This is a genomic window from Burkholderia sp. HI2714 (genome assembly GCF_002223085.1).
GTDB classification, from domain to species: Bacteria; Pseudomonadota; Gammaproteobacteria; order Burkholderiales; family Burkholderiaceae; genus Burkholderia; species Burkholderia lata_D.
This window is the reverse complement of sequence record NZ_NKFM01000058.1, coordinates 56,010-112,355: the sequence shown is the minus strand read 5'-3', so window position 1 is coordinate 112,355 and position 56,346 is coordinate 56,010. Positions and strand designations below refer to the sequence as shown.

Annotated in this window: 53 protein-coding genes and 1 pseudogene (2 of these 54 running past the window's edge); 25 read left to right on the top strand and 29 right to left on the bottom strand. The window is 65.7% G+C overall.

Annotation, left to right across the window (positions count from 1 at the left end; all coding sequences use genetic code 11):
- Nucleotides 1–612 carry the start of an ABC transporter substrate-binding protein gene (locus tag CFB82_RS32920; RefSeq protein ID WP_373452979.1) on the bottom strand. 654 nt of this gene lie to the left of the window's left edge, so the window shows 612 of its 1,266 coding nt (coding positions 1–612); the start codon lies at nucleotides 610–612; its stop codon lies beyond the left edge, outside the window.
- Nucleotides 613–1,063: 451 nt separating this feature from the next.
- Between CFB82_RS32920 and CFB82_RS32915 the strand changes: the two are divergent.
- Together CFB82_RS32915 and CFB82_RS32910 are read left to right on the top strand one after the other, a co-directional pair.
- A pseudogene (locus CFB82_RS32915) lies at nucleotides 1,064–1,510 on the top strand (STM2901 family protein).
- Nucleotides 1,511–1,513: 3 nt separating this feature from the next.
- Nucleotides 1,514–1,879, top strand: coding sequence for a DUF1493 family protein (locus CFB82_RS32910; protein WP_089446832.1), 366 nt, complete (start codon nucleotides 1,514–1,516; stop codon nucleotides 1,877–1,879).
- Nucleotides 1,880–2,008: 129 nt separating this feature from the next.
- On the opposite strand, the gene CFB82_RS32905 is transcribed toward CFB82_RS32910, so the two are convergent.
- The 6 genes from CFB82_RS32905 to CFB82_RS32880 form a co-directional block, all read right to left on the bottom strand.
- Entirely contained in the window at nucleotides 2,009–2,968 is a 960-nt protein-coding gene (locus tag CFB82_RS32905) for an amidohydrolase family protein (RefSeq protein ID WP_089486726.1), read from the bottom strand.
- A 1-nt stretch (nucleotide 2,969) separates the two neighbouring features.
- On the bottom strand, nucleotides 2,970–3,917 hold the full coding sequence (locus tag CFB82_RS32900; RefSeq protein ID WP_089446834.1) for a YncE family protein: 948 nt from the start codon (nucleotides 3,915–3,917) through the stop codon (nucleotides 2,970–2,972).
- 52 nt (nucleotides 3,918–3,969) lie between these two features.
- Entirely contained in the window at nucleotides 3,970–5,262 is a 1,293-nt protein-coding gene (locus CFB82_RS32895) for an MFS transporter (protein WP_089486725.1), read from the bottom strand.
- A gap of 122 nt (nucleotides 5,263–5,384) precedes the next feature.
- Nucleotides 5,385–6,302, bottom strand: a complete 918-nt coding sequence (locus CFB82_RS32890) for a dihydrodipicolinate synthase family protein (RefSeq protein ID WP_089446835.1) — start codon at nucleotides 6,300–6,302, stop codon at nucleotides 5,385–5,387.
- Nucleotides 6,303–6,310: 8 nt separating this feature from the next.
- Nucleotides 6,311–7,483 (bottom strand): L-rhamnonate dehydratase, encoded by a 1,173-nt coding sequence (locus CFB82_RS32885; protein ID WP_089446836.1) that lies wholly within the window; start codon nucleotides 7,481–7,483, stop codon nucleotides 6,311–6,313.
- 67 nt (nucleotides 7,484–7,550) lie between these two features.
- Entirely contained in the window at nucleotides 7,551–8,606 is a 1,056-nt protein-coding gene (locus CFB82_RS32880; protein ID WP_089446837.1) for a 4-hydroxythreonine-4-phosphate dehydrogenase PdxA, read from the bottom strand.
- A gap of 115 nt (nucleotides 8,607–8,721) precedes the next feature.
- Here CFB82_RS32880 and CFB82_RS32875 point away from each other — a divergent pair, with 115 nt between their 5' ends.
- A complete protein-coding gene (locus tag CFB82_RS32875) occupies nucleotides 8,722–9,669 on the top strand; it encodes a LysR family transcriptional regulator (protein ID WP_089446838.1) in 948 nt (315 codons plus the stop codon).
- Nucleotides 9,670–10,023: 354 nt separating this feature from the next.
- Here the strand turns inward: CFB82_RS32875 and CFB82_RS32865 are convergent, their stop codons facing one another.
- Nucleotides 10,024–11,301, bottom strand: coding sequence for an MFS transporter (locus CFB82_RS32865; protein ID WP_089446839.1), 1,278 nt, complete (start codon nucleotides 11,299–11,301; stop codon nucleotides 10,024–10,026).
- Nucleotides 11,302–11,503: 202 nt separating this feature from the next.
- Between CFB82_RS32865 and CFB82_RS32860 the strand changes: the two genes are divergently transcribed.
- Entirely contained in the window at nucleotides 11,504–12,190 is a 687-nt protein-coding gene (locus CFB82_RS32860; RefSeq protein WP_069250480.1) for a hypothetical protein, read from the top strand.
- Between the two features lie 39 nt (nucleotides 12,191–12,229).
- Here the strand turns inward: CFB82_RS32860 and CFB82_RS32855 are convergent, their stop codons facing one another.
- The 3 genes from CFB82_RS32855 to CFB82_RS32845 form a co-directional block, all read right to left on the bottom strand.
- A complete protein-coding gene (locus tag CFB82_RS32855; RefSeq protein WP_089446840.1) occupies nucleotides 12,230–13,315 on the bottom strand; it encodes an ATP-binding protein in 1,086 nt (361 codons plus the stop codon).
- 1 nt (nucleotide 13,316) lies between these two features.
- Nucleotides 13,317–14,054 carry a response regulator gene (locus CFB82_RS32850; protein ID WP_089446841.1) on the bottom strand — a complete coding sequence of 246 codons (738 nt, stop codon included), beginning with the start codon at nucleotides 14,052–14,054 and terminating at the stop codon, nucleotides 13,317–13,319.
- 179 nt (nucleotides 14,055–14,233) lie between these two features.
- Complete coding sequence (locus CFB82_RS32845) at nucleotides 14,234–14,680, bottom strand: PaaI family thioesterase (RefSeq protein WP_089446842.1); 447 nt, start codon at nucleotides 14,678–14,680, stop codon at nucleotides 14,234–14,236.
- A gap of 134 nt (nucleotides 14,681–14,814) precedes the next feature.
- On the opposite strand from CFB82_RS32845, the gene CFB82_RS32840 reads away from it, so the two are divergent.
- Complete coding sequence (locus CFB82_RS32840; RefSeq protein ID WP_089446843.1) at nucleotides 14,815–15,315, top strand: GNAT family N-acetyltransferase; 501 nt, start codon at nucleotides 14,815–14,817, stop codon at nucleotides 15,313–15,315.
- A 45-nt stretch (nucleotides 15,316–15,360) separates the two neighbouring features.
- Here CFB82_RS32840 and CFB82_RS32835 read toward each other — a convergent pair whose 3' ends face one another.
- Together CFB82_RS32835 and CFB82_RS32830 are read right to left on the bottom strand one after the other, a co-directional pair.
- Nucleotides 15,361–15,699 (bottom strand): hypothetical protein, encoded by a 339-nt coding sequence (locus CFB82_RS32835; protein WP_089486724.1) that lies wholly within the window; start codon nucleotides 15,697–15,699, stop codon nucleotides 15,361–15,363.
- A gap of 172 nt (nucleotides 15,700–15,871) precedes the next feature.
- A complete protein-coding gene (locus CFB82_RS32830; RefSeq protein ID WP_089446845.1) occupies nucleotides 15,872–16,027 on the bottom strand; it encodes a DUF3309 family protein in 156 nt (51 codons plus the stop codon).
- 208 nt (nucleotides 16,028–16,235) lie between these two features.
- Here CFB82_RS32830 and CFB82_RS32825 point away from each other — a divergent pair, with 208 nt between their 5' ends.
- From CFB82_RS32825 to CFB82_RS32800, 6 genes are all read left to right on the top strand, one after another.
- Complete coding sequence (locus tag CFB82_RS32825; RefSeq protein WP_089446846.1) at nucleotides 16,236–16,910, top strand: histidine phosphatase family protein; 675 nt, start codon at nucleotides 16,236–16,238, stop codon at nucleotides 16,908–16,910.
- A gap of 19 nt (nucleotides 16,911–16,929) precedes the next feature.
- Complete coding sequence (locus tag CFB82_RS32820; protein WP_089446847.1) at nucleotides 16,930–17,961, top strand: phosphotransferase; 1,032 nt, start codon at nucleotides 16,930–16,932, stop codon at nucleotides 17,959–17,961.
- Nucleotides 17,962–18,019: 58 nt separating this feature from the next.
- Nucleotides 18,020–18,784 (top strand): SDR family oxidoreductase, encoded by a 765-nt coding sequence (locus CFB82_RS32815; RefSeq protein ID WP_089448361.1) that lies wholly within the window; start codon nucleotides 18,020–18,022, stop codon nucleotides 18,782–18,784.
- A 7-nt stretch (nucleotides 18,785–18,791) separates the two neighbouring features.
- Nucleotides 18,792–19,550 carry an SDR family NAD(P)-dependent oxidoreductase gene (locus CFB82_RS32810; RefSeq protein WP_089486723.1) on the top strand — a complete coding sequence of 253 codons (759 nt, stop codon included), beginning with the start codon at nucleotides 18,792–18,794 and terminating at the stop codon, nucleotides 19,548–19,550.
- A gap of 33 nt (nucleotides 19,551–19,583) precedes the next feature.
- Nucleotides 19,584–20,828 carry an acyl-CoA dehydrogenase family protein gene (locus tag CFB82_RS32805; protein WP_089446849.1) on the top strand — a complete coding sequence of 415 codons (1,245 nt, stop codon included), beginning with the start codon at nucleotides 19,584–19,586 and terminating at the stop codon, nucleotides 20,826–20,828.
- 76 nt (nucleotides 20,829–20,904) lie between these two features.
- Nucleotides 20,905–21,810, top strand: coding sequence for a LysR family transcriptional regulator (locus CFB82_RS32800; protein WP_089446850.1), 906 nt, complete (start codon nucleotides 20,905–20,907; stop codon nucleotides 21,808–21,810).
- A 78-nt stretch (nucleotides 21,811–21,888) separates the two neighbouring features.
- On the opposite strand, the gene CFB82_RS32795 is transcribed toward CFB82_RS32800, so the two are convergent.
- From CFB82_RS32795 to CFB82_RS32775, 5 genes are all read right to left on the bottom strand, one after another.
- Complete coding sequence (locus CFB82_RS32795; RefSeq protein ID WP_089486722.1) at nucleotides 21,889–22,911, bottom strand: AraC family transcriptional regulator; 1,023 nt, start codon at nucleotides 22,909–22,911, stop codon at nucleotides 21,889–21,891.
- Between the two features lie 100 nt (nucleotides 22,912–23,011).
- A complete protein-coding gene (locus CFB82_RS32790) occupies nucleotides 23,012–24,208 on the bottom strand; it encodes a porin (RefSeq protein ID WP_089446852.1) in 1,197 nt (398 codons plus the stop codon).
- A 136-nt stretch (nucleotides 24,209–24,344) separates the two neighbouring features.
- Nucleotides 24,345–25,535 carry an MFS transporter gene (locus CFB82_RS32785; RefSeq protein WP_089446853.1) on the bottom strand — a complete coding sequence of 397 codons (1,191 nt, stop codon included), beginning with the start codon at nucleotides 25,533–25,535 and terminating at the stop codon, nucleotides 24,345–24,347.
- On the bottom strand, nucleotides 25,532–26,944 hold the full coding sequence (locus CFB82_RS32780) for a D-arabinono-1,4-lactone oxidase (protein ID WP_089486721.1): 1,413 nt from the start codon (nucleotides 26,942–26,944) through the stop codon (nucleotides 25,532–25,534). Before CFB82_RS32780 ends, CFB82_RS32785 begins: the two co-directional genes overlap by 4 nt.
- A 75-nt stretch (nucleotides 26,945–27,019) precedes the next feature.
- Nucleotides 27,020–28,246 (bottom strand): amino acid deaminase/aldolase, encoded by a 1,227-nt coding sequence (locus CFB82_RS32775; RefSeq protein ID WP_089446855.1) that lies wholly within the window; start codon nucleotides 28,244–28,246, stop codon nucleotides 27,020–27,022.
- Nucleotides 28,247–28,675: 429 nt separating this feature from the next.
- On the opposite strand from CFB82_RS32775, the gene plcR reads away from it, so the two are divergent.
- Nucleotides 28,676–29,389 (top strand): phospholipase C accessory protein PlcR, encoded by a 714-nt coding sequence (gene plcR / locus CFB82_RS32770; RefSeq protein ID WP_089446856.1) that lies wholly within the window; start codon nucleotides 28,676–28,678, stop codon nucleotides 29,387–29,389.
- 67 nt (nucleotides 29,390–29,456) lie between these two features.
- Nucleotides 29,457–30,833 (top strand): pectin acetylesterase-family hydrolase, encoded by a 1,377-nt coding sequence (locus CFB82_RS32765; RefSeq protein WP_089486720.1) that lies wholly within the window; start codon nucleotides 29,457–29,459, stop codon nucleotides 30,831–30,833.
- Between the two features lie 101 nt (nucleotides 30,834–30,934).
- Here the strand turns inward: CFB82_RS32765 and CFB82_RS32760 are convergent, their stop codons facing one another.
- The 5 genes from CFB82_RS32760 to CFB82_RS32740 form a co-directional block, all read right to left on the bottom strand.
- On the bottom strand, nucleotides 30,935–31,258 hold the full coding sequence (locus CFB82_RS32760; protein ID WP_089446858.1) for a DUF4148 domain-containing protein: 324 nt from the start codon (nucleotides 31,256–31,258) through the stop codon (nucleotides 30,935–30,937).
- 275 nt (nucleotides 31,259–31,533) lie between these two features.
- Nucleotides 31,534–32,649 carry a J domain-containing protein gene (locus CFB82_RS32755; RefSeq protein ID WP_089446859.1) on the bottom strand — a complete coding sequence of 372 codons (1,116 nt, stop codon included), beginning with the start codon at nucleotides 32,647–32,649 and terminating at the stop codon, nucleotides 31,534–31,536.
- An 87-nt stretch (nucleotides 32,650–32,736) separates the two neighbouring features.
- Nucleotides 32,737–35,121, bottom strand: a complete 2,385-nt coding sequence (locus tag CFB82_RS32750; protein WP_089446860.1) for a DNA polymerase II — start codon at nucleotides 35,119–35,121, stop codon at nucleotides 32,737–32,739.
- 124 nt (nucleotides 35,122–35,245) lie between these two features.
- Nucleotides 35,246–35,635: a hypothetical protein gene (locus CFB82_RS32745; protein ID WP_235986605.1), complete on the bottom strand. Its 390-nt coding sequence runs from the start codon at nucleotides 35,633–35,635 to the stop codon at nucleotides 35,246–35,248.
- A gap of 140 nt (nucleotides 35,636–35,775) precedes the next feature.
- Nucleotides 35,776–36,084 carry a hypothetical protein gene (locus CFB82_RS32740; protein ID WP_089446861.1) on the bottom strand — a complete coding sequence of 103 codons (309 nt, stop codon included), beginning with the start codon at nucleotides 36,082–36,084 and terminating at the stop codon, nucleotides 35,776–35,778.
- 115 nt (nucleotides 36,085–36,199) lie between these two features.
- Here CFB82_RS32740 and CFB82_RS32735 point away from each other — a divergent pair, with 115 nt between their 5' ends.
- The 4 genes from CFB82_RS32735 (at nucleotide 36,200) to CFB82_RS32720 (ending at nucleotide 43,630) form a co-directional block, all read left to right on the top strand.
- Nucleotides 36,200–39,046 carry a type VI secretion system Vgr family protein gene (locus tag CFB82_RS32735; RefSeq protein WP_089486719.1) on the top strand — a complete coding sequence of 949 codons (2,847 nt, stop codon included), beginning with the start codon at nucleotides 36,200–36,202 and terminating at the stop codon, nucleotides 39,044–39,046.
- A 3-nt stretch (nucleotides 39,047–39,049) separates the two neighbouring features.
- Nucleotides 39,050–41,101, top strand: coding sequence for a phospholipase D-like domain-containing protein (locus CFB82_RS32730; RefSeq protein WP_089486718.1), 2,052 nt, complete (start codon nucleotides 39,050–39,052; stop codon nucleotides 41,099–41,101).
- Nucleotides 41,102–41,104: 3 nt separating this feature from the next.
- Nucleotides 41,105–42,412 carry an SEL1-like repeat protein gene (locus CFB82_RS32725; protein WP_235986603.1) on the top strand — a complete coding sequence of 436 codons (1,308 nt, stop codon included), beginning with the start codon at nucleotides 41,105–41,107 and terminating at the stop codon, nucleotides 42,410–42,412.
- Nucleotides 42,413–42,712: 300 nt separating this feature from the next.
- Nucleotides 42,713–43,630, top strand: coding sequence for a hypothetical protein (locus CFB82_RS32720; protein WP_089446865.1), 918 nt, complete (start codon nucleotides 42,713–42,715; stop codon nucleotides 43,628–43,630).
- 85 nt (nucleotides 43,631–43,715) lie between these two features.
- On the opposite strand, the gene CFB82_RS32715 is transcribed toward CFB82_RS32720, so the two are convergent.
- A complete protein-coding gene (locus CFB82_RS32715; RefSeq protein ID WP_089446866.1) occupies nucleotides 43,716–44,702 on the bottom strand; it encodes a LysR family transcriptional regulator in 987 nt (328 codons plus the stop codon).
- A 103-nt stretch (nucleotides 44,703–44,805) separates the two neighbouring features.
- On the opposite strand from CFB82_RS32715, the gene CFB82_RS32710 reads away from it, so the two are divergent.
- On the top strand, nucleotides 44,806–45,180 hold the full coding sequence (locus CFB82_RS32710) for a nuclear transport factor 2 family protein (RefSeq protein WP_069250503.1): 375 nt from the start codon (nucleotides 44,806–44,808) through the stop codon (nucleotides 45,178–45,180).
- Nucleotides 45,181–45,355: 175 nt separating this feature from the next.
- Here the strand turns inward: CFB82_RS32710 and kdgT are convergent, their stop codons facing one another.
- On the bottom strand, nucleotides 45,356–46,375 hold the full coding sequence (gene kdgT, locus CFB82_RS32705) for a 2-keto-3-deoxygluconate transporter (RefSeq protein WP_089446867.1): 1,020 nt from the start codon (nucleotides 46,373–46,375) through the stop codon (nucleotides 45,356–45,358).
- Nucleotides 46,376–46,655: 280 nt separating this feature from the next.
- On the opposite strand from kdgT, the gene kduI reads away from it, so the two are divergent.
- The 4 genes from kduI to CFB82_RS32685 all read left to right on the top strand — a co-directional run bounded on the left by kduI (nucleotide 46,656) and on the right by CFB82_RS32685 (nucleotide 49,713).
- Nucleotides 46,656–47,492, top strand: a complete 837-nt coding sequence (kduI, locus tag CFB82_RS32700) for a 5-dehydro-4-deoxy-D-glucuronate isomerase (protein ID WP_089446868.1) — start codon at nucleotides 46,656–46,658, stop codon at nucleotides 47,490–47,492.
- Nucleotides 47,493–47,496: 4 nt separating this feature from the next.
- Nucleotides 47,497–48,303 carry a 2-dehydro-3-deoxy-D-gluconate 5-dehydrogenase KduD gene (kduD, locus tag CFB82_RS32695; protein ID WP_089486717.1) on the top strand — a complete coding sequence of 269 codons (807 nt, stop codon included), beginning with the start codon at nucleotides 47,497–47,499 and terminating at the stop codon, nucleotides 48,301–48,303.
- A gap of 59 nt (nucleotides 48,304–48,362) precedes the next feature.
- The gene (kdgR, locus tag CFB82_RS32690) at nucleotides 48,363–49,271 is read left to right on the top strand and encodes a DNA-binding transcriptional regulator KdgR (RefSeq protein WP_089486716.1); all 909 of its coding nucleotides are present in this window, start codon (nucleotides 48,363–48,365) and stop codon (nucleotides 49,269–49,271) included.
- A gap of 70 nt (nucleotides 49,272–49,341) precedes the next feature.
- Nucleotides 49,342–49,713 (top strand): hypothetical protein, encoded by a 372-nt coding sequence (locus tag CFB82_RS32685; RefSeq protein ID WP_089448362.1) that lies wholly within the window; start codon nucleotides 49,342–49,344, stop codon nucleotides 49,711–49,713.
- Between the two features lie 22 nt (nucleotides 49,714–49,735).
- Here the strand turns inward: CFB82_RS32685 and CFB82_RS32680 are convergent, their stop codons facing one another.
- Nucleotides 49,736–51,310 carry an EAL domain-containing protein gene (locus CFB82_RS32680; RefSeq protein WP_235986602.1) on the bottom strand — a complete coding sequence of 525 codons (1,575 nt, stop codon included), beginning with the start codon at nucleotides 51,308–51,310 and terminating at the stop codon, nucleotides 49,736–49,738.
- 488 nt (nucleotides 51,311–51,798) lie between these two features.
- On the opposite strand from CFB82_RS32680, the gene CFB82_RS32675 reads away from it, so the two are divergent.
- Nucleotides 51,799–52,095 carry a hypothetical protein gene (locus CFB82_RS32675; RefSeq protein ID WP_089446871.1) on the top strand — a complete coding sequence of 99 codons (297 nt, stop codon included), beginning with the start codon at nucleotides 51,799–51,801 and terminating at the stop codon, nucleotides 52,093–52,095.
- Nucleotides 52,096–52,130: 35 nt separating this feature from the next.
- Here CFB82_RS32675 and CFB82_RS32670 read toward each other — a convergent pair whose 3' ends face one another.
- Nucleotides 52,131–52,436 carry a hypothetical protein gene (locus CFB82_RS32670; RefSeq protein ID WP_069252820.1) on the bottom strand — a complete coding sequence of 102 codons (306 nt, stop codon included), beginning with the start codon at nucleotides 52,434–52,436 and terminating at the stop codon, nucleotides 52,131–52,133.
- Nucleotides 52,437–52,510: 74 nt separating this feature from the next.
- Nucleotides 52,511–53,557, bottom strand: a complete 1,047-nt coding sequence (locus CFB82_RS32665) for an AraC family transcriptional regulator (protein WP_089486715.1) — start codon at nucleotides 53,555–53,557, stop codon at nucleotides 52,511–52,513.
- Nucleotides 53,558–53,651: 94 nt separating this feature from the next.
- On the opposite strand from CFB82_RS32665, the gene CFB82_RS32660 reads away from it, so the two are divergent.
- Nucleotides 53,652–54,671, top strand: coding sequence for a sterol desaturase family protein (locus tag CFB82_RS32660; RefSeq protein ID WP_069252821.1), 1,020 nt, complete (start codon nucleotides 53,652–53,654; stop codon nucleotides 54,669–54,671).
- 36 nt (nucleotides 54,672–54,707) lie between these two features.
- Nucleotides 54,708–55,367 carry an alanyl-tRNA editing protein gene (locus CFB82_RS32655; protein ID WP_069250511.1) on the top strand — a complete coding sequence of 220 codons (660 nt, stop codon included), beginning with the start codon at nucleotides 54,708–54,710 and terminating at the stop codon, nucleotides 55,365–55,367.
- 39 nt (nucleotides 55,368–55,406) lie between these two features.
- Here CFB82_RS32655 and CFB82_RS32650 read toward each other — a convergent pair whose 3' ends face one another.
- Nucleotides 55,407–56,346, bottom strand: partial view of a histidine-type phosphatase gene (locus CFB82_RS32650; RefSeq protein WP_069250512.1) — the 3' portion only. It continues 686 nt past the right edge of the window; 940 of the gene's 1,626 nt are visible here — the last part of the coding sequence; its start codon lies beyond the right edge, outside the window; the stop codon is at nucleotides 55,407–55,409.

Below are 56,346 nucleotides of genomic sequence, written 5' to 3'. Positions count from 1 at the left end.
GGCGCCGCCCATCCCGAGCATGAACGGCGACCAGCGCCACACGTTCATCCCCGAGCCGCGCTGGCCGCGCGCGACCCAGCCGTAGAGCTTCGGCGGCGCGTTGAGCTTCCTGATCGCGGCGACGAGCTGGTCGAGCGTCTTCGGCACCGGGATGTGCGCGGCGTCGAGGATGTCGCGGCGGTAGAACAGGAAGTCACCGCCACCGATCAGCGGCGCGAAGTACGCGACGCCGTTGTAGCTCGCGACCGCGCGGCGGCCGGGCAGGAAGTCGTCGTAGTCGTATTCCTTCGGGTAGTACTTGAGGAGCGGCACGATCCAGTTGGCCGACGCGAATTCGGCGACATTCGCCTCATCGACGTAGTAGATCTGGTAGGAACCCGCGCCGGTCGACGCGTCGAGCCGCGATTTCGCGCGGCGGTCGTTCTCGCCGAAATAGCTGATCTCGACCTTGGTGCCGCTCTTCTTCTCGTAGTCGGCCAGCGATTTCTCCATGACCGACAGGCCGAGACTCTTCTGCGCGAGCACCCGAAGGGTCGGCACCTTGCAGGTTTGCGCGGCCGCGACGCCCGGCAGACAGGCGCCGAGCAGCAAGCCGGCTGCGACGATTCGCATCTTGTTCACCCGTGTCTCCTTGATTCTGCTTGTTCGAATGCCGTCGATGACGGCAGGAACAATGGTGAGACGGGGGCGATGCGGGCACCACATCAAAAGAAAACGCCAACCGATACTTTTTGCTCAGGGTTGGTCGTGCGATGCACAAAATGTGGTGGTGGAGTGGGGCATCCGGCCGGCGGGAGGGGCGGGACGGCTCGAGCTATCCGCGTGTCGTGGCGTGACTGCATCAGCCGCTACGACCGGCCGCACGCGCTTTTCTGCCGCGATCCGGGTTACTGGCAGGCCGCGGGCTACGGCGTCGCTTTCCCGTTCGGCGAGTACGAGCAGATGGCGGCTGCCATGCGCACCTGCGCCGGCCGGGCTGTTCCAGGCGATGCGGTAAAGTGTCGCCTTCGCAGGGGGCACCCGCTGAGAGAGCAGCGTCCTTGCCGGATCAGGAGAAAAATGAATGAGTGAAAACAGGTACAACTACGGCACCTGACAGGATTTACGGCCCGTCGACATCTTTGCCTTGGTCGCGTTCGACGAGACACGCAAGCAGCTCGGCCTGGACGATCTGGCCGCTGCGTCAGCGATGCTTCTCGGTCAGGCTGACGTCCCAGTCCCGGGCAAGTTCGCAGGCGCTACGCCGGGCACGTCCGTCGCCTCCGTTGCCGCTCGGAAGTTGTTTCCTCAAACGTTGCCGTTTCGCCTGCCGATGATCACGGGTGTCGGGTTGTCCGGTATTCGGATCGCCTTCACTCGCCGCCTCGGCGCGTGGGTCGGTCGGGCGGTCCCCGTCGTGGGTGAGGTGTTTCTGGGTGAGGTGTTTCTGGCTCGCGACGCCTACCTGATCATGCGCAACACCGTGTCGACCTACAACCGAATCGTAAAGCCCGAGGACCGGGTGCTCTGAACCATGAAAGACGATACCTGGGAACGCCTGGAAGCCTTCACACGCGAAGAACTCGGTCGGCCGCTGCTCGGCGGCAAGCTGAACTTGCAGCCGGAATCCCGGCTTGAGCAGGATCTCGGCGTCACGGGCCTCGATGGGGTGGAATTCATCGACAGGTGGGCAGAGACATTCGGCGTCGACGCCCAGGGATTCCCGTACCGGCGCTATTTTGGCCCCGAAGGTCAGGAACTGCTGTCGTCACTTATCGGGCTGTTCGTCAAGCGCCTCCGGCACCCGGAACGGCGGCCTCTGACCTTGGGGATGCTGGCCGAGGCAACGCGACGTGGGAAGTGGGACACGGACGCGATCGAGGCTGCCGCGGGGCAGTGATCGTATATGGCCGGGCTGGTCGATGCACTGACCGGCCCTTTTAACTGGCGAAAATACGATTACGCCACGCCAAATTTTGCTGCCTACCGATTTATCGCGCTTGAGCCGGTGCATGTATCGCGCGCGGCTTCATCCGCGTGCCGGCCTTTGCTGCGTGTCGAGCGCGATCCGGTACACCCGCACTGCGTTGTCATGCCAGATCGCGCGGCGCGCGGCGTCGTCGAGATGTGTCATCGCACGAGCAAACGTGCGCAGCAGCGCCGGATACGACACACGCAGCCCGGCCACCGGAAAGTTGCTGGCGAACAGGCAGCGCCGCGCGCCGAAGATCGCGATCGTATCGCGGATGATCCGCGCGTTCTCAGCGTCGTTCCACTCTGCATCGCGCAAGCCGAGTTCGGAGATCTTCACGGTGACGCGTGGCAGGGCGGCAAGCGCCTCCATGCCGCGCCGCCAGTGCGCGAGCCCTGCATCCGAGCGATCCCACGGCAGCCCCGCATGTTCGAGCACGACGTCGACATCCGGTGCACCGGCGAGCATCGAAGCCGCCTCCTCGAGATGCCAGAACGGCACGCGCAGATCCCAGCACAGCCCATGCGCGGCGAGGCGTTCCAGCGCGGCCGGCCAGCGCGGATCGCGCAGCGTGCCCGGCCCGTCGACGGACGCATCCGGCGCGGCGGCCGTACGGGGCTTGAAGCGCACGCCACGCACGCGCGGCCACGCGGTCTGCTCGGCAAGCCGCTCATCCGCGTCACCCGCGAGCAGGTCGACCCACGCGACGACCGCCGACGGCAACCCGTACGACTCCGCGACTTCATGCAGCCAGCGCGTTTCCGCCAGCGCCTCGTCGTGCGCCCGCTCGGCCTCGACATGCACGCTCGCGACGATCGGTGCACCTTGCACTGCGTGCCGGAGCTCGTCCACCCCGAAGTCGCTGCACAGCGCCGTATAGTCGCCGAACATGAAGCGCGCCGGATCGTAGTCCTCCTGCAGCCACGGATAGTGCGCACCGGCATCGAGCCGCCACAGGTGGTGATGCGCATCGACGAGCGCATCCGGCATGCCGTCGAGCGACGACGCGTCGTGCATGTCAGCGCGCGCCGGCGAGCACGTACGACGCATCGGGCTCGCGCAGCGTCGCCAATGCGCCGACGAAACGCCACGTATCGAGATCGAGCTTGCGCACGTAGTCGTCCTGGAACGACACGTACGCGACGCGCCGCGACGGATGAAACGACAGCGCGGTCGGGTTCGCCGGCAGCGCGATGCGTTCGATCTCCTCGAGCTGCCGCGCATCGAACACGGAGATCGACCGCTCGCCCGAATTGGTCAGCAGCAGCAGGTCGCGGCCGTCGGGCGCGCTCGTGCGGTAGATCCGGTTCGGATCGCTACGCGTCTTCACGCGGCGGCCGCAGGTCATCGTGTCGGTGTCGATCTCGACCAGCGTATCGTCGCCGCGATTCGCGACGAACAGCGTGCGTTCGTCGCTCGACAGCGCATTGCCTTCGGGGCGCGGGCCGGGCATCACCGCGCGCGGCGCGACCGTCGCGTCACGCGGATGGAATTGCGTGACCGTATTCGACAGCAGGTGCACGCCGTACGCGCGGCTTGCATCGCGCGTGAGCGTGACGAGGTGCGTCTTCACGCCGCCGGACGGCACGGCCATGTTCGGCACGGGCTGTCGGGTCGGCTCGTCGAACACGAGCAGCATGTCGTGCGCCTCGCTCATCGCATACAGCCGGCCGTCTCGGTCGCTCGCCATCCCATGCGGCCGGTAGTACGGCCACAGGTCGAGCATGCGCGTGTGCGTGCGTTCGACGAGATCGATCTCCGCGATCCGGTGATCGCCGTCATGGCCGCGCGACCACGCGGTCTCGATCCCGAAGATGCCGACGTACGCAAAGCGCTCGTTCACGTCGACGGTGAACTCGTGCGGGAAGTTCGGCAGTACGACGTGCTTGAGCGCGGTTTTCGTGTCGAGGTCGTAGAAGCTGAAGGTGTGGGCGCATTTCTGCACCAGCAACAGGATGTCGTTCATGGTGGGGTCTCCGTCGATTCGTCAGCAAGCCTGCGTATTCGTGTATCCGTTTTCAGTCCTCGCAGCGTTTCGGCAGCGTCAGCGCGAGGAGGCCGGCCACCGCGAGCGTGATCGCGAGGCTGTACACGCCGGCCGCCGCGCTTACGTGCTGGGTCAGCACGCCGACCGCATACGGGCCGCAGAAGCCGCCGAGATTGCCGAGCGCGTTGATCAGGCCGCGCGCGCTGCCGGCCGTCTCGACGCTGCAGAGCTTCGGCGGAATCGCCCAGAACACGCCGGCCGCCGCCTGCAGGAAGAAGCCGCAGCCGATCAGGAACGCGAACGACACGGCCATAGACGCATGCGTGAGCACCGACAGCGCGAGGCACGCGGCGAAGCCGACGAGCGGCAGCAGCACGAACAGGCGGCGCTTGCCGGTTCGGTCAGACAAATACGACGTGACGAACATCCCGATCACCATCGCGACATACGGGAGCATCGCGAGCAGGCCGATCTTGCCCATCCCGGTGTGCGTGAGGTTTTTCAGCAGGGTGGGCAACCACATCGTATAGCCGTAGATGCCGACCTGATAGCAGAAGTTGATCGCGATCAGCAGCCAGATCGTCGGGTTGCGCAGCAGCTCGCCGAACGACGCGGCAGCCGGCGTGCCGGCCGCGCGCTTGCGTTCCTGCTCTTCGCGCAGCGCGTCGAGGATGTAGGCCTTCTCGCGCGGCGACACCCAGCGCGCGGTCTCCGGGCCGTCGTCGGCGAACATCAGCCACACGACGAGGCACAGCAGCGACAGCGCGCCCGCACTGAAGAACAGGTGATGCCAGTCGTACGCGGCGAGGATGAAGCCGGACAGCGGCGCGGTGATCATGCCGGCGAGCGGGACGAACATGATGACCCTCGCATTCGCGCGGCCGCGTTCGCGGTCGGGAAACCAGTGGCTGACCATCGTCAGCACGACGGGCAGCATCCCGCCTTCGGCCACGCCGAGCAGGAAGCGCAGCGTCAGCAGTTGCCAGGTATGCGTGACGAGCCCGGTCAGCACCGACAGCACGGCCCAGCTCACGAGCGACCATGCGATGAAGGTCTTGCCGCTGCCGAGCGCCGCGCGCCGGCCGCCGGGAATCTGCAGGAACAGGTAGCCGAAGAAGAAGATGCCGCCGGCGAGGCCGGCCATCGTCGCGTCCATGCCGAGATCGGCGTTCATCCCGCCGGGCATCGCGAACGCGATGTTCACGCGGTCCATGTACGAAATGATGCAGGCGAGCAGCAGCGGCGGGATCACGCGCAGCCAGCGGCGGCGCGGAATGGCTTCGCCGGCTTCGTAGGCCGGGGTGGCCGGGTTCAACAGGGTCATGGTGTCTCCAATCTTGGTGATGGCGGCGGCGGTCTTCTGGTGGACCGCTGTCACGCCGTGACGCGCCGATGCGCAACGCCCTGCGGCGTTGCACGTGTGAACCGATGTCGGGTGCCTCGCGCCTAGCGCCCCCAGCGCAGCACGAGCGGATCGAGCCGCCGCGCCGCGTCGAGCAATCCGGCGCGCACCTGGGGAGGTAGCTCGGGCCACGGTGCGCGCGGTGCGTCGCACGCGATCACGCCGCCTTCGCGCATCAGCGCCTTTGCGGTCAGGAAGCCCGACTGGCGGTTCTCGTAGTTGATCAGCGGCAGCCAGCGCGCGTACTGCTCGACGGCTTCGTCGCGACGGCCGGCGAAATACGCGTCGGTGATCCGGCGAATCCCGTCCGGATAGCCGCCGCCCGTCATCGCGCCGGTCGCGCCGGCATCGAGATCGGCGAGCAGCGTGATGCCTTCCTCGCCGTCCCATGGCCCCTCGATCGCGTCGCCGCCGAGCGCGATCAGCTCGCGCAGCTTCGACGCGGCGCCGGCCGTCTCGATCTTGAAGTACGACACCGCGTCGATCTCGCGGGCGAGCGACGCAAGGAACGGCGCGGACAGCGCGACGCCGCTCGCGGGCGCGTCCTGGATCATCAGCGGAATGTCGAGGCCGTCGGCGGCTTCGCGGAAGAACGCGCGCACCTGCGCTTCCGGCACGCGGAACGTCGCGCCGTGATACGGCGGCATCACCATCACCATCGCCGCGCCGAGTGCCTGCGCGCGCCGGTTACGTTCCGCGCAGATCCGCGCGCTGAAGTGCGACGTCGTGACGATCACCGGCACGCGGCCCGCGACGTGCTCGAGTGTGGCGCGCGTGATCAGGTCGCGTTCGTCGTCGCCGAGCGCGAACTGCTCGGAGTAGTTCGCGTGGATGCAGAGGCCCTGCGAGCCGGCGTCGATCATGAACTCGAGGCAGCGGCGCTGGCCGTCGAGATCGAGCGCGCCGGTTGCGTCGAAGATCGTCGGCACAACCGGAAAGACGCCCTGATAGCGTGCGTTCATGGCGGCCCTCACTCGACGATGTCGAACTGGTCGAGGAATTCGGTCTTCAGCGTGAGGCCGAGGCCCGGCACGTCGTCGCGCAGTTGCACGAAGCCGTTCTCGGCCACCGGCTCGCCGTCGAAGATGTAATAGAACAACTCGTTGCCGACTTCGACGTCGAACATCGGGAAGTACTCGCTCATCGGCGACGCGAGCGTGCTCATCGTCAGGTGATAGTTGTGCATCTGGCCCGCATGCGGAATCACCGGCACGCTGTACGCCTCGCACAGCGCGTTGATCTTGTGCGCCATCGTGATCCCGCCGACGCGGTTCGTGTCGTACTGGACGACCGACACGGCCTTGCGATCCAGCAGCTGCTTGAAGCCGTACAGCGAGAACTCGTGTTCGCCGCCGGAGATCGGGATGCGCGTGAGCTGGTTCAGCTCCGCGTAGCCGTCGATGTCGTCGGCGATCACCGGTTCTTCCAGCCAGCGCGGCTGGTATTTCTCGAGCTTCGGCAGGATGCGCTTCGCGTATTCGAGGTTCCAGCCCATGTAGCACTCGAGCATCAGGTCGTTGTCGTAGCCGATCACCTCGCGGATCGCCGCGACCGACTTCAGGTTCTCGGTCACGCCCTGCTGCCCGTGCGCGGGCCCGTAGCCGAAGCGCATCTTGAACGCGCGGAAGCCTTCCTTCAGGTAGCGCTGCGCCTCGTCCTGCATCTCCTTCAGGTCGGTGCGGTAGAGCTTCGAGTAGTAGCAGGGGATCCTTTCCTTGGTGCGGCCGCCGAGCAGCTTGAACACGGGCTTGCCGACGCTCTTGCCGAGGATGTCCCAGATCGCGATGTCGACCGCCGAGATCGCCGCCATGCCGATGCCCTTGCGGCCCCATGCGTGGGTCGCGCGATACATCCGCTGGTTCAGGTATTCGTAGTCCCACGGGTCCTGGCCGATCACGAGCGGCGCGAGGTACTGGTCGATGATCACCTTCGCGACATGCGGCGCGAGCGCGACGTTGCCGAGGCCGACGATGCCGTCGTCGGTCTCGACTTCGACGACCGTCCACGAATGGAAGCGGAACGTGCTCATCGTTTCCTGCGGCGCGTACAGCAGGTCCATCGCGTTCGAGCAGAAGTTGCCCTGGGGCGGGACGGTCTTGCCTTTCCACTGGAATACGCGGGCGCGGACGGAACGGATCTTCATCGGGTGTCTCCGGAGTTCGGTGTGATGTTTTCGTGTTGAAAGGCGGTCGGCCGGCGTGGCCGTCGGGTCAGGCGGAAACGGCCTGCGTACGGCGCGCGGCGCCCATCCGGCACGCGATCTGCAGCGCCTGCCAGGTCGCACCGACGTCGGCCGTGCCGCGGCCCGCGATGTCGTAGGCGGTGCCGTGCGCGGGCGTCGTGATCGGCACGGGCAGCCCGCCCTGCACCGTCACGCCGCGCGAGAAGCCGAGCAGCTTGATCGCGATCTGCCCCTGGTCGTGGTACATCGTGACGATCGCCTGGTAGTCGCCGGCCTGCGCCTTCAGGAAGATCGTGTCGGCGGGGAACGGGCCGTGGAACGGCGCGTCGGTCGGCCAGTCGCGCGACTGCAGCCGGCGCACGGCCGGCTCGATGATGTCGATTTCCTCGCGGCCGCAGCTGCCGCCGTCGCCGCCGTGCGGGTTGAACGCGGCGATCGCTACCTTCGGCGCCGCGACACCGTTCGCGAGCAGCGACCGGTAGATCAGTTCGGATGCCTGTTCGATTCGCTCGATGCTCAGGTAGCCCGGCGCATCCTTCAGCGGAATGTGCGACGAGATGCGCGCGGTCCACAGCTCGCCGAGCGTGTTGAATTCGCAGAAGTAGCCGGTCACGCCGAGCGCCTCGGCGAAGTGGTGCAGCTCGTCCTCGTGCTTCAGCCCGCCGAGTTTCATCGCGTACTTGTTCAGCGGCGCGAAGCAGATCGCGTCGATGTCGCCGGCGAGCGCGGCGTCGAGGCACAGGTCGAGGACGGTCAGCGTCGAGCGGCCGCCGGCCGCGCCGGGCTGGCCGACCGTGACGTCGGCCGGATCGATCGTGTCGAGGGCGACGAATGCGGGGCGCGCGGTGGACGGCCGGCCGCGCGCGGCGGCGAGCGATGCGACGGGTTCGACGTCGACCGTCATGCCGGCGACGCGCTGGCCGGCTTCCCACAGCCAGCGATCGCCGATCAGCACGAGATTCGCGCGGGCGGTGGCGTCGGGGCGGGCGAGCAGTTTCGCGATCAGTTCGGCGCCGATGCCGGCGGGGTCGCCGAGCGTCAGCGCGACGACGGGCAGGGCGGCGGCGGGCGAGGGGGTGTTCATGCGGTGTCTCCGGTGGCGGCGCTTGGCCGTTTGTCTATGGGGTTGATGCTAGGTAGACGGAATGAGTCGGTAAATTGAAAACTCTTGATGAATCGATAACCTGGAGTAATCAGAGATGGGCTCGATCGACCGACGAGACTCGACCCCGCAGCTGCTGAACCGGCTGCGCATGCGGCAGATCGCGCTGCTGCTGGCCGTGGACGAATGCTCGACGCTGCGCGCGGCGGCCGACCAGATGGGCCTCACGCAGCCGGCCGCGACGAAGATGCTGGCCGAACTGGAGAGCGCGCTCGGCCAGCGGCTGTTCGATCGCGTCGGGCGCGGGCTCGTGCTGAACCCGGCCGGCGAGCGCGTGCTCGGCTATTTCCGCGGCATTCGCGGCAGTGTCGAGGCGCTGAATCGCGAGCTCGGCGAGCTGCAGCTCGGCAGCGCGGGGCGGCTCGCGATCGGCAGCATCATGGCGGCGTCGCCGGGGCGGCTCACCGAGGCGCTGGTGCAGTTGAAGGCGCGTTACCCGCTGCTGGCGATCGACATCGCGGTGGATACGAGCGACCGGCTGATGCCGCAGCTGCGCGAAGGCGTGCTCGAAGTGGTGATCGGGCGCCACGTCGGGACCGATTGCGACTTCCGCGTGGTCGACGACGAGGCGCTCGCGATCATCGCGGGCCGCGACCATCCGCTTGCGGGCGCGGGGCCGGTGGAGTTCGACGCGCTGCTCGATTACACGTGGATCCTGCAGCCGGCCGGCAGCCCGGCGCGCGAGGTCGTCGAACGCGAGTTCCGCGCGCGGCACCAGCCGATGCCGCGCGGGCTGGTCGAAACGGGGTCGATCCTGACGACGATGAACCTCGTCGACCGTTCGACGATGCTCGGCGTGATTCCGCTGACGGTGGCGCGGCGCAATGCGGAGCACGGGCTCGTCGCGATCGTCGATTACACGCTCGAACAGAAGCTGCCGTCGTACGGCAGCCTCGTGCGGCGCGACCGGCCGCTGAGCATCCCCGCGCAGCAGTTTCTTGCGCTGTTTCATCGCGAAGGAGCCGGAGATGACGGCGGCGAGTAACGGCGCGGTTTGCCAGCCAAGGCGGCCGAGCCAGCCGCGCAGGCCGCGCTGGCCGAATCAGACGCGGTGGCCGAATCAGCCGATCAGGCCAAATCAGCCGGGCAAGCCGAATCAGCCGGGCAAGCCAAACCAGCCGGGCCGGCCGAATCAGCCGAGCCAGCCGAGCCATCCGGATCAGCCGAGCTAACCGAGCTAACCGAGCTAACCGAGCTAACCGAGCTAACCGAGCTAACCGAGCCGGCCGAGCAAGCCGAGCAAGCCGAGTCGGTCATGCACCACCATCGCGGAACGCAGTGAAGCGCGATGGCGCCGCCTATGAGACGGATAAGGCAGACGAACCCGAAGCGAACCGCCTCAGCGCACCGACGGCGCCGCAGGCGCGTCGGCGAGCGCCGACATCGATTCCGCCAACGAGCGGTCCGGGCGAATCCGCAGCGCGGCGACGATGCCGATCAGCAGCATCGCGACCGAGCCGATGAACGGCACGGTCCAGCTCCCCGTGCGATCGACGAGATAGCCGAACAGGATCGGCGACAGGATCCCCGAGATCGCGGAGCCCGCGTTCATCATCCCGCTCGCGATGCCGGCGTGGGTTGGCGCGATGTCGCTCGGCACGGCCCAGATCGGCCCGATCGTCAGTTCGAGGCACAGGAACGACCCCGACAGGCACAGTGCGACGCCGGCCGTCGAATGCACGACCGCGAGCGGCAGCAGGCACGCGAGCGCGCCGACGAAGCTCGCGACGATCGCGCTCTGGCGCGACAGCGCGAGGTTGCCGGTCTTCCGGTAGATCCGGTCGCACAGCCAGCCGCCGAGCGTGTCGCCCACCACGCCCGCGAAGAACACGCCGGATGCGAACAGCGCGGTCGATTTCAGGTTCAGGCCCTGGCCGTTCAGGAAGAACGTCGGCAGCCACGTGAAGAACAGCCACGCGGTCCAGCCGTAGCAGAAGTAGACGAAGATGGTCGGCGCCATCCGGCGGAACAGCGGCCCCCACGGCGTCGGGCCGGCAGGCGGCACGGCACGGGCAGCGCGCGGGCGATCGTTGCCGGCTTCGTCGCCGAGCGGATGTTCGCGGAAGCCGACGATCCACCACGCGAGCCACACCAGCGTGACCGCGCCGATCACGAAGAACGCGGCGCGCCACGACAGCCAGGTCATCAGCGCGGCGACGATCGGCGGCGTGACCGCGTTGCCGAGCCGCGAGAACGAATGCGTGAAGCCCTGCACGACGCCGCGCCGCTCGCGCGGGAACCAGTGGGTGATCGCGCGGGCCTGGGCGGGCAGCGTCGCGCCTTCGCCGATGCCGAGCAGCAGGCGCGCGGCGAACAGCAGCCCGAGGCTGTGCACGAAGCCGGTGGTGAAGGTCGACACGACCCAGATCAGCCCGCAGCCGATCAGCGTGATGCGGGCGCCGAACCGGTCGGCGATCCAGCCGCCGCCGATCTGGCAGATTGCATACGAATACGCGAACGCGGAGAATGCGACGCCGAGTTCGGTGTTCGACAGGCCGAGCTCGGCCTTGATCGCGCCGGCCGCGGTTGCGAGGTTGACGCGGTCGACGTAGAGGATGAACGAAAGCGCGCACAGCAGCCACAGCGTGTGGCGCCGTTGACGGTGGTCGTTAGGCATGTGTCTCACTCCATTCTCGTGCGCGGCGTGGCAATGACGCCGCGTTCACTGGCCGGGCCAGCATCGCGCGGCGGCGGAGACACTGTCTAATGAATCTTTGGGATCAATCGATAACCCCAGGTATTCATTCCCGTTTCAGGGGCATCAGCCGCATCATCTGCATCAGCCGCACACGACGCAACCGAGCACCACAGGTGAAGAATTGACCGACGACGAAGAACTTTCACTCCATCGCGAGAGCCGCTTCTGGGATCTGCCGCCGGTGAAATGGTGGATCCGCGGGCATGGCCGCGACGGCTATTCGTTCCGTCTGCTGCTGTGGCCGCCGGTGATCGTGTTCGTGCTCGAATTCATCTGCATGCTGTTCGACGCGTTGTACACCAGCATCGGCGTCAGCGCCGTCGCGACGCTGTTCCTCGGCTTCGCCGGATACCACGGCGCGCAGCGCGAATGGCTGGTGCCGTCCGCGACCACGCGCGCGCTCGTGAAGGCACGCATGAAGAAGGCGGCCGAACGGTTCTCGTCGCTCGGCGTGGGCGCGACCGTGCTCGCGATCTTCGTCGCGGCGACCTCGCTGTCGCTCGTGATGTCGGGTCAGCCGGTGCTGGATACCGCCTCGAAGGACGCGGTGTCGATCTTCATCGCGCTGGTGTTCCTGCCGGTGTACGTGTCCGGCGCGGTGCGCAAGCTGGCGATCGCGCGGATCGAGGAAGTGGAGGCGCTGCGCAACGCGACCCTCGGCACCCGCCTGAAATTCGACCGGGCCGGCGCGGTGCGCGCGGTCGTCGTGCAGGGCGCGGCGGGGAAAGGAACCGTGTCCGTCCGGGAGTACACGGTGCTCGGGTTCAACCCGCCGCTCGAACAGGTCGGGCGCGAACCGGGCGCGTGACGGTTGAAGGTGACGTAAAAGCGACGTGAAGCCGACGTCTCAAGCCGGAAAGCGCGCGTGGTCCGGCGTCGGCACGAGGTTGTCGGGCCACTGTACTTCGAACCGCGTGCCGCCCGCGCCGGTCGGCACGCAGATGGCCTCGCCCTGATGCGCATGGGCGATCGCCGCGACGACGGCGAGCCCGAGGCCGCTGCCGCCGGGCTGCGACTCGTCGATGCGCCGGAAGGCCTTGAACACGTGCGGCGCGAAATCGGCCGGGATGCCGGGGCCGTCGTCCTCGACGCGCAGCCGGCACATGCCTGCTTCGATCCGCGTCTGGATGCGGATCGTGCCGGGCACCGCGTGGCGGCGTGCGTTTTCCAGCAACGCGAGCAGCGCCTGACGGATGCGCACCGGGTCGCAGCGCATGGGCCGCGGGTCGAGATCGAGCACCGGCTGCTGGCCGGCGGCCTGCAGCGTATGGGTGAACACGTCGACCACGGCGCGCACGTCGGCGGCAAGGTCGGCGTCGCGGATCTGGATGCTCAAATGGCCGCTATCCGCGAGGCTGACCACGCGCAGATCCTCGATCAGCCGCGTCAGCCCTTCGACCTGCGTGAGCAGGCTGCGGAACTGCGCTTCGTCGGGCTTGAACACGCCTTCGGCGAGCCCCTGCAGGCGCCCGCGCAGCACCGTGACGGGCGTGCGCAGCTCGTGCGCGATCGCGGCATTCCAGATCGCCTGTTCGTTGGTCACGCGCTGCAGCTCGTCGGCGAGCGCGTTGAAGTGGTCGGCGAGCAGCGCGGCTTCATGCAGCGAGCGGTCGCCTGCCACGGCACGCGCGCCGAGATCGCCGCGCGCGACGCGGCGGATGCTGTCCGTGACCGAATTGAGCGGCACGAGGATGCGGCGCGCGAGATTGACGGCGACCGCGACCGACAGCACGAGGCCGACCGACGTGGTCGCGATCAGCCACAGCCATTCCGGCGCGGTCGGCAGCCAGTCCTTCGTGTTGAAATGCGCGGGCCAGTAGTTGAACGCGACGTAGTAGAAGAGGATGGCGGTGAGCACCATCAGCAGCGTCACGCCGAACACCATCCCGGCCATCGTCAGCGCGATCTGCCGGCTCAGGCCATCGAGCTTCACGTCAACTCCAGAGCTTGTAGCCGACGCCGCGCACGCTGACGGGCACGCCCTGCACGCCGAGGTCGTCCAGCTTCTTGCGCAGCTTGCTGACGTGGCTGTCCACGGTGCGCTCCAGCGCGTCGCCTTCCGGCAGGCAGGTGGCCATCAGCTCGGCGCGGCTGAACACGCGCCGCGGCGCGCGCGCGAGCTGCGCGAGCAGCTTGAACTCGGTGAGCGTCAGCACGAGCGTGTGCCGCTCGCTGCCCACTTCGAGCGTGGCTTCATGGCGTTCGAGATCGATCTCGAACGGCGCGACCCGCAGCACGCGCTGTTCTTCCTGGCGGGAGCCGGCCATCGAACGGCGCAGCACCGCCTGCGCACGCGCGACGACTTCGGCGGGATTGAACGGCTTCACCACGTAATCGTCGGCGCCGATGCGCAGGCCGGTGAGCTTGTCGATGTCCTGGTCGAGCGCGGTCAGCATGATCACGGGCGTGTCGCCGCGATGACGGATTTCGGCGAGCACCTTCCAGCCGTCGACGTGCGGCATCTGCACGTCGAGCAGCACGAGGTCGGGCTTGAGCTGCAGGTGCAGTTCCAGTGCGCGGCGGCCGTCGGCCGCGTGCACGGTGCGCAGGCCGCCGCGCGCGAGATAGGCGGTCAGGATCTCGGCGATCTCGGGTTCGTCTTCTGCGATGAGGACGAGCGCCTGGGCGTCCTGGCCGGCGCTGGAAGGGGGCGGGAGATCAGGCAGGGCCATTCGTGTGAGTCCATCGGGGTTTCCATCGAGTCGCCATACTACCGCATGGGAAACGCCGTCGAGCGGAGGTCGGGCGGCGGTGCGCGCCGGCGTGTGCCGGCGGATTGCTTCGAAGGCGGGGCCTGGCCGAAACCTTTCGGTCAACTCGCGATTCGACGGGGTCGCATGTCGCCGGCGCGTCACACGCGATCGCTCTTCCCGTGCATCACCATGATGGTTTGCTGCATGACCGCGCACAGCGTTTCCTTGTCGCCGGTCACTGCGAAGACTTCCGCCTTGGTCACGATCAGCGTTCGCCCCGGCCGGATCACCTCGCCACGGGCGATCAGCTTGTCGCCCGCGGCAGGCGCGACGAGGTTGATCTTGTATTCGACGGTCAGCACCGACGCATCGGCGGCCACCGTTGTCATCGACGCGTAGCCGGCGGCCGAATCGGCGATCATGCCGACCACGCCACCGTGGACGAAGCCGTGCTGCTGCTCGATGCCCTGCCAGTGCGGTACGTGGATCTCGGTCCGTCCGACGTCGATCAGCGGCATCCTGGCCTGGATCAGACGCATCGCGTGCTGCTTGTCGAAACTGGCGGCGACGGATTCGAAATAGTTCGGGTTGAGGGCGTCGGTCATCGTGTGTCGAGCGGGGTGGGCAGCGGCGGGCGCGGAGGCTGGGTGCAAGCGGGCGGCGGTGTGTTCCGGAGGCGTAACGCATAAGGAAAGCCGTTCGCCCTAAAATCGGCTCTCCTGTCTCCAGCGGCCATCCGATGCTGATGCTCATCCTTCACCCGCTTTCCGGCGAGTCGGCCAGCGACCGTGCCGACGTCTGGCGTGTCTTCACTGAAGCACCTTCGTACACGCAATGCGTCGAAGGCCGTTTGCCGACCGAGGAAGACGTCGACGATTTTTTCGACGGCAAGCCTGCCGCCAAGGCGGCGGCCGACAAATCGGTGTTCGGGTTGTGCGTCGACCAGCACATGATCGGCTGCGCGGATGTCATCCGGGCCTATCCGGACGACGACTGCCTGTGGATCGGTCTGCTGTTGCTCTCGGAAGCGCATCAGCAGCGCGGTTACGGCAAGGCCGCGTTGGGGTTGCTCCTCGACATGGCGAGGAAATGGGGCTACCGCACCGCGCAACTGGCCGTCATTTCGACCAATCCTCGCGCCCAGGCCTTCTGGCAGCGCGAAGGTTTCGACGAGATTCGTCGCACTGTGAATCCGAGGTTTTCCGGCGACGTGATCGTCATGCAGCGCACGATCCGGTAGCACACCGCTTCTCGACCCTTGGAAACGGAAGCCGCCGCAACTCACCTATGAATAGTCGAAATACTGCGCGACACCGTGCCTGTCGCCGTCGAAATCGATGGTGGGGCAGGTGCCGATCTCGGGGCGCCCGCCCCAGGTGAGATGCAGCACCGAATAGCGGCCGGGCTCGTCGACGTGGGTGCAGATCACGTCGTCGCAACCCAGTGCGTGAGCGATCACTTTGAGATTGCGCCGGTAGAACGGATGCTCGGGGTGGATTTCGATTTCGAGTTCCGCCTGGATGCGGGCGTGATGGGTATCGCACTCGCGTGACGGATCGTCGAACCTGCACCACCCGTCCGCATCTGGCGCCTGGTCCGGCTTCGTTTCGCTGTCGGAGGTCATGGGGTGTGGGTCTCGCGGATCATGATGATCGATGAAGCGCGGTGCGCGTCATGCCGGGGAATCGACTGCCGGCCATCCCGGTGTCGGGATGGGCACGTTCGGGTATGGCCGGCAGGGCCGGTCGCCATTGTTTCATGCGGGCCTCTGCCTGCCCGGCTGGCGCGCTGTTGCCTCAGATCTGGCCGAGCAGCACCAGTATCACGACGATGAGGACGACCAGCCCGACGGTGCCCGACGGCCAATAGCCCCAACTTCGGCTGTGGGGCCATGCAGGAAATGCACCGATGAGTAGGAGAATCAGAATGATGATTAGGATAGTACCGAGCATCGCACCCCTCCTGGAACGGATTTGACTTTGCGGTTCTCCCGCCGAGGGCGATGGGAGCAATGCGCGTGCCGCGACGGCGCGCGCCGAACAGCGGCAAGGTCCGGAGCGGAGTGAATTCACAAAATGAATACCCCCGGATTCAGAAAATAAAGTTTAAAAATGCGTCCCTGCCCCCTATGCTGAATCCTTCTGATCTGGCGGGCATGCGATGGCTGAACTTTTTCTGGTACGGCATGGGCAGGCGTCCTTCGGCACGGACGACTACGACCGGTTGTCCGCGGCGGGCGAGCGGCAGGGCGTCTGGCTCGGCGAATACTTCGCGCAGCAAGCGCTCACATTCGACCGCGTGATCTGCGGCACGCTGAACCGCCACGCGCAGACGGTCGACGCGATCCTGCGCGGGATGGGCCGGGAAGGCGCGCCCGTCGACCGCCACCCGGGCCTGAACGAATACGACTTCCACGGTCTGTTCGCGGCCGCCGCGCACGACTACCCCGACATCGCCCGCCTCGCGGCCGGCTCGATGAAGGAGCATTTCCGCGCGCTCCGGCAGGTGCTGCAGCTCTGGTCGGAAGACAAGCTCGGCGAGTCGGCCCCCGAGACCTGGGCACACTTCCAGCAGCGCGTGGCCGAGGCCCGCGCGGCGATCCGCCACGGCGGCGGCCAGCGCGTGCTGGCGGTGAGCTCCGGCGGCCCGATCGCGGTCACCGTGCAGCAGGTGCTGGCCGCCCCGCCGTCGAGCGCGATCGCGCTGAACCTCCAGATCCGCAACAGCAGTCTTTCGCAGTTTTTCTTCAATGCCGATGCGTTCCACCTCGCGTCGTTCAACGGCATCCCGCATCTGGAGGATCCCGAACGACACGCGCTGCGAACCTACGGCTGACCCACGAACGATCGCGACGATGACGAACCCTACCCAGCAACTCGACGTAGCCCGCCTCACGCGCTATCTGGAAGCGCACGTGCCGGGCTTCGAAGGCCCGGTCGACACGGAGAAGTTTGCCGGCGGCCAGTCGAATCCGACTTTCCTGCTGCACGCGAAGAGCGGCCGCTACGTGCTGCGCCGCCAGCCGCCGGGCGAACTGCTGAAGTCCGCCCATGCGGTCGACCGCGAATTCCGCGTGCTGAGCGCGCTGTCGGGCACTGCGGTGCCGGTCGCGCGTCCGTATCACCTCTGCGAAGACCGCGACGTGATCGGCAGCCTGTTCTACGTGATGAGCTACGAGGACGGCCGGATCTTCTGGGATCCCGCACTGCCGGAACTGCCGAAGGCCGATCGCGCGGCATGCTACGACGCACTGCTGCAGACGATGGCCGCGTTGCACGACGTCGATGTCGATGCGGTGGGCCTCGCCGACTACGGCCGCCCCGGCAATTACTTCGAGCGCCAGATCGGCGTGTGGACGAAGCAGTACCGCGCGGCGGAAACCGAGCGCCTCGACGCGATGGAAACGCTGATCGACTGGCTGCCGAAGGCGTGCCCTGCCGACACGGGCCGGCCGACGCTGGTGCATGGCGATTTCCGGATCGACAACCTGATGTTCGCGCGCGACAGCTATCGCGTGCAGGCCGTGCTCGACTGGGAGCTGTCGACGCTCGGCAATCCGCTCGCCGATCTCGCGTATCTCTGCATGTGCCTGCGGCTGCCGTCCGGCGGGCAGGTGCGCGGGCTCGCGGGCCAGGATCGCGCCGAACTCGGCGTGCCGGACGAAGCGGCGATCGTCGCGCGCTATTGCGAACTGCGCGGCATCGAGCCGATCCGCGACTGGCACTTCTACCTCGCGTTCAGTTTCTTCCGGCTCGCGTCGATCGCGCAGGGCGTGAAGGCGCGCGCGCTGCAGGGCAATGCGTCGAGCGAGCAGGCGCTGCGCGTCGGCGCGATGGCCGGGCGGCTCGCCGAGCTGGCCGTCGGCGTGATCGACGCGCATCGCTGAAGCGGCCGGTTTCACCGGGCAGCGGCAGGACACCACATCAATGGAGGAGCACAGCAACATGGCAACGAATCTGTTCGACCTGACGGGCAAGATCGCCCTGGTGACGGGCGCGAGCCGCGGCATCGGCGAGGAAATCGCGAAACTGCTCGCGGAGCAGGGCGCGCACGTGATCGTGTCGAGCCGCAAGCGCGACGACTGTCAGGCCGTGGCCGACGAGATCGTCGCGGCAGGCGGCCGCGCCGAGGCGCTGGCCTGCCACGTCGGGCGGCTCGAAGATATCGCCGCGACGTTCGAGCACATTCGCGGCAAGCACGGCCGCCTCGACATCCTCGTGAACAACGCGGCCGCGAACCCGTATTTCGGGCACATCCTCGATACCGATCTCGCCGCGTACGAGAAGACGGTCGACGTGAACATCCGCGGCTACTTCTTCATGTCGGTCGAGGCCGGCAAGCTGATGAAGACGCATGGCGGCGGCGCGATCGTGAACACCGCGTCGGTGAACGCGCTGCAGCCGGGCGACCGGCAGGGCATCTACTCGATCACGAAGGCGGCGGTCGTCAACATGACGAAGGCGTTCGCGAAGGAATGCGGGCCGCTCGGCATCCGCGTGAACGCGTTGCTGCCGGGTCTCACGAAGACGAAGTTCGCGGGTGCGCTGTTCGCCGACAAGGACATCTACGAGACCTGGATGGGGAAGATCCCGCTGCGCCGCCATGCGGAGCCGCGCGAAATGGCCGGCACGGTGCTGTATCTCGTGTCGGACGCGGCGAGCTACACGAACGGCGAATGCATCGTCGTCGACGGCGGCCTGACGATCTGAGCGCGCGATGAAGATCGACAGCTATGCCGGGCAAGCCGTGATGATCACCGGCGCCGCGAGCGGTTTCGGCGCGTTGCTCGCGAGCGAGCTGGCCGCGATGGGCGCGCGCGTCGCGCTCGGCGACCTGAACGGCGAAGCGCTCGAACGCGTGGCCGCGCCGCTGCGCGCGGCCGGCGCCGACGTGATCGCGCAGCGCTGCGACGTGCGCGTCGAGGCGGAGGTGGCCGCGCTGGTGCAGGCGGCGGCCGAGCGTTTCGGCCGGCTCGACGTCGGCATCAACAACGCGGGCATCGCACCGCCGATGAAGGCGCTGATCGATACGGACGAAGCCGATCTCGACCTGAGTTTCGCGGTGAACGCGAAGGGCGTGTTCTTCGGGATGAAGCACCAGATCCGCCAGATGCTCGCGCAGCGCGCAGGCGTGATCCTGAACGTCGCGTCGATGGCCGGGCTCGGCGGCGCGCCGAAGCTGGCGGCCTACGCGGCGTCCAAGCATGCGGTGGTCGGGCTCACGAAGACGGCGGCCATCGAATACGCGCGCCACGGCATTCGCGTGAATGCGGTGTGCCCGTTCTACAGCACGACGCCGATGGTCACCGACAGCGACATCGGCGACCGCCAGGACTTTCTCGCGCAGGGCTCGCCGATGAAGCGGCTCGGCCGGCCCGAGGAAATCGTCGCGACGATGCTGACGCTGTGCGCGAAGGAAAACACTTATCTGACCGGGCAGGCCGTCGCCGTCGACGGCGGTGTCTCGGCCTTCTGACCGAACCGAACGAACGGAATCGAGGAGTCGATCATGGACTTTGGCTACACCCCGAAAGTGGAAGAACTGCGCAGCCGCGTGCGCGCATTCATGGACGCGCACATCGTGCCGCGCATTCGCCAGTGGAACGAGGAAGTGCACGCGGGCCAGTATCCCGTGTCGTTCATGGAGGAACTGAAGGAACGCGCGAAGGCGGAAGGGTTGTGGAACCTGTTCCTGCCGCACCTGAAGGACGACGAGCCCGGCATGGGCCTGACGAACCTCGAATACGCGCCGCTCGCCGAGATCATGGGGCGCGTGGGCTGGGCGTCGGAAGTGTTCAACTGCAACGCGCCGGACACCGGCAACATGGAGCTGCTGCACATGTTCGCGACGCCCGAGCAGCGCGAACAGTGGCTGAAGCCGCTGTTGCGCGGCGAGATCCGCTCGGCATTCGCGATGACGGAGCCCGACGTGGCATCGTCGGATGCGACGAACATCACGACGCGCATCGAGCGCGTGGGCAACGAGTACGTGATCAACGGCCGCAAGTGGTTCATCACGAACGCCGCGCATCCGAACTGCAGGATCCTCATCGTGATGGGCAAGACCGATCCCGAGGCCGCGTCGCACCAGCAGCAGAGCATGATCCTCGTGCCGCGCGACACGCCGGGCGTGACGATCGTGCGCAACATCACGGTGGTCAATCACTACGCGCCGGAAGGGCATTGCGAGATCACGTTCGACAATGTGCGCGTGCCGGCGAGCAACCTGCTCGGCGAGGAAGGCAGCGGCTTCGCGCTCGCGCAGGCCCGCCTCGGGCCGGGCCGCATCCACCACTGCATGCGCTCGATCGGCGCGGCCGAGCTTGCGCTGGAGCTGATGGTCGACCGCGCGCAGTCGCGCGTCGCGTTCGGCAAGCCGCTGAACAAGCACGGCACGGTTGGCGAATGGATCGCACGCTCGCGCATCGAGATCGAGCAGGCGCGTTTGCTGGTGCTGAAGGCCGCGTGGATGATCGACAAGGTCGGCGCGAAGGCTGCCCGCAAGGAAATCTCGATGATCAAGGCGCTGGTGCCGACCGTCTATACGGACGTGTGCGACCGTGCGATGCAGGTGTTCGGCGCGGCGGGGTTGAGCCCCGATACGCCGCTCGCCGACCACTGGACCTGGGGTCGCGCGCTGCGCTTCGCCGACGGCCCGGACGAGGTGCATCTGCAGGCGATCGCGCGAATGGAAATCAAGGACGGCGAGCCGGGTTCGACGGCCGCGTACCTGACGCCGCCGCCGCGCGGCTGAGCGCCGCGCCACGATGCGCAGGGCCGTGGACGAACGGGAGGCGCACGCCGTAAGATGCCGGCAAGGAGAACCGGCGATGCGCCTTTCGAAGATTGACCTGAACCTGTTCGTCGTATTCGACGCGATCTACACCAAGCGCAACCTGACGCGCGCGGCCGAGGTGCTGAACCTCACGCAGCCGGCCGTCAGCAACGCGCTGGCGCGGCTGCGCAAGACCCTGAACGATCCGCTGTTCGTCAGCACGCCGGCCGGGATGATGCCGACGCCGCTGGCCGAGAACATCGTCGGCCGCGTGCGCGAGGCGATGCAGTTGCTCGATTCGAGCGCGCACGAAGGCGACGTGTTCGATCCGGCGTCGTCGACGCGCGTGTTCCGGATGAGCATGAGCGACCTGACCGAGGCGCTGCTGTTGCCCGCGCTCGGCGAACTGCTGCAGACGCATGCGCCCGGCATGCACGTGCGCAGCTACACGATGGATCGCCGCGAAGTCGCGACCGCGCTCGCGAACGGCTCCGTCGACATCGCGATCGACGCACCGCTGATCGGCGATCCGCACCTGCACCAGGCGCTGCTCGTGCGCGACCGCTATGCGTGCATGATCCGCAACGATCACCCGTTCAAGGGCGACACGCTCACCATGGACGACTACCTTGCAATGGGGCACATCCACGTGTCGAGCCGCCGCAAGGGCAGCGGGCACGTCGACGCGGAGCTGACGCGCCTCGGGCTGCGCCGCACCATCCAGATGCGCGTGCAGCACTACATGGTCGCGCCGCTGATCGCGATGCGCGGCGATCTCGCGCTGACGGCGCCGCTGCGGCTGCTGCAGCGCTATCCGGCGCGCATTCTCGAACTACCGTTCGAGATGCCGGGCCTCGAATACTTCTGCTACTGGCACCGCAGCGCCGATCAGGACCAGGGCAGCCGGTGGCTGCGCGAGCAACTGGTGAGGCTGATGGGCGGGATCGGCGACGCGCAGTGATGCGTGTGCGGGGCACGCCAATGGGGCGATGCGGCAGCGGTGCCGTGCCACCGCCCGTCCCGGTCGAATGCGCGCCCGTCACGGCGCCGTGCGCTGCCCCTCTCTCGGCCCGTGCCCCGTCCACCGCTTGAACGCGCGCCGGAAGTTGTGCGCGTCGCTGAACCCGACTTCGTGTGCGACGTCCTCGATCGACAATCGCGGGTTGCTCAGCAGCGTGAACGCGCGCTTCCTGCGAATCGTGTCGATCACCGTCTGATACGACACGCCCTGATCGGCGAGCCGTCGCCGGAGTGTGCGCTCGCTCATGCACAGTTGCGCGGCGATCGCCGCGAGCGACGGCGCATGCCGCAGGTCGCGCCGCATGATCCGTTCGATCGATTCGAGAAATTCGGTGCCTTCGGGTTCGGGCGGCAACGCGTCCTGCAGGAATTCGAGTGCCTGGCGATGCGCGAGCGGATCGTGGGTCGCGATTGGGCGGTTGCCGAGCGCGGCGTCGCATGAGAACAGGTTCTGCTCCTGCTCGAACCGCACCGGGCACGGGAACACGCGCGCGTATTGTTCCGCATAGGCCGGCGGCGGGTAGCTGAGATCGACGACCTTCGGCTGGAACGCGGGGCCGACGAGCGAGCGCCCGATCTTCATGAAGCTGCCGAACGCTTCCTCGACGAGGAACGCCTCGATGTCGGGTTCGAGGAAGACGTTGGTCGCGCGGATCGACAGCGTGCGTGCATCCGACGTCACGTCGAAGCGCAACAGCGGCCCCGTATGGCGCTGCAGTTCCATCCCGACCGCGATCGCTTCCTTCAGCGTCGGGCTCGTCAGCATCGCGTAGCCGACCAGGCCGATCGACGCGATCGTCTCGCTCGTGCCGAGTTCGAGGCCGAGCGCCCGCCCCGGCGCCATCTCGAGCGCGCGGCGGATCATCGTGCTCGCCTGGCGCAAGGAAATCCGGCACGAGGGATTCGACAGGTCCGCGACGTCGAAACCGAGCCCGAGGCACAGCCGCGTGGGGTCGATGCCCAGTTCCTTGCTTGTCTCCGCGAGGCACCGCAACAAATGGACCGGCAGATTCGCCGTCGTATAACGGTCGGGTTCGTCCATGGATGCTCCGTATTTTTTTCCATGGATTGTACTCGTCCCGCCCGGCCGGAAACCCGGTGCCGCCCCGGCCGCGATTGCCCACATCCCGCGCGGCTCTGCGTCAAAAGTAGTGGCGCAGGCCGACCGTCGCGCCGAGCTGCGTGGTGCTCGTGCTCGGCGACTGCCCGTTCACGCCGACCAGCTGCGCGCCGACCAGGCCGCCGCGATAGATCGCGTAGTCGACTTCCGCGTAGAGCATGCTGCGCTTCGACAGGCTGTAGCCGGCGATCACCTGGAACTGGCGCGCGCGGCCGTCGAAGTCCGGCGTGTAGCCCGACTGCGTGGTCCACCACGCGTTGACGGCGGCCGTGAACGCCGACGTGAACCGGTAGGTCAGCCCCGCGAGCGCCATCTTGCGGCGCCGGAACCCGCCGGGCGTCGACGGATCGACCACCTGCGCGGGCGAGATGATGCCGAGCGCGGCGAGATCGGTCGGGCTGAACGGGCCGTTCGCGAACGACGTGAAGTCGTTGTCGCGCGCGTTCTCGATATAGCCGGCGTTGACGGTCGCGTTGCCGAGCGTGATCGAGCCGCCACCGCCATAGATGTCGAATTTCGCGTGCGTGACGTCGTCCCAGCTGCGCATGAACGACGCGCCGACCGTGAACGGCCCCTTGTCCGGCGCGTAGGCGACCGCCGCGCCGGCCTGGCCGCCGAGCACGCCGCCGCCCGCATGGCCGCCCGGCGCGTACTGCGCGAGCAGGTACAGGCCGCCGAGCTGCGCGCCGTACTGGATCATGTTGCTGGTGCGCGAGCCGGCGAGCATCGTCTGCTCGGGCTTGAACAGGTTGAAGTACGGGTCCTGCGCGCCGGCCCACAGGTTCGAGCCGTAGGTCAGCGACACCATCTCGAACGGCACGTTGTACTGGCGGCCGAGCGCGAGCTGGCCGAGCGACGTCGACGTCAGCCCCACGTACGCGACCTCGAAGAAGTTCGGCGAGCCGGCCGGCACGATCGCGCCGCTGTTCGGGCCGAAGTGACTTTCCACGTTGAACTGCGCGGACAGCCCGCCGCCGAGATCCTCCTGCCCCTTGAGGCCCCAGTAGCTTTCCGTCAGGCCGCCGCCGTCCGCCATCGAGATCTTGCGGCCCGTCGACACTGGCGCACCGTCGGCGCCGTAGGACACGCCGTGCGTTTCGTAGCGGATGCCCGCATCGATCACGCCATACAGCGTCACGTTGCTTTGCGCGTGCGCGCCGGTACCGGCCAGGACCAACATCGCGCTGCACGCGGCGCGAACGCATTCGTGGCGATTCATTTTTATGGACTCCGCATCGACATGGGGACGGCGGCTCGTACCGCCGGAAACGAATGGTGAAAGCCAAATTTGCATGGGCCAAGGCTGCGGCGGCCATTCGCGTGGTGCGTCGCGGCCACGCCATGGCGCACCGCGGTCAGGGCGACGGCGACGCGCGCGCCATCGCACCGGGCGCCGCGCGGCGCAGCGCGAGCCGCACGAACGGGGCGGCCGCCAGCACGGCCACGCACAGCACGTGGGCGACGCGCGAGCCGCCGAAGCGGCCGAGCAGCGCACCCGACAGCGCGGTGCCGATGCCCGCCGCGAAGAACGTGACGACGAGCGTGCGCGCGACCAGCGATCCGTCCGGGTCGACGTCGGACAGCATCCCGGTGAGGAACGGCACGATCACGAAGAACGCGCTGTTCAGCACGAACTGGCTCAGGAAGTACGCGCTGCCGCCGCGCGCGCTGAAGAACCATTCGATCGACGCGATCATCGCGAGCTGCGCGGCCCAGATCAGCGCGAGGCGGTGCGGGTGGCTGGCCGGATGCGACGGAATCGCCGCGCCGACGAAGCCGAGCAGCGACGACACCGACAGCAGCACGCCGATCGTCGTCGGCGACAGCCCGGCACGCTCGCCGACGAAGCCGGCGATCGCCCATTGCGACGCCTGCACGCCGTACACCAGTGCCGTCACGACCCAGATCGCGATCACCGGCCGCCACGGCAGCGTGCCGGCGCGCACGTGGGTCTGCGCGGGTGCGCTCGCGAACGCGTCGATGCCGCGGATCGCGGGCGCCAGCACGGCGACGACGGCCGCCAGCAGCGCGAACACCCCGTGCCCGAGCCAGCCGGCCGGCAAGGCGGAGATCAGCACGAGGATGCCGCCGTTGATGACGCCCGCGAGCAGGTTGATTTGCCCCCACAGGCGGTCGGTCGACGCGCGCTGCGACACGCCGGACGCGACGACGACGAACAGCATCCCTTCGAACAGTCCCGTCATCCCGCGCGCGAGCGCCGCGGACGCGATGCCGGGCGCGACCGCGCTGAGCGCCTGCCCGGCGATCGTGCCGACCAGGCCGGCCAGCGTGAACGGCCGCGCGGCGCGCGCGATCTGGTGCGACAGCAGTGCGCAACTGATCGCGATGCCGAGGATCTCGGCGCTGACGAGCGCGGTCGCGGTGCCTTCGTCGAGCCGGAAGCGCGTCATCACGGCCGCGACGAGGAACGGCGACAGGATCAGGCCGTTGGTGGCCGCCGCGAACGCGAGCGCAAGGCGGACGACGGCGCCGGTCGACGGATCGGGGCGCGACTGCGCGGCGGCATGCAGGGTGGCGGTGCTCATGAAGCCTCCTGGTTGGATCGCGGTCGATCGTGTGCGATGCCGGCCGTTTCGTGCATCGGGTGTGTCCCTCGGCGGGCCGGCGTGGCGCGCGCGGTTGAAGCGACGCTTGCGCCTGCGTGTTGCGGCAGGCCGAACAGCGTGCGCAGGTACGGCGTCAGGAAGCGGCCATGCGGGTCCATCCGTTCGCGCAGCGCGAGGAAATCGTCCCAGTGCGGATAGCACGCCGCAAGCTCGACGGCCTTCATCGCATGCACCTTGCCCCAGTGCGGCCGCCCGCCGTGATTGCGGCAGATTGCCTGCACGCCCGAGAAGTACGCGTCGAACGGCATCCCGCGATACTGGTGCACCGAGATGCGCACGCTGTCGCGGCCGTAGTCGGGGCTCAGCCAGATGTCGTCGCCGCGCACCCAGCGGTATTCGATCGGGAACATCAGCGGGAAGCTGCGGCGCGCGATGAACGCGCGGATCTCGCGCAGCGCATCGGCACCGCGTTCGGCCGGCACCGACCATTCCATTTCGTTGAAGCGCACGCGCCGCACCGTCGACAGCATCGCGTAGCTTGCATCCACGTGGCGGCCGGCCGACACGGTCGATGCGCACAGCCGGCTCAGCGCCGGGCACAGCGACGGCACGCGCCGGCCGAGCCCGCACAGCGCGCCGAACACCGTGTTCTCGAGGAACGACTCGGACGCACGGCGCGCCCAGTGCACCGCGTCGGCCGGCTCGTCGGTCATGTCCCAGGCCTTGGTCAGCACGGTGTCCGTATGCGGGAACCAGTAGAACTCGAACGAGCGATGCTTCGCGATCAGCGCATCCGCTTGCGCGAGGCAGTCGTCGAGCCGCATGCCGCCGCGCTCGAGGCGCAGCTTGAACGCGGGCACGAGGCGCAGGCCGATCTCCGTCAGCACGCCGAGCGCGCCGAGCCCGATCCGGCCGCCCGCGAACAGGTCGGGATGCGTGTCGGCGCTCGCGCGGATTTCGTTGCCGTCCGCGCACATGAAAGTCAGGCTGTCGATCTGCGTCGACAGGTTGCCGAGCGTGATGCCCGTGCCGTGCGTGCCGGTGCTGGTCGCGCCGGCGATCGACTGCACGTTGATGTCGCCGAGGTTCTCCATCGCGAGGCCGTGCGCGGCGAGCGCCGGGCCCAGCGCCCACAGCCGCGTGCCGGCATGCACGCGCGCGACGCGCCGGTCGCGGTCGACGTCGATCACGCCCTGCATCGCGTCGAGCGACAGGATCACGTCGTCGGTCTGCACGAGCGGCGAGAACGAATGACCGGCGCCGGCCGCGCGCACGGTGGCGCCGGCGGCCGCCGCGTCGCGCAGCACGGCCGCGAGCCCGGCGGCCGACGCAGGCGTCGACACGGTTGCATCAGGACTGCAGACATATCCCGACCAGTTGCGCCACATGGCATTGTCTCCGTGGTTGTCGTTTGAACAGGTTGAACGGGTTGACGGGTTTTGAACGACGGGCCGCGCGGCCCGCTAGAAAAAGCTCTTGCCTTCGCCGCGATAGGTGGGCGCCTCGCCGACCACGCGGCCGCCGCGGATCAGCAGCAGCGTGTTGAAGCGCTCGCACAGTTCGCCGGCCTTCGCATGGCGGAACAGGATCGGATCGCCGATCGCCGGCGCGACGCCGCGCGGCACGCGCACGGGCGTCTGCACTTCGCCCGCGCCTTCGTTGTCGATCAGCGTGCAGCCGGCCGGCAGCCACGGCCGCGGCAGGCGGCTCTTGCCGGCCGGGCCCGATGCGATATAGCCGCCGCCCGAACAGGTCACGATGCCCGGCCGCGGAATCCGCACGACCGGCAGCGCGAAACCGGCGGCCGGCTGCGCATGAAACGCCGCGTAGTGATCGAACAGCGCGGGCGCGTAGAGGCCGGAGCCGGCCGCAAGCTCGGTGACCGACGCGTCGCCGAGCGTGCTCTCGATACTGCCGGTGCCGCCGCCGTTCACGAAGCGCAACGTGAGGCCTGCCGCCGCGAGCGCCTGCACGGCCGCCTGGCGGCGCGCGTTGATCTCGCGCGCCGAGCGGCGCTTCAGGTGACGCACCAGCGCGTTGCGTGCGCCGCTGCCAGGCTCCGTGTCGGCCACGCCGGCGATCTGTCCTTCGTAGCCCATCAACCCGTCGAGCCGTACGTGCCGTCGCTCGGCGATGCGGTTCGCGAGCGCGAGTGCGCCGGCCGCGTCGCGCACCGGCGAGCGGTACATGCCGAAGTACAGGCCCGGATATGCGGACGACATGTCGAGATCGATCGCGAGCGGGATCGTCACGCGTTCGTCGTGGGCAACGTGGTCGATCGCGTCGACCTGCGCGGCGTCGTCGACCATCAGCGTGATCGAGCGGCCGCGCCTGAGCTGCGCGGCCACCGCGCGCAGGTCGGCGGGCTCGACGGTCGGATACGCGACGACGATGTCGTCGAACCCGCCGTCCGCGAGCCACGCGGCTTCCGCGGCCGAGTAGCACAGCAGCCCCTGCATGAAGGGGCCGGCGGCGAGCACCGCGCCGATCAGTTCGCGCGAGCGCACCGACTTCGTCGCGAGCCGGATCGGCAGGCCGCGTGCGCGGCGCTTCAGGTCGGCGAGGTTCGCGTCGAGGCAGTCGAGGTCGACGAATGCGGCAGGTAGCCGGCGGCCCGCGAGCGCGTCGCGATAGGTCGGATAGTCGTGGACGGCGGTGGGTGCGCGATGCGGAAGGTCTGCACGGCTCATGGAACGGGCTCGGCTGGGTGGGGTGGGCGTCGCGCCGACCGTTCGGCGCGTGTCGGAAACCAGCATAGGGCTGGCCAAAATGACGACCAAGCGCTCAGCGGGTCGTTCGACGGGTCTTATCCGGCCATCCGTATCGGTCACGCCGATGCATGGCCCGCGTGCTGCGCGCGGCTGGATCACTGCTTGCTTGGTGTCGCGACGCACATGGCGAGTGTTGGCTCGAACCGCCGCCGGACGGGCGTGGCGCGCGACATGGCGCGCTTGGCCGAACGACCACGAAATGCGTTTCAAACGTCTTGGGGACGTGGCCGCCGCGAGCAGGTTTAGTGCCTGCGTTCTAGTGCCGCTTTTGACGGGATGCCGGATTCGACCTAGAACCTACTCGCGGATGCACCGGCGAAGAACGGCATGACGTGACGAGGAGGCGACGTGAAGAAGAACAGGGCACTCTGGCGGCGCACGGGCGCGATCGCGGCGATCGGCGTGACCGTCGTTGCAGTCTGGCGATATGAGGCGGCGACACCGGCGCACGCCGCGTCGTCCGACGCAACGACCACGACGGCGAGCGCGCAGCCGGACGCGGCCGATACGTTCGGCACCGGCGCCGCGACGCCCGGCCCCGAGGAGCGGCGGCTCGACGTCGACGCGCTGCGCCGCAGCCTCGCGGGGCGCCCCGATGCGGATGCCGAAGTGAAGCGCATCGTCGCGTTCGCGCGCTTTCGCGACGAGGTTGCCGCGTATGGGAATCGCCGCAACAGCATGCCGCAAGCCGAGCGCGCCGCACTCGCGCGCCGGATTCTCGACGAACTCCCCGGCCATGTCGCGCGCAACGAGATCGTGCCGGTGCAGGCGGAGGCGCTGAGCGCGGCGCTGCTCACCGACACCGAAGCCGATCCCGCGACGCGCAGCGCGGCGATCCGGTCGATGCGTGCGCAATGGGACACCTATGCGCAGCAGACGGTCGGTCCGTCGCCGGCGCAGGACCCGCGCTATCTCTCGTACGAACAGCAGAGCCGCGACGTCGTCCGGCAGGTTCAGGCGAGCATTCCCGATCCCGACCGGCAACAAGCCGTCATCGCGCAGCGCCTGCAGGCGTTGCGGGTCCAGCTGTTCGACGGCGCTTCATCGTCCGGCGTGCACTGAGCGCCGAATCCGCGACGCCGGGCTTGAGCCCGGCGGCCGCGCCATGTCCATCGACAAGGAGGGGGAGATGTCCACAGCACGAAGCCTGCTGCGCGCGGCCGTTGCCACGTTGCTCGGTTGCGCGGCACTGAACGGCCACGCCGCTGATACGACGATGCCGGATCCGTCGATTCCGTATTATTCGTGGTACGAAGTGACCTTGCCGGAGAGCACCGGTGCATCGTGCGGCAACGGCACGCCGATGCGCTTCTACGTCAATCGCGCGCAGTCGGACAACCTGCTGTACATTATGGAACCGGGCGGCGCGTGCTGGGACTACGGCACCTGCACGCAGACGTCGACCGGCGCCGAGGCCGGCCTTGGCGGCTTCAACCCGGACGGCATCCCGCACAACTACATGAACGGCACCGCGAATCAGAGCCTGTTGTCGTCGTTCCTGTCGCCGCTGCTCACGCGGATGGATCTCGCGCATATTCTCGTCGGCGAACCGAAGGTCGAGACGCAGCAGTGGACACAGGTTTTCGTGCCCTATTGCACCGGAGATATCCACATGGGCAGCGCGGTGCGCAACTACACGTCGCCAAGCGGCGACTGGCGGCTGCAGCACTACAGCGGGCTGAAGAACATCCAGGCCGTCGCGCAGTGGCTGACGTCGCACGGCTTCGGCAAGCCGAACCGTCTGCTCGTGTACGGGATGAGCGCGGGCGGCTACGGCACGCTCGCGAACTACGCGACGCTGCGCAACACGTTGCAGCCGCAGGCGCATAGTTCGCTGCTCGACGACGCCGGTACCGTGTTCAACACGCCGTTCGACGCGGACGCGGCCACCCATCCGTCGGTCGGCCTGTACGACCGCGTGCGCACCGAGTGGGGGATGACGGGCCCCGACGGAATGATCACCGTGAACAGCCGGCTGACCAGCCATTTCGATCCGGGCAACATGGGGAGCGCGTATGCGGCGCTGTCGGCGACATTCCCGCACGACCGCTTCGGCTTCTCGAGCTACCAGCGCGACAAGATCATCGCCGCGTATCACTATCGCGCGTTCGTGCCGGCCGTGATCGCGGCGCCCGACGATGCGACGAAGGATTCGCTGTCGCTTGCGATGTTCGCCCAGGAACTGGACGGGCTGAGGCAGACGCTGAACCCGTTGCCGAACTTCGGCTACTTCATGCCGTGGGCACGCAACGACTTCATCGCCAACCACCAGGTGACGGCGGTCAGCTTTACCGGGTCGGGGATCCACGAGCACGGCGTCGACGCGGATATCGGCACCTTCGTCGACAACCTGCTGAACCAGCAGGACCCGGCCGACACGCCGGTGATGAAGGCGTTCCGCACGCAGCAGTGGTCGGATTTCACGTTCTCGACGTTTCTGGCGTGGATCGACAGCATCTTCAACCTGACCGGCGAAGCGGGGCCGATCTCGGGGCACCGGGCGTGACGCGAAGCGGCGGTTCGCCCGAGCGGGCGACCGCGGCGCAGCGTGGCGGCCGGATGTCGTGGCCGCCCGCCTGCGTCGATGCGTGGCCGTGCGTTACGGCGTCAGGGCTTCACCACCGCAACCGCCGGCGCGCCCGAATCCGTGCGAGGCGCACCGTTCGACCCGTAGGCCGCCTCGGCGCTCTTGCGCTCGGCCAGCCGCTTGGCGGCCAGGCGTTCCTGTGCGGCGACGATGTCGCCCGGATAGTTGTCGCCATCACCGGCGATCGGCTCGTAGCCGACCGATTCGAGGTCGAACAATTCCTGGCGCACCTGCGCACGCGTGAGCGTCGAGTGCGACGACTGCGCGTACGACACGGTCGGTGCGGCGAGGAGGGTGGTGGCGGTAGCGGCGACGGTGGCGATGGTGACGATGATGGATTTCACGGTTTCCTCAGACGGTTTTGTTGCGGTTCGGCGCGATGGTGGCTGGCTGAACCGACGAGACAAGTTTAGGAACCCGGATCGGCCGGATAAATGCCGATTCCTGTCCAGCTGTGTTCCTGAATCCGTGACAGTGGATGAAATACGGCGTCCTTGGTGCCACGTTTGGGGTGGGTTGATTTGCGAGGAATGCCGATCGATGCGGGGCACGCAGCTGTTCCGTCAGACCGGCTACGCACTCGATGTTCGGCGGGCAGACGCATGCCTGCCCGGCACGGCTAGTCGTCGAAACGCGGGAATGCCTGCTGGCGCTTCATGTCCTTCAGCCATTCCTTGACGTTCGCCGGATCGTCGAACTCGCGCAGCGTCAGGTTCAGATCGTGGATGCTGCGCTGCGTGCCCGCGATGTCGCGCGTGAGCATGCGCATGATGGTATCGGGCGCGACCTTGACCGACGGCGCGATCCCGTAAGTCCGCCGGAATCCGGTCTCGACGTCCTGGATCTCCTGGTCCAGCTCGCGAAGCTGATCTTCCAGGATGCCGTTGTAGCGCGCGAGCCGGTCTTCGCCGAGGCCGTTGATCGCGTGCCGGTCGATCTGTTCGATCTCCAGCTGCAGCTCCAGCAGTTGCAGGAGCTTGCCGTTCGCGTAAGCGTGGTTGACCCGCTGCATCAACACGGTCTTGCGTTCCTGTTCCTGGGGGTCGGTCTCGCGATCGGGGTGCAGCGCGCTCGCCAGCTTCCGGTAGACCTCGCGGATCGACCGGCTCGCTTCGGCCTGCTCGGCTTCGCGCTTCGCCAGCGCGGCCGATTGCCGGGGCGCTTTCTTGCGCTTGGCACGCTGTGCCTCGCGGGCCGCGTGCTCGGCCATGTCCCGCTCGAACTGCGCGTCCAGTTCGGCCTGCATGCGCGCCATGAGCTCTTCGGGCGACAGCGCGTCGAGATCGTCTTCCGTTGCCACGCCAGGCGTCGATTCCGACTTCGGTTCCGGCCCCGGCTCGGCTGCTGCGTTGTCGCCGTGATCGGCCCCGCTGTGCCGGGCGTGGATGGCCTTCAACTGCGCGTCGTCGCTGAAGTCGAGCAAGTCGCGCGCCATGTTGGCGATCATCCCGGACAGGGTGTGCTGCTCGGCCTTGCTCAAGCCTTTCTGCAGATACGCGTCGTCGAGCTGATTGAGCAACCGGATTCGCAGCGCGGTCGACGTCTGTTCGAGCGGCAACAGCTCGTCGACGAATTTCTTCTGGAAGGCCGGCATCGCGGCTTCCCACGCGCCGAGCCGCTCGCGCCGCTTCTCGATCTGCTGGACGAGCGTATTGAATGCTTTCTGGGCTTTCGACAGGCTGGCTGCCTCGTGGCCGGGCGCGATGGCGACCGCTGTTCCGCGACGTGCGGTCATGATGAATCTCCTTCGGCTGCGGCAGGACGCGCAGCAGCGCGGTATTTTAACCGGCCCGCAGTGTCCCCCTTGCCCGACAGGGCGCGGCTACTCCTGGAACAACTGCCCCTGCCCGGAGATCACGCGCTCGAAGTCGTCGCGCAGGAACGGCAGGATTGCATCGGCGACGGGTTGAAGCTGGCGGCTCAGGTAGAACGCGTAGTCGATCGGCGAACGCATCGTTTCGAGCGGCTCGGGGCCGGCCGTCGTCATCACGTAGCTGATCCAGCCGCCGCGCTGATACTGCAGCGGCCGGCCCTGTGCCTGGTTGAACTCGTCGGCGATCCGCGCTGCGCGCACGTGCGGCGGCACGTTGCGCTCATACTCGCGCAGCGGCCGGCGCACGCGTTTGCGGTAGACGAGCTGGTCGTCGAATTCGCCGGCCAGCGTGCGCCGCACGGTGTCGCGGATGAAATCCTGGTACGGCTCGCGGCTGAACACGCGCCGGTACAACTCGCGCTGGAACTGCTGCGCGAGCGGCGTCCAGTCGGTGCGCACCGTTTCGAGCCCCTTGAAGACGAGGTCCTCGCCGCCGTCAGCCGCCGCCGCGAGGCCTGCATAGCGCTTCTTGCTGCCTTCTTCCGCGCCGCGCACGGTCGGCATCAGGAAGCGGCGGTAGTGCCGCTCGTATTGCAGCTCCAGCGCGCTCTCGAGCCCGAAGGTCTCGCGCAGGTGCGCCTGCCACCAGCGGTTCACATGCTCGACGAGTGCGCGGCCCTTGGCGCCGGCTTCGTCGTCGTCGTGCGCGCGGCCGAGCCACACGAACGTCGAATCGGTATCGCCGTAGATCACTTCGTAACCCTGCGCTTCGATCAGCTCGCGCGTGCGGTGCATGATCTCGTGCCCGCGCATCGTGATCGACGACGCGAGGCGCGGGTCGAAGAAGCGGCAGCCCGTCGAGCCGAGCACGCCGTAGAACGAATTCATGATGATCTTCAGCGCCTGCGACAGCGGCGCGTTGCGCTGCCGCTTCGCATCGTCGCGGCCTTCCCACACGCGGCGCACGATATCGGGCAGGCAGTGCGCGGTACGCGAGAAACGTGCGCCGAGAAAGCCGGGCACCGATGCGTCGTCGCCGGGATTCGCGAGCCCTTCGATCAGCCCGACCGGATCGATCAGGAACGTGCGGATGATCGACGGATAGAGGCTCTTGTAGTCGAACACGAGCACCGAGTCGTACAGCCCGGGGCGCGAATCCATCACGAAGCCGCCGGGGCTGTTCTGCCCCGTCACGTCGCCGAGGTTCGGCGCGACATAGCCGAGCCGGTGCATGCGCGGCAGGTACAGATGCGTGAAGGCCGCGACCGACCCGCCGGTGCGATCGGCCGCGAGGCCCGTCACGCTCGCGCGTTCGAGCGCGAAGGACAGCAGGTCGGCCTCGTCGAAAATGCGCGTGACGAGCTCGCAGTCCTTCAGGTTGTAGCGCGCGAGCGCCGGCTTGTCGTGATCGAAGCGGCGCTGGATCTCGTCCATCCGCTGGTACGGGTTGTCGATCGACTTGCCTTCGCCGAGCAGCGCCTGGGACACGTATTCGAGGCTGAACGACGGGAACGTCCACGTCGCGGATTTCAGCATGTCGATGCCGTCGAGGATCAGCCGGCCTGCCGCGCCCGCGAAGAAGTGGTCGGGCTGCTGGCCGTGCGCGCGCCAGTCGAGCACGCTGCCGCCGCGGCCGAGCTTCAGCGGGATGCCGTATTGCTCCGAATGGGCATGCAGGATGCGCAGGTCGAACTGCACGAGGTTCCAGCCGATCACCGCATCGGGATCGTGTTCGTCGAACCATTCGTTGAGCCGCGCGAGCATCGCGGGCCGGCTGTCGCAGTAGTCGAGGCGGAAGTCGATGGCGTTTGCTTCGTCACTGCCGTCCCCATTCGCCGGGCCGAGCATGTAGACCTGCCGTTGCCCGCAGCCTTCGAGCGCGATCGAGTACAGCTCGCCGTGCACGCTGGTTTCGATGTCGAGCGACACGCAGCGCAGCGCCGGGCGATAGCCGGTCGCGGCTTTCAGCTCGGCGCCGGCCAGCGTGCCGTCGGGGCCGGGCTGCCCGCGAAACTGCACGCAGGCCGTGATGAAGCGCTCCATCGCGTAGCGGTCGGGCGGCTGCACGTCGGCTTCGTAGACGTCGACGCCGGCTGCCGCGAGACGCTTCTGCAGCCCGGACAGATGGCGATAGCGCTTGCAATAGAGGCCGACGACCGGACGCTGCCGGAAGTCGCGCAGCGCGAGCGGGCGCAACTCGGCCTCGCGCTCGCCGGCCAGCGCGCGTTCGGCGAGCGCCTGCTGTTCGGCCGGAATGAACGCGACGGCTTCCTGCGGGCGCAACCGTACGCGGCGCGGACCGTGTTCGGTTGCCAGCCAGAACTCGATCTCGATGCCGGAGGCGGTGTCCCGCCAGTGGCGGGTGAGGATGAAACCCTGCTCGAACGCCGTCAAAACGCTTGCTCGTGGTGGATGCTCAGGCGGCGGATTTTAGCGCTTGGGCGGGGGATCCGCAGGCGCCGGCCGCGAGCGCGTCGCGACGTCACCGCATCACGACGACCGCATCACGACGACCGCATCAGTACCCGCATGCCCGGCGCGATGGACCGAACCCGACGAGGTCGACGCGCGCGGACGCTTGCCGGTCGGCCGGGGACAACCGGCTGCGCGGCTGGCCGACGATCTCGCGCATCCTGTCGAACCGCAGCGATTCGGCCACGCAGAACACGACGAGCGATTGTGCGAGGAAGCGGTCGTCGGGCCTGAGCATGCGCTTGTCGCCGCCCTGTGTGCGCAGCGGGCCGCGAATCGCGCTGTCGAGCGAGAAGCCGCGCTCCGCGTCGTCGCCGCTGGTGGCGGTTGCTTCGAACGGCATCCTGTCGAGGTTGTGCGAGTCATTCTCGAACGGATGGCCGCCAATCAGCTCGACGTACCGGTCGCGCGTGCGCATGTTCAGCACGAGCGGCATGCTGACGGTGCTCGCGCCGATGGGGAGGCTGTTCGGTCACCTTTTCTGCGAGGGGCTGGCAACGGACGCGAGGCGAACGATCATGACAGGGCGTAAGGGGGCGGGCATCGCCGCTGGTGGGCGTCGTGCGGGTGCGAACGTCAGGCGGCGGGTAGCCGCTCGGCGACACGCCATGCCGTACGCGTGGTATCGGCAGGCCGCAGCAGCCAGCGGCGCGCGACGACCTTGTGGCGCTTCTGCGTGACGTATTCGTCGACGGCGAGTTCGAGCGCGTCATCGTCGACGCGGGAAAGCGTGGCTGTGGCGCCGGATCCGTCCGCGAATTCGATGACGGCGGGATGCGGCGTCGCATTGCGCGGCGCGTCATTGCCGAGCGTCACTGTGCTGCCGGGATACAGGTGCGAATGGGGTGTGCGGAGCAGCAGGGTGAAATTACTAAAGCCATTCATATGGATGAGTGAATAATTACAGTTTTCAATTATTTGAATTCCAACCGATTGACGTCACAGAATCGTCATTCGTAGAATCGTCAGTCAAGAACAACATAATTCTGAGAGAGGCGCTATGGATGCGCACAGCATGATCGGGGCGATTACGGGAGCGCTGGCTCAGCAGGAGCGACTTCTCAAGCTCGACACCCCGCTTGGGGGTAACGTTCTGATTCCGCATCGGATGTTCGGGCAGTCCCGTATCGGTCGAGATTACCTGTTCATGATCGACTGCGTGTCGACGTCGAACGATGTCCAGCTCAAGACACTGATTTCGCAGCCGATCACGCTGTGGGTCCAGCAGACCGACAAGACCTATCTTCCGCACCACGGTTACGTTCATACCGCGAGAAAGCTCGGTGTGGACGGTGGCCTAGCGTGCTACCAGCTCAGTTTCTCGTCGTGGCTGCATTTTCTGAAGTTCCGCCGCGACCAGCGTCACTGGCAAGACAAAAGCGTCGACGCGATCATTACCGATGTATTCAACGATCATCCGCAGGCACGCGGGATGTATCGCTTTGAACTGTCGCAACTGCTGCCTTCGCGCTCCTACTGCCGTCAGGACGAAACCGACTGGAATTTCGTTCACCGGCTTCTCGAATCCGAGGGCCTGTACGGCATTTGGAAACAGGCGCAGGACGGCAAATCCCATACGCTGGTGATTACCGATCGTCTTCAGACGCTCGAGCCGCTTGCGCCGGCAACGGTCGAATTTTCCCGCGCGGGCGTTCATGGCGAAGTGGACGCGTTGACGCAGTGGGCCGGAACGCGGACGCTGCAGTCCGTCCTGTTGTCGACGCGAACGTTCGACTACAAGAATCCGGCCACGCCAGCCAATCCGAAGGCGACGTCGGTTCCCACGATGGCCAATCAGGGCGATCTCCCGTCGCAGGCCGAAGTGTATGAATATACGGGCGGCTATACGTACCCCGAGCAGGAGCGTGGCGACCATCTCAGCAAGATCCGCATGGAGGAATGGGAGTCGCAGGCCAAGCGCTACGATGGTGTCGGCGGGGTGCGCCGCATCGATGCGGGGCGGCGATTCACGCTGACCGGACATCCCGAGCATGATCAGGACGCGGCGGACCATCGGGAGTTCGCGGTGATCGAGGTCGAGTGGATCATCGCGAACAACGTGCCTCTTTCGGGACACGAAGCAAATTACCCGCATAGCCTCTATCAGGCAGTGAAGCAGGCCGAAGCTGACGACACGGACAAGATGTTCGCCGTCTCGCATGCCGATGGCTCGACGGGTTTCTATCGCGTTGCCATCGAAGCGCAGCGCACGTCGGTGCCGTATCACAGCCCCCTCGAACACAAAAAGCCCGAAGCGAAACTCGAATCGGCCATCGTTGCCGGTCCGAAGGGGGAGCAGGCGTATACCGACGACCTGAACCGGATCAAGGTGCTGTTCATCTGGGACCGGCACAACCAAGGCGACGAGCGTGCTTCATGCTGGGTGCGTGTCGCGCAATCCGATACCGGCGACGGGTACGGCGGCGTTCACATACCGCGCGCGGGCGAGGAATTGCTGATTGGCCATATCGGGAACGACATCGATCGTCCGATTGCGCTACACCGGGTGTACAACGGGAGCGCGAAGCCACGATGGCATTCGAATGCCCTGCTGTCGGGTTACCGGTCTCAGGAGTTCTCGGGGAGCGGTTACAACCAGATGGTGATGGACGATTCGACGGGCCAGAACCGCGTGCACCTGTACAGCAGCAGTACGAACGCATCGTTGCACCTGGGCTACCTGATCGACCAGACCGACAACACGCGTGGCAGTTACCTGGGCAAAGGCTTCGATCTGAGTTCGGACGCCTACGGTGCGCTTCGAGCAGGGCGAGGGCTGTTCGTGACGACGCACCCGGTCGCCAGTCAGCCGCTCGACACGACGTTGGCAACGCGTCAATTGAACGGCTCGGCGAATATCCTCGATGGCCTGTCGCAGGCAAGCGAAACGTCGAAGGCGGAAAGCCTGAAGGAGGGCCACGACACCTTCAAGGCTTTTGCGGATGCGGCGCAGCACAACGAGTCGGGTGCGACGGGCGGTGGCGGTGTGACGGCCGGTGGAGGGACGGGCGACGCCGGCGCGTTCAAGCAGCCGGTGATCCTGGTTGCCGCGCCTGCGGGTATCGGTCTGTCGACGCAGAAGTCGACGCACGTTGCAGCCGATCAGCACATCAATATCGTCAGCGGCCAAAGCACGCACATTGCGACCGGCAAGTCGCTCGTCGCCAGCATTACGGAGAAACTGAGCCTGTTCGTGCAGAACGCCGGGATGAAGCTGTTCGCGGCGAAGGGGAAGATCGAAGTTCAGACGCACGCTGACAATGTCGAAGTGACGGCGCAGAAGTCGCTGTTGCTGGCGTCCGTGACCGAGAAGGTCCAGGCATCGGCACAGCAGGAAATCCTGTTGACGTCGGGTGGCGCGTACATTCGGCTGAAAGGCGGCGACATCGAGATTCATGCGCCCGGCAAGATTGACGTCAAGGGGGCGCAGCATGCGTTCAGCGGTCCGACGAGCATGGATGTGACCAATCCGGCGTTCAAGGATCTGCCGACGCGACGGTTGATGCTGAATACCTCTGCGTCACCGTCTGCACCCAGTGTCGTTCCGGTCGGCATGCCCTACAAGCTTTATGCGGACGGGGCGCTGGTCAAGCAGGGCGTGTTCGACAAGACGGGGCAGTTGCCGATCGATCATCATGTCACGACGCAGAAGTACACACTGGAGATGGCCAACGGGGTCAAGCACGAGATTCCGGTGCCGGGTGAGTATCGGGATGCGGCGAATGGCGCGCTCGCGAATCAAGGTTTCCAGTTTCACGAAGCGACACCTGACGATAGCGCTGCATCGGATAGAGCCGCGCATCGGCAAACCTATAACGAGCTGCTCAGTCCTTCATCGGAATCATAGGCCATGGCAAATGTAAATCAATCCATTACCACGCCGATTGCACAGAACCACACGTCGTCGGCGACGGCATGCCTGCCATGGTTTGTTTGTCACAGTGAGTATGGCCCGGCAACCGCAGGTTTCCGTCCGCTGGTCAATGGTCACGATGCATTCGCCGCTGTGTACAAGGCGATAGCTGGTGCAAAACATTCGATCGACATCATTTGCTGGGGTTTCCAGCCTTCGATGTATTTTGTTCGTGATGGCAGCGGGGAGCGAATCGGCGATCTGTTGGAGCAAAAAGGAAAAGAAGGCATAAAGGTAAGATTGCTGTGCTGGCGTGATCCATTTTATATGGCGGAGCTCAGCGAAAACAATATGCCGGGAAATGACTTTGTAACGCCGCTTAAACGTGTGCTTCCGAAGTGGGTTTACGATCGAGTGTCAATGCTTGGGCGGGATTATCAAACGGATGAGGAGCGACTGTTTGATATCAATTGGTACAGGCGTGCCAATTTTAATAATGTCACGAACCCAGTAATTCACTCTGTCACCGATCGAGTTATCGACCGTGTCGTTAATTTGCCGATGAACATAGTGAGCTCCGTCTCGGCACCATTTAATTTTGTATCCAATCCGGTTTTGCATAAGACCGCAGGATTTCCGAATATCGAGTTGGCTACGCGAGGATTCGACCTGTCGGTGCGATCAGAAATCGTGGGAAGAATATCTGGTTACGGGACAATGGATGGTTGGAGCGGCAGCACAAAGGCGACGACTTCTGCTGCAATGGGAGGCGAACCGTCGCACCACCAGAAAATGGTGCTGGTGGACTACGAAGATCCGGATCTGGCTACCGGCTTCGTCATGGGGCACAACATGCTTGACCAATATTGGGACACTGACCTGCATAGCTGTCACGCCATGGCACCCAGCAAGGGGCGCAACGGTCCCTATCCGTGGCAGGATATTTCCAGTCGAGTGACCGGTCCTATATTGCAATATCTGAACAAGAATTTTTGTGAAGCGTGGGATGATGCGACTGACCAAAAACTGGAGAAATCACGAGAGCATTTGGCCGGGACACATAAAATCAGAAATGATGCCCCGGATGACGCTCCAGTGATGGCGCAGATCGTTCGCACACAATCAGAGAAAAACAAGCGAGACATTCAGGTGATGTACTTGAATGCAGTTAACAACGCGACTCAGTGTATTTTCATCCAGAATCAGTATTTTCGCTGGAACGACCTTGCGCAGAAAATAAAGGACGTTGCAAAGGCACAAGCGAAGGCAGGCCGTGACTCCGGCAGAGACGGTTCGATTTATCTGTTCGTCATCACCAACTCCAGTGACGATGCGGTCGGAAACGGAACGGTAAGAACGTACCAAATGCTTGAGTCGCTCGGGTGTGGTAACACTATGCCTGGAGTGGCTCAGCTCGAACGTGGCGACGACTACGCCGCGCAGCAAAAGGACCTGGAAGCTCAACTTGCCACCCAACAGTCGATACAGCAAAAATTTGCGGCACAAGGCGTCGATATCAGTGCAGCTTCGTTGCAGGGTGCCATGAATTTCTATCAGGACAATATGGCGAAGCAACAAGAGCTGCAGCAAGCATTGAACGAGTTAAAGAGAAAAAAGCAGCTCAATGCGCACATCGACTCGGACGCTCCGCCGTTGGACATCGAGGGGCTTAAGGTACAGGTTTGTACGCTCGTTGCCCCGGATTCGCCTGGGGGAAACTGGTTGCCTATCTATGTTCATGCGAAACTGATGACGATTGACGATGCGTTCATGACGATCGGCTCTGCGAATGTGAACCTCCGGAGCATGAATGTCGATAGCGAGCTCAATATTTGCCACGAAAACTCGGCCGTGACAAAGCCGCTAAGGCAAAAGCTGTGGAGGATGCATGCCGGAGCCAACGGTGCACAGGACGACTTTTTCAAATCTTTTATGGCGTGGCATGACGTTGTCGAGCAAAACAAGACAAACAAAACAAAGAATCTTCCGCCGGAAAAGTCACTCGTAAAGTTTATGAGATCGTCGGCTAAACGTACATATGCAGACTAATTGATGAACAGATATCTCCTGATCATTTTTCTATCCGTAAGCTTGTGCGCATGTACCAAAAAGGAGTCGCAAGTGTCTCAATTGCCTGATCTGAGCGCCATTCGTGCAAATCTGGCGTTTTCCTGCGCTCGCGAATCGGATCATTTGCCATCGTTGGACCCCAATGCAGATATTCTGTTCAAATATGCCAGATATTTGCAAAAAAGCAGTGGCCCGAAAGATTTCGATGATATTCTTCGCTACTATCGAATAGCGGCGGCATATGATCACTACAAGGCCAATACCAATGCGCAATTGTTGATTTCGCAAGGGCTTGCAAGCTCTCCTGATGCAGAGAAAGAGTCGATCGATCTTGCGTCGCGGCTTGTCGATAAAGGGATACCTTCCGGATACTATGATATAGGTCATTATCTGGAGAGTGGATATGGGTTGAAGAAAAATCCGGAAATGTCGTTGCGTTATTTTCGGAAGGCGGCTGATTTGGGGAGCCCGGAAGCGCAATACTATGTGGCGGATCTGCTCGCCCCGATGGATAAGGCTCCTGAGATCGCAAAGCAAATGCGTGAATGCGCAACAGCCCAAGGGTTCGGTAAAGCGGCGAGTACGTTGGGAATTGATCTGAAGACCGATAAGCACTATGCGGAAGCGGTAAAGGTGTTCCAAAAAGGAGTCGAGGCGGGGGATATTCAGTCTGCGTCGTTCCTCGAAAATGGATTTGAAGCGCCTCCCGAGAGCGATCGCTTGTATTACCTTGGACTCCCCAAAGATCCGGAGCGGACTCGACGTTACGATCTGATTGCGAGATTTCTTGACCACAACGACGGCCGCAATCCCAAGGTCCCGGATATCGACAAGATCGTTCCGCTACCACCTGCAAAGCTGCCGCCTTGGGACGGTACGTTCCAGTGGCAAAAGGAGCAGGATGCAGCCGCTCCGCCTCAGAAGCCTTCGGATGATTTCATCAACGAGATGGCGAAGGCGAAGCATCTCGATCCCGCGACGGGGTTACCGCTTCCGGGATCGGCGGATAAGACTTCGCTGACCGAGCAATCGGAAAACATCGCGTCTCGCCTGCCATTGGGTACGATCGCGCACACTGGCCAGCCCTGCCCGGAAGACGGCGTATGGTGCGCGAAACTCGGTGCAGGTCAGATTGGCGATACGCAGCGCCGGTTCCTCAAGGGCGACGCTTTGCCGTCCGTCGTCGTGCACGAACCGAGAAAGCTGGCGGTGCTCGACAGCATGATGGGTACGCGTCAACACGTTGAACAAGTTGCGTGGGAACTCGTGGGATATCTTGATCAGACCTGATCGACTCATGCGGCAAGATTGCGTGACCCGTCGCTCGCTCGGGTCGGCCCATGGGAGGCAGGTTCGATACACCATGCGTAGAACGCCTCCTGCTCATTTCGCGCCTGCTAGCAGCTTGCTCGAAGAGCGAGAACGCTTACCTTGCCCGTAATACGACGCATGGTGCGCGACACACGAAACCGCCCAGATTGACGATACGCGGCGCAGGTTTCTCGAGAGCGACGTGTTGCCGTCCGCCAACCGACAGGCCGTAAAATCTGGCACCGTGAATCTGATCACCTCATTGACCCTGGAGTCCAAATGAATTCCCCCAACCGGCCCGTTTCATTACCCGGTGCGGCGGCTCTCGTTGCGGCGTTCATCATCACGGTGCTGTTTCTGTCCGGCCTCTACGTCCAGTTGACGAGGTTCTCGCTAGACACGCAGATGGTGGCTTTGCAACTGACCAGTTTCATCCAGAACCTGGTGTTCCGAACCGGCCTGGTTTATCTGATTGTCCGATGGCACGGGGAGCATCGCGATCAGCTTGCGTTCCGTCGCCCCGCGAGGCTGCTCGCGAGCTATGCGTTATGCCTGCTGGTCTGGCAGATCGCACAGATATTCATCATCCAGGCGGTGGTGCTGAGTCTGGCCGGCAATGGCACTCGTCTGACGGCCATCGTGAATCTCATCGCACCGGTGAGCGCCGCCCTTTATGCATTCGTGGCCTGGTTCGCATGGCGGCTCGTCACGCGCATGTTTCGCAACGATGCGTTACCCGAGGCGCCGCGAGGTCGTGCAGCGCGGACCATTGCCGGCCTCGCGGCGTGGCTGTTCGCCAGCGTATGTCTGCTCTTGATGACGACGACGGTGCCGATGTTGCTCGACCATTTTGACGACGACCTCGCGCGCATGATGTTCGGCTACGTTGGCGCGGTTGCCGTTCCCGCAGCATTGGTTTTTGCGGGAGCGCGACTCGGCCTGCCTCGCGACCTCGTGCGACTGCACGGCTGGCGTCTGCTGGGCGCGTCGCTCGCGGCGATGGCATCCACCTCGGTGGTGTTCTATTTGGCTGTGCAGTTGCTTGGCGGCATGCTGGGGGCGGGCGTGTTGTCCGGAATGATGGCGATCGTTGTTCTTGGCTGTGCCTTTGTGGCTTGTTGGATGTGGTTCCGCGTGTTCTACGCGTCCGTGAACCGCGACACGGTTGAAACCTCGCAGGGCATGCCGTCGCCGTAGCCGCAGTGCTTGCGACACGTATTCGAGGCCGCACGACGGGAACGGCTTCATGCGGGCGCAAGCGCGCGCGACGGAAAGCAGCAGGCTACTCGCGACGCAGCGTTTCGAGCGCCGCCACTGACGGTTGCCGGCAAGCGCCAGCATCATCCCCTTTCGACCGCAGCCCCGGCATCATCCCGACAACAAAGTCGATGAACGCCCGTACCTTGGCCGGCACGTGATTCCGGCTCGGATAGTAGACGTAAAGCGGGAACGTCTCGTCGCACCAGTCCGTCAGCACCGGCTCCAGCGTGCCCGCCCGCAGATGAGTGTCGATCCCGAGGTCGATCACCTGAGCGATCCCGTAGCCAGCAAGGCAGGCGCCGATCTTGGTTCCTGCATCCGTGACCATCAGCTTCCCGCTGACGGCCACCTTCACTTTCTCGTTTCCACGCCAGAACTCCCAATCGAAGGGCCTGCCGGTCGCCGGGTCGATAGCCATGATGCATTCATGGCCATCGTCGACCAGATCCTGCGGCGACCTCGGCCGGCCGCGTTGCTCCAGATACGACGGCGCGGCCACGGTCAGCACCCGCGGACTGTACAGCCTGCGACAGACCAGGGTCGAAACGGTTGGTGGTCCGAACCGGATGGCGAGATCGAATCCGTCACTGATCAGGTCCGGGAGGTCGTTCCGGGTCTCCAGCTTCATGTGAAGCGCCGGGTGATCCTTCATGAACTGGGCCAGCTCCGGCGCGAGCACCAGGCGAGCGAACACGGCATCGCACGCCACACGGAGCGTGCCGTTGACGATCGAGATCTGGTCAGAGGCGCCGGCAGTTGCCTCTTCAATCCCCTGGAGTAACGGCAGCACCTTGGACAGCAGATCATGGCCGGCGTCCGTCACTTCGACGTGCCGGCTGGTGCGATGCACGAGCTTCGCGCGCAGGCGGTCTTCCAGTCGCTGGATCGCACGACTGACCGCCGGTTGAGTCTTGCCCAGACGAGATGCGGCACGGCCGAAGCTCCCGGATTCGGCGATGGCTGCGAGAACCAGCAAGCCGCTGACGAGTCCCCCATCGAGGTCTTCCATGATCCATGTGTTCCTGTAATGGCAGCGATAACCGGGTCGCCGTAGCCGAGGGCGGGGACGATCACTCACTATACGAGCCGTTCACTACCGAGGGAAGCCAGCCATGACCCAGACCCAAGCCGTCGTCGCTTTGATCGACGATTATTTCAATTTGGCTTATGAGCCGAAGAGCCGTGACTTCGACGCGGTCTTTCACCCGAGCTGCATGATTCAGTGGGTGGATGAAGGCCGGTTGCGCACCCTGTCGTCACAGGAGTATGCGGCACTCATCCATGGTAGGCAGAGTCCTCGAGCGACCGGCGCGCCGAGAGATGAAGCGATCCTGTCGACGGAGAATATCTCGGACAGCCTTTCAACGGCTACCGTGCGGGTGCGAATCGGAAACAAGCTCTTCAACGATCACTTCGTCATGCATAAGGTAGAAGGAAGCTGGCTGATCGCGACCAAGGCGTCCGCTGTCGTGCATACGTTCGACTGAAGCGCCACGCGGCGGATGCGCATCGATGTCCGGATTCGCGAGTGCGCGACAGGATGCACGCAAACACCGGCGAACGAAAACCCCGGGAAACTCATCGATTTGCCGGGTTTTTTACACCATCGAACATTGACTGACTTGAAGCGGGTGCCTGAGGCCAGACTCGAACCGGCATCCCTCAAACATGCCCCTCGTGCTCGATCGCCCGTCCCGGCGACGAACGCGTGGCAATCCTCATCGGCGCCCCCGACATCCTCGCCGCCCGCTTCGCCCACATCGCCGTCAATATCGGCACGAGAATCGCCGTCAGGAGGCACGCGGTCGCGACGATCGCCGTCGCGGCCGGCACCATCGGCTTGAACTTCGGAATCATCTCGCCGATGATCGCCGGGTTCGCGACCGCGGCGCCGGCCGTCGACGACGCGGCAAGCCCGGCGGCGCCGTTCCCGCCGCCCAGAAACCTGTCGGCCAGCATCAGCGGCACGCCCGTCACGACGATCACCGCGAGCCCGAGCGCGATGCCCGGCAGTCCGCTCTTCGCGATCACGTTGAGATCGATGCCGTTGCCGAGCGCGAAGCCGAAGAACGGGATCAGCGGATGCACGCAGCGCCCGAACAGCTCGCGCAGGTCCTCGTCGAGATTGCCGAGCGTGAAGCCGATCAGGAACGGCAGCACCGCGCCGACGAACAGCCGCGTCTCGAACACCGCGACACCGGCCGCGCCGAGAATCAGCATGCTGACGAGCGGCCCCGATTCGATCGACATCAGCACGAAGGCGCCCGCCTCTTCCTTGCTGCCGTATTGCTGCATCACGGCCGCGTAGAGGCCGCCGTTGGTCATGTCCATCGACGTCGTGATCGCGAGCAGCGACAGGCCCGCGAACAGGCCGGTCTTGATGCCATCGTCGGGGATGAACTGCGCGGCGATCACCGTCGCAAGCCATGCGACCACGAGCTTCGTCGCGAGCAGCGTGCCCGATTTGCGCAGCACGACGCCGGTCGCGCGCAAGTTGATCGTCGCGCCCATGCAGAAGAACCAGACGGCGAGGATCGGCACCGTGCCCGCGATCAGGCCGTTGGTGAACGAGCCGAAGTACTTCCCGGCGTTCGGCGCGAACGTGTGCACGCACGCGCCGAGCAGCATCGGGACCAGCATGAGCCCGCCCGGGATGCGGTCGATGGCCTGTTTCAGCTTCACGTCTCCTCCACGGACGTCGATGCGTCCCGTTGTCGAACGATGTCTGCTGACTGACTATAGGACATGATTCGGAATACCGTTCCGTTTTTGTGAATCTCGGTGGTAGTCGTATACCCATAAGACGCGATGCTATTGATCCCAAAGAAATTTATCGATCCTGGGTGAGGAATCAAAAATCCGGATCGACGTTCCGAATTTGAGGAATGTGTGCTTCAATCTTCATCAGGGCGAGCGTCGGCGCGGGTGCCGGCGGCGTGCCCATTCCCCTCGGAGAACCGGCATGGAAGTGCGGCAGGGCATCCACAGCGAACACGCGAAAACGCTCGACACGGCCGGCCTGCGCCGGCATTTCCTGGTGGAGAACGTGTTCGAGCCGGACGCGCTGTCGCTCACCTACAGCCATATCGACCGCATCATCGTCGGCGGCGCGTGGCCGGCCACGCGGCCGGTCGAGGTGCCCGCGTCGCTCGGCTCCGCGATGGGCGTGAGCCATCTGCTGGAACGGCGCGAACTGGGCGCGATCAACATCGGCGGGCCCGGCTGGGTCGAAGTCGACGGGCAGCGTCACGCGGTGTGCACCGAGGAGGCGATCTACATCGGGCAAGGCGGGCAGGGTGTCGTGTTCGGCAGCGACGATCGAGCGCATCCCGCGAAGTTCTACCTGAACTGCGCACCCGCACACACGGCCCATCCGACACGCACGATCACGCTCGCGCAGGCGTCGCCCGAAACGCTCGGCGATGCGGCCACGAGCAATCGCCGCACGATCTACAAGTTCATCGTGCCCGACGTGCTGCCCACCTGCCAGTTGTCGATGGGGATGACGAAACTCGAGCCCGGCAGCCTGTGGAACACGATGCCATGCCATACGCACGCGCGGCGGATGGAGGTGTATTTCTACTTCAACCTCGCGGCCGACGCGGCCGTGTTTCACCTGCTCGGCGAACCGCAGGAGACGCGCCACGTGGTCGTGCACAACGAGCAGGCCGTGATCTCGCCGAGCTGGTCGATCCATTCGGGCGTCGGCACGCAGGCGTATACGTTCATCTGGGGGATGGTCGGCGAGAACCAGGTGTTCAAGGACATGGATCACATCGCCGTGGCCGAGCTGCGCTGACATCATGAAACGCGATACGCCCGATCTTCCTGCCGCCGATATGCGCGCCGCGCTCGCCGGCCTGTTCGACCTGACCGGCAAGGTCGCGATCGTCACCGGCTGCAACACGGGGCTCGGCGCGGCGATGGCCGTGGCGCTCGCGTCGGCGGGGTGCGACATCGTCGGTGCAAACCGGTCGGTGCCCGACGAGACGTCGGCGCGCGTCGCAGCGGCCGGGCGGCGCTTCGTCGACGTGCGTGCCGATCTGTCGACGCTCGAGCCGGTCGAACGGATCGTCGGCGGCGCGGTCGATGCGTTCGGTCACGTCGACATCCTCGTCAACAACGCGGGCCTGATTCGCCGCTGCGATGCGCTCGAATTAACCGAAGCCGACTGGGACGCCGTGATCGACGTGAACCTGAAGAGCGTGTTCTTCCTGTCGCAGGCCGTCGCGCGCCAGATGGTGCGGCAGGGGCGCGGCGGCAAGATCGTGAACGTCGCGTCGATGCTGTCGTTCCAGGGCGGCATCCGCGTGCCGTCGTACACGGCGTCGAAGAGCGGCGTACTGGGTCTCACGCGCCTGCTCGCGAACGAGTGGGCCGCGCGCGGGATCAACGTGAATGCGATCGCGCCGGGTTACATGGAGACCGACAACACCGCGCAGTTGCGCGAGGACAGCCGGCGCAGCGACGAAATCCTCGGCCGCATCCCGGCCGGCCGCTGGGGCGTGCCGGACGATCTCGCGGGCGCGGTGGTGTTTCTTGCGTCGCGCGCATCGGACTACGTGCACGGTCACACGCTTGCCGTCGACGGCGGGTGGCTCGCGCGCTGACCGTACCGCACGGCGAACGCGTTATGCTCTCCCGATTCGCATCTCACGGATTCACGGACATGACAGTAACGCCCAGACAGCGCAAGCGCGATCAGGCGAACCCGGAAGTGGGGGGCGGCCATCCGCGGGCCGGCCATCCGGAGACCGGCGATCCGCACGCGGCCGGCAGCGCGGAGAAAGCCGACTCGGTTGCGGCCGTCGGCAAGGTCTTCACGATCCTCGCCGCGCTCGGCGAACGCCGCGAGATCGGCATCAGCGAACTGTCGCAGCAGCTCGGCATGTCGAAGACGACGGTGCATCGTTTCCTGCAGACGCTCAAGGCGCTCGGCTACGTCGCGCAGGAAGGCGAGACCGACCGCTATCGCCTGACGATCCGGCTGTTCGAGCTCGGCAGCAAGGCGCTGGAGAGCGTGGACCTCGTGCGCGAAGCCGATCTCGAGATGCGCCGCATCGGTCAGCTGACGCGCGAAGCCGTGCATCTCGGCGCGTTCGACGAAGACGCGATCATCTACATCCACAAGATCGACGCCGATTACGGGCTGCGCATGCAGTCGCGGATCGGCCGGCGCAATCCGCTGTACAGTACGGCGATCGGCAAGGTGCTGCTCGCGTGGATGGCGCCCGGTGAGGCGCGTGCGGTGCTGGCCGGCATCGAGTTCCGGAAGTCGACCGCGAAGACGCTCGCGTCGGCGGAAGCGGTGATGAGCATCCTGCCGCACGTGCGGCAGCAGGGCTATGGCGAGGACAACGAGGAGCAGGAAGATGGCCTGCTGTGTCTCGCGGTGCCCGTGTTCGACCGTTTCGATCGCGTGATCGCGGGATTGTCGCTGTCGTTTCCGACGATGCGATGCGGCGCGGATACGAAGGCGCATTACGTCGCGCTGCTGAAGGAAGCCGGGCAGGCGATTTCCGCGCGGCTTGGCCATCGTCCGGAGGCGGCCGGGGTCGAGCAGGCGACGGTCACGTAGGATTGAGCACATGCCGGTAGAGAGCCGGTAAAACGAAACGACAATACGACGTCAAGAACGGATCATGCAGATGAACATGACGATGCGCATCGGTATCGCGATGCTGGCGATCGGCACGTGCCTGGGCGCGAACGGCGCGCATGCAAAAAACGCAGTGGACTGCGAAAAGCTCAACACCGCAACGAGCGGCCCGGACGACAACTTCCGGCCGCCGGCTTCAGGCACGGTCATCGGCGCGGGGCGCGTGTACTTCTACTCGGCGCCCGATGCGCAATGCGTGACGAAGCGCACCTTCATCATTCCCGGCGATTCGGTGACCGTCTACAAGCCGCACGGGCGCTGGTACAACATCATGTACGTGAACGGCAAGACCGGCGAGGACTTCGAAGGCTGGGTCGAGCAGGGCCGCGTGCGCCTCGGTGGTCAATACGGTGCACAGTAAGTAACCGTCGGCGGCAATGCCGCTACGCCGACACCCACGCACCATCCTGCTTCAAATACTCCGCCCGCTGCGGTCGCTGATACAGGTAACCCTGTGCGTACTGAATCCCGACCGTATGCAGTGCGCGGTGTTGCGTTTCCGTTTCCACGCCTTCCGCGATGATCTTCAGGTCGTAGTGATGCGCAACGGACGCGATCCCCTCGATCAGCCCCGCGTTACCGCCGTTCAGTTGCGAGATGAACTGGCGATCGATCTTCACGTAGTCGAACGGAAAGCGCGACAGCATGTCGAGATTGCTGTGATGCGTGCCGAAATCGTCGATCGCGAACTTCGCGCCTTTCGCTCGCAGCGCATGGAAGATCGCGGTGGTCCGCGCATTCTTCTCGAGCAGGATGCGCTCGGTCACTTCGAGCACCAGCGTAAAGCCCGGCGGCAGCGCGCGGATTGCCTCCTCGACGATGGACACGAACCGCGTGCGCTCGAGATCCTTCGGCGCGATGTTGACGGCGATACGCAGCGGCATGCACGGCGTCAGCGCGGACAGTTCCGCCACGGCTGTCCGCAGCACGAATTCGGTCACTTTCGGCAGCACCGCGCTCGATTCGACCTGCGGGATGAACACGGCCGGGCTGATGGCCCCCCACTTGGGGTGCTGCCAGCGCAGCAGCGCCTCGACGCCGACGGTCCTGCGCGTCTCGACATCGACGATCGGCTGGTACACGACGTGGAGCTCGTCGCGCCTGAGTGCGTTACGCACGGCCTTCAGCAGCAGCCGGCGCGGCGCCATCGCGAGCAGGTAAGCCGCCATCACGAGGCCGTCCGCCAGCAGCACGATCGTGATGGCGATCAGCCGGTCGTGCTGCCGGACCTGCGACGCGTAGTGCGCGGATGCGGCAACCCGCACCGTGAACGGCCAGCGGGGCGAGACGAGCGTGCTGCCGCCCGCGGGATCCGTGGCCGACTCCGGCGTGAACTTCCCGTGCTGGTCGAGATGGCCCGAACCCGCGATCGACAGCGTCGCGGTTTCCGTTCCGTAGCGGGCGCCGTGCGCGAGCGCGTCGGCCACGTAGTCGCCTTCGATCAGGTAGAGCACACCCGCGCCGGGTGCGGTCGCGTAAAACACGGGCAGCACCGGGATACCTTGCTGGAACGGCGTCTGGCGCAGCAGCGTGACGAGCGTCGAGCCCGGTTCCGGCTCGTGGGTATACGCGCCGAGCGGCAGGTCGATCGCCCCCAGCGCCGACGAGCACATGACACGGCCCTCGTGCACCAGCGCGACGGCGCGCAGATAGCGCAGGCGCGTGCCTATCTCGGCGAGCGTCCGGAATACCGCCGGGCATGGCCGCCCGACGAGCGCGGTCAGTTCGTCCACATGCCGCAGGCGCGCACCGTCCAGGATGCGGTCCACCGAGGCCACGATGTCGTTCGCGATGACGCGCTCATGCTCGGTGACGGTATCGCGCGCGTAGCGGTCGGCAAGCGCGATCGCAAATGCCGGTACGAGCACGCAAACGATTACGGCGGCGAAAAAGGCAACCCGCGGCCATGCGCCGCTGCGCTGGAAAACGGCCTTCGAGCCTGGCGTGAACGCTGACATTCCCGCGGTCGCCTTTGGTGTTGTGTGTATGGAGAGGCGAGTCGAACCGGTCGATACACCCACGGCGTGCATGTGTCATGCCGGGTTCTGGCCATGCGCGATGCGCGCCGGTATCGCAATGCGATCGATGCTGCGGTCGCGGCGGGCATCTGCGGCAACCCCGTCGCAATCGGCCAATCATTCCGGCGGCTGGCCGCTATGAGCATGTGCACGCAGCGCATGTATATCGACATAACACACCGAAAAAACCCCGGCCGCATGGTCTTGCGGCCGGGACGAAAAAACACCGTCTCTTGGCACGAGGATGGTGCGCGGCAAGTATAAGATGTGACGAGAGATTGTGAAATATTGTTATTCAACGATTAGTGTAGTTTTGTCATTGCGTCTCGACAGGAAACATTCTTTCGGGATGCTGTCTTCGTCGACCTGCCGGCGGCCCGCGATCGGCCGCCGCGCGATACGGTCGCACGTCTTGCGGGAGCGCCGGGATGGAAGAAAATACCGCGCCCACGGTCACCATGACCGATGGCGCAGCCGCGGCCGACGGCGGTACGCTGTGGATCCAGATTGCCGTGAACGGGCAAACCCGTAACTACCTGCTCGACCGCGCGCTCGCCTCGCGCGGCACGTCACGCTACGACACCATCAGCAGTGGACATGGTCCGCTTTCGAAAGGGGAACGAAAGGAATTGCTCGCGCTGCTGCGCAGCATTGCCGATCCCGCGATGTGGGCCGGCATGGTCGGCACGTTCGTGCAGGTGCTGCAGGCGTCCGAAGATGAGTGAACGATACGGCGCCGGCGCGCCGCGCGGGCCGCGATTCAGAAATCGTTGCGCATCTTGCGCAGCAGGTCGCCGCCCGACTGGTGCGTATCCACCGCGGTGAGCACATCGGTCAGGAACCACGGCAGGTTCAGTTGCGTATTGGCATCGCTGACGCATACGCGGATCGGCGGCGCCTTCGACGACGCGCGGGCGTCATGCGTGGCGTCGCGGGACGGCACGCAGTTTTTTGCGTGCGCTTGAACGGGCGCCGGCTCGGCACTGCCGGACGGCGCACCGGCGGCGGCCGGCAAGCTGACGGCGGCCAGCAGGGTCAGGACAGCGACAGCAGCAACGCGTTTCATGGGATTCTCCGGCGATGCTCGTTCGACCGCGCGGGCGGACGCGAGTTCGTCGGCGGCTCGCTGGCGCGCTGCACTCAGCCGCGCGCGACGTTCGCGGCCCGCGCCGGTTGCCGGCTGCGCCACTGCTGCGGCGATTCGCCGGTCCAGCGCCGAAAGGCGCGCGTAAAGGCGCTGTGTTCCGAATAGCCGAGCAGCCAGGCGACTTCCGCGAGCGTCAGCCGCGGATCGTTCAGGTGGTCGATTGCGAGCCGCCGCCGCGTGTCCTCGCGTAGTATCCGGAAGTTGAGCCCGAGTTCGGCGAGGCGTCGATGCAGCGTGCGCGACGACACATGCAGGTCCGCGGCAATCTGTTCGAGGCTCGCTTCGCCCTGCGTCAACAGGCGCGCGACGGCTTCGCGCACCGACTGTTCGAGATCGTCCGTCTGCCGCAGCTCGGCAAGCAGCGCGCTCGCCTGGCGTTCCATCATCTGCAGCAGCGCGTCGTCCGGCTGGCGCAGCGGCTGCGTGAGCAGGTGCAGCGGGAACGCGAGGCGGTTCACCGGCTGGCCGAATCGCACCGGGCAGCCGAAATAGTCGATGTACGGTTGTTCGTCGCCGGGTGACGGGTGCACGAAGCAGACCTCGTCGGGCCCGTGATGCGTACCGGTGATGTTGCGTGCGAACTGGACGATGGCCGTCAGCGCCACTTCATCGACGAGCGGGCCGAGCGGCTCCGGCGCGTCATGCCATTCGATCGCGACCGACGTCGCCTCGACCCGCACTTCCATGCGCGCGACGTTCGCAATCAGGTGTTCGTATTGCTGCCAGCGCGCGAGCGCGGCGCCGGCATCGCGGCACGCATGCAACGCATAGCCGAGCGCACCGAGATGGGCGGGCGTGATTCGCTGGCCGACGTGCAGGCCGAGCAGCGGATCGTCGAGCGCGTGCACCGCGCATTCGAGCAGGCGCCGCCAGTGAGCGCTCGCGTACAGCGTGAGCCCGCGATCGTCCTCGGGCGGCCGCGCGTCGCCGAGCACGCGCGCGGCATCCTTGCCCTGCTCGGACAGATAGTCGAACAGCAGCCGCACGTAGGTGCTCGAGTAGTAGACGCGCTGCGTCGATAGCGGGGAGGCGGCGGGCATGGCGGAAAGTGTCAAGTAATCGTCGGCAAGTGTCAACGCGGGGCGACCCGTGCGCGACCATACTGCCGGTCAGTTCTTGATCGAGGCCGCGAACATGCCGACCGAGTTGATGACGTGGCTCCACGCGTTCCTGGGTAACGACGTGGACTGGAAGCAGGTGCTGCTGATCGGCATGACGCCGGTCTTCCTGATCGCGTTCGCGATCGAATACGCGATGATGACCGGGCGCGGCCGCCGCGAGCCGTTTCGCTGGAAGGAGATCGTCGCGAACCTGTCGCTCGGCGCCGGCTATCAGGTGGCCGAAACCGTGATGGGGCTCCTGTTCACGGGTGCGATTTTCGCGTTGGTCTACCGGCACCGGCTGTTCGACGTGCCGGTGAACGGCTTCACGATCGTGCCGATCTTCGTCGTCGTGGAGTTCTGCTACTACTGGTTTCATCGCACGTCGCATCGCGTGCGCTGGTTCTGGGCCGCGCACGTGCCGCATCACAGCGGCGAAGTGATGAACTTCACGACCGCGATGCGGCAGTCGCTGCTGAACGCGTTCGTCGGCGTGTTCGTGTTCTACCTGCCGCCAGTGTGGCTCGGCATCCCGCCGGCCGTCGTGCTGTTCCTGCTCGCGGTCGATCTCGCGTACCAGTACTTCGTGCATACCGAAGCGATCGGGCGGCTGCCGCGCTGGTTCGAGTACGTGTTCGATACGCCGTCGAATCATCGCGCGCATCATGGCCGCAATCCGCGTTACATCGACAAGAACTACGGCGGCGTGCTGATCATCTTCGATCGCCTGTTCGGCACGTATGTCGAGGAAACTGAGCCGGTCGACTACGGGATCACGCAGCAGATTCGTTCGTATAACTTTCTGGTGTTGAACCTGCACGAATTCGTCGACATGTGGCGCGACGTGTTCGCGCCCGGGCCCGTCCTGCAGCGGCTGAAACACCTGTGGATGCCGCCCGAATGGGAGCGGCCGGGGCATCGGCCGATTCATGCGTGGAGTGTCGAGCGCAAGGGCGAGGAGGAGGCCGCGACAGCATCGCGTGCCATGTCTGATGAGGAGGCGTCGGCGCAAGGGCGCAAGATCGTACAAGCCGCGGGTACGCGATCCGGCTAACCTGCGTGCTTTCCTCGGCGGAAGGCGCGGCGGGCAATGACGAAGAAAGTATTCTGGGACGATCCCTACCGGACCACGCTGGATACCGTCGTCAGCCACGTCGACGGCGATCGCGTGCGGGTGGACGCCACCATCTTCTTTGCGTTTTCGGGTGGGCAGGGGAGCGACGCGGGCTCACTGGGCGGCTATCCGGTCATCCAGGCCGACAAGCAGGGCCTCGACATCGTTTATACGCTGCCACGCGATCATGCGCTGAGCGTCGGGGATCGCGTGACCTGGCGCATCGATTGGGCACGGCGGTACCGGCTGATGCGTCTGCACTTCGCGGCCGAAATGGTGCTGCAGCTGGTCTATCGGCTCAGGCCCGGCATCGAGCGCATCGGCGCGCATATCGGGCAGGACAAGGCGCGCATCGACTTCGCGAGCGACACGAGCGTGGCGCCGCTGTTTCCCGAGATCGAATCGGCCGCGGCCGACCTGTCGAAGCGCGACCTGCGCATCGTGACCGATTTCAGCGATGTCGACGCGCAACGCCGGTTCTGGCGTGTCGACGGCTTCGCGACGATGGCGTGCGGCGGCACGCATCCGGCGTCGACCGGCGAGATCGGCATGCTGACGCTCAAGCGCAGGAATACCGGGAAGGGCAAGGAGCGGATCGAGGTCATGCTGGTCGAGCCGGAGAGCGCCGGCGGGTAGCGGGGCGAGCGGGTTGCGTAACCCGCCGCCCGCGTCACGTCACTGATACCCGTAACACTGCTTCAACCCCGCGTAGTCATAGAAGTGGCTGCCCGGCGCGATTTTCGCGCCGTCGCACGCAGCCTGGAAATCCGTTTCGCGCTCGTTGTACAGCATCTTCACGATGAGGCGCGAGCCGTTGCGATAGACATCCCACTGCATGTTCGCGGCCATCGGCGACACTTGTTCACCGCGCCACGGATTGGTCGCGTACGTGTACGTCTGCGCGTGCGGCGTCGGCACGAACACGTTCTTCAGGTTCATGATCGACGCGAACGGAATCACGATCTCCGCATGCGTGAAGCGCAGCTTCGCGGCGCGGGTCAGGTCGCCGCGCGCGATCGCATCGACTTCACCGAAGAAATCGTCTTGCAGCACCTTCGCCATCCGGTACGTGACGGGGTTCGTTTCCTGGATGCCGGGCCCCTTCTGGTAGTAGTCCTCGGCATCCTGCAGATACGCGAGATACTGCGCCTGCTCCGCGCCGATGTAATTCTCCATCGTGACGCCGCCGGTTTCCGCCGTCATCGCGGGCGCGACCTGCAGCAGGTTGTACAGCACGTTCACCGCATCGACGGCCGTCGCGATCTTGGTCTTGCCGTCGCCCTTCAGCGTGTTGGTGAACTTGCCGTCCGCCGACGTGAAGGCATAGGTGCCGGTGTTCGCGAACGTGTAGCCGTCGGTGCCGAGCTTCGCGATGAAGGCTTGCGACACGAGCGCGGACAGCACCGTTTGCGCAACGTCGGCCGCCTGCGGCGCGGCCTTGATCGCGTTGAGCTTCGCGGCCACCGTCGCGTCGTTCGCATAGGCCTGGTATGCCTGGCTCGCCTGATAGGTCGCGTAGTACGGGTTGCCTGCATCGGTCACGAGATCGGTGGCCGGCTTCAGCGCGTGGAAATACAGCAGGAAGCGGTTGGTGCCGGCCGGCTGCGCGACCGGC

Coding starts and splice junctions, on each gene's coding strand:
- CFB82_RS32685 (WP_089448362.1), top strand. CDS start 49,342: ATGAACATGACGATGCGCATCGGTATCGCGATGCTGGCGATCGGCACG.
- kduD (WP_089486717.1), top strand. CDS start 47,497: ATGAAACGCGATACGCCCGATCTTCCTGCCGCCGATATGCGCGCCGCG.
- CFB82_RS32805 (WP_089446849.1), top strand. CDS start 19,584: ATGGACTTTGGCTACACCCCGAAAGTGGAAGAACTGCGCAGCCGCGTG.
- CFB82_RS32670 (WP_069252820.1), bottom strand. CDS start 52,436: ATGAAACGCGTTGCTGCTGTCGCTGTCCTGACCCTGCTGGCCGCCGTC.
- CFB82_RS32865 (WP_089446839.1), bottom strand. CDS start 11,301: ATGCCTAACGACCACCGTCAACGGCGCCACACGCTGTGGCTGCTGTGC.
- CFB82_RS32710 (WP_069250503.1), top strand. CDS start 44,806: ATGACCCAGACCCAAGCCGTCGTCGCTTTGATCGACGATTATTTCAAT.
- CFB82_RS32755 (WP_089446859.1), bottom strand. CDS start 32,649: ATGACCGCACGTCGCGGAACAGCGGTCGCCATCGCGCCCGGCCACGAG.
- CFB82_RS32655 (WP_069250511.1), top strand. CDS start 54,708: ATGACGAAGAAAGTATTCTGGGACGATCCCTACCGGACCACGCTGGAT.
- CFB82_RS32880 (WP_089446837.1), bottom strand. CDS start 8,606: ATGAACACCCCCTCGCCCGCCGCCGCCCTGCCCGTCGTCGCGCTGACG.
- CFB82_RS32745 (WP_235986605.1), bottom strand. CDS start 35,635: ATGCCGCTCGTGCTGAACATGCGCACGCGCGACCGGTACGTCGAGCTG.
- CFB82_RS32715 (WP_089446866.1), bottom strand. CDS start 44,702: ATGGAAGACCTCGATGGGGGACTCGTCAGCGGCTTGCTGGTTCTCGCA.
- CFB82_RS32810 (WP_089486723.1), top strand. CDS start 18,792: ATGAAGATCGACAGCTATGCCGGGCAAGCCGTGATGATCACCGGCGCC.
- CFB82_RS32680 (WP_235986602.1), bottom strand. CDS start 51,310: ATGTCAGCGTTCACGCCAGGCTCGAAGGCCGTTTTCCAGCGCAGCGGC.
- CFB82_RS32785 (WP_089446853.1), bottom strand. CDS start 25,535: ATGAGCACCGCCACCCTGCATGCCGCCGCGCAGTCGCGCCCCGATCCG.
- CFB82_RS32795 (WP_089486722.1), bottom strand. CDS start 22,911: ATGGACGAACCCGACCGTTATACGACGGCGAATCTGCCGGTCCATTTG.
- CFB82_RS32850 (WP_089446841.1), bottom strand. CDS start 14,054: ATGGCCCTGCCTGATCTCCCGCCCCCTTCCAGCGCCGGCCAGGACGCC.
- CFB82_RS32830 (WP_089446845.1), bottom strand. CDS start 16,027: ATGCTCGGTACTATCCTAATCATCATTCTGATTCTCCTACTCATCGGT.
- CFB82_RS32775 (WP_089446855.1), bottom strand. CDS start 28,246: ATGAGCCGTGCAGACCTTCCGCATCGCGCACCCACCGCCGTCCACGAC.
- CFB82_RS32890 (WP_089446835.1), bottom strand. CDS start 6,302: ATGAACGCACGCTATCAGGGCGTCTTTCCGGTTGTGCCGACGATCTTC.
- CFB82_RS32885 (WP_089446836.1), bottom strand. CDS start 7,483: ATGAAGATCCGTTCCGTCCGCGCCCGCGTATTCCAGTGGAAAGGCAAG.
- CFB82_RS32665 (WP_089486715.1), bottom strand. CDS start 53,557: ATGCCCGCCGCCTCCCCGCTATCGACGCAGCGCGTCTACTACTCGAGC.
- CFB82_RS32835 (WP_089486724.1), bottom strand. CDS start 15,699: ATGACCTCCGACAGCGAAACGAAGCCGGACCAGGCGCCAGATGCGGAC.
- CFB82_RS32725 (WP_235986603.1), top strand. CDS start 41,105: ATGAACAGATATCTCCTGATCATTTTTCTATCCGTAAGCTTGTGCGCA.
- CFB82_RS32825 (WP_089446846.1), top strand. CDS start 16,236: ATGGCTGAACTTTTTCTGGTACGGCATGGGCAGGCGTCCTTCGGCACG.
- CFB82_RS32845 (WP_089446842.1), bottom strand. CDS start 14,680: ATGACCGACGCCCTCAACCCGAACTATTTCGAATCCGTCGCCGCCAGT.
- CFB82_RS32720 (WP_089446865.1), top strand. CDS start 42,713: ATGAATTCCCCCAACCGGCCCGTTTCATTACCCGGTGCGGCGGCTCTC.
- kdgR (WP_089486716.1), top strand. CDS start 48,363: ATGACAGTAACGCCCAGACAGCGCAAGCGCGATCAGGCGAACCCGGAA.
- CFB82_RS32815 (WP_089448361.1), top strand. CDS start 18,020: ATGGCAACGAATCTGTTCGACCTGACGGGCAAGATCGCCCTGGTGACG.
- CFB82_RS32730 (WP_089486718.1), top strand. CDS start 39,050: ATGGCAAATGTAAATCAATCCATTACCACGCCGATTGCACAGAACCAC.
- CFB82_RS32840 (WP_089446843.1), top strand. CDS start 14,815: ATGCTGATGCTCATCCTTCACCCGCTTTCCGGCGAGTCGGCCAGCGAC.
- kduI (WP_089446868.1), top strand. CDS start 46,656: ATGGAAGTGCGGCAGGGCATCCACAGCGAACACGCGAAAACGCTCGAC.
- CFB82_RS32875 (WP_089446838.1), top strand. CDS start 8,722: ATGGGCTCGATCGACCGACGAGACTCGACCCCGCAGCTGCTGAACCGG.
- CFB82_RS32780 (WP_089486721.1), bottom strand. CDS start 26,944: ATGTGGCGCAACTGGTCGGGATATGTCTGCAGTCCTGATGCAACCGTG.
- CFB82_RS32765 (WP_089486720.1), top strand. CDS start 29,457: ATGTCCACAGCACGAAGCCTGCTGCGCGCGGCCGTTGCCACGTTGCTC.
- CFB82_RS32895 (WP_089486725.1), bottom strand. CDS start 5,262: ATGACCCTGTTGAACCCGGCCACCCCGGCCTACGAAGCCGGCGAAGCC.
- CFB82_RS32910 (WP_089446832.1), top strand. CDS start 1,514: ATGAAAGACGATACCTGGGAACGCCTGGAAGCCTTCACACGCGAAGAA.
- CFB82_RS32820 (WP_089446847.1), top strand. CDS start 16,930: ATGACGAACCCTACCCAGCAACTCGACGTAGCCCGCCTCACGCGCTAT.
- CFB82_RS32800 (WP_089446850.1), top strand. CDS start 20,905: ATGCGCCTTTCGAAGATTGACCTGAACCTGTTCGTCGTATTCGACGCG.
- CFB82_RS32675 (WP_089446871.1), top strand. CDS start 51,799: ATGGAAGAAAATACCGCGCCCACGGTCACCATGACCGATGGCGCAGCC.
- CFB82_RS32660 (WP_069252821.1), top strand. CDS start 53,652: ATGCCGACCGAGTTGATGACGTGGCTCCACGCGTTCCTGGGTAACGAC.
- CFB82_RS32790 (WP_089446852.1), bottom strand. CDS start 24,208: ATGAATCGCCACGAATGCGTTCGCGCCGCGTGCAGCGCGATGTTGGTC.
- CFB82_RS32900 (WP_089446834.1), bottom strand. CDS start 3,917: ATGAACGACATCCTGTTGCTGGTGCAGAAATGCGCCCACACCTTCAGC.
- CFB82_RS32905 (WP_089486726.1), bottom strand. CDS start 2,968: ATGCACGACGCGTCGTCGCTCGACGGCATGCCGGATGCGCTCGTCGAT.
- CFB82_RS32735 (WP_089486719.1), top strand. CDS start 36,200: ATGGATGCGCACAGCATGATCGGGGCGATTACGGGAGCGCTGGCTCAG.
- CFB82_RS32740 (WP_089446861.1), bottom strand. CDS start 36,084: ATGAATGGCTTTAGTAATTTCACCCTGCTGCTCCGCACACCCCATTCG.